Annotated in this window: 46 protein-coding genes and 7 pseudogenes (1 of these 53 cut by a window edge); 27 read left to right on the top strand and 26 right to left on the bottom strand. The window is 69.8% G+C overall.

Annotated features, from left to right (window positions below):
* Both ACIBJH_RS05480 and ACIBJH_RS05475 read right to left on the bottom strand, forming a co-directional pair.
* Window positions 1-267, bottom strand: a pseudogene (locus tag ACIBJH_RS05480) (hypothetical protein); the annotation flags it as partial.
* A 166-nt stretch (window positions 268-433) separates the two neighbouring features.
* Window positions 434-1,858 carry an MFS transporter gene (locus ACIBJH_RS05475; RefSeq protein WP_399115489.1) on the bottom strand — a complete coding sequence of 475 codons (1,425 nt, stop codon included), beginning with the start codon at window positions 1,856-1,858 and terminating at the stop codon, window positions 434-436.
* 377 nt (window positions 1,859-2,235) lie between these two features.
* On the opposite strand from ACIBJH_RS05475, the gene ACIBJH_RS05470 reads away from it, so the two are divergent.
* Both ACIBJH_RS05470 and ACIBJH_RS05465 read left to right on the top strand, forming a co-directional pair.
* Window positions 2,236-3,162: a DUF3027 domain-containing protein gene (locus ACIBJH_RS05470; protein ID WP_399115488.1), complete on the top strand. Its 927-nt coding sequence runs from the start codon at window positions 2,236-2,238 to the stop codon at window positions 3,160-3,162.
* Between the two features lie 141 nt (window positions 3,163-3,303).
* Complete coding sequence (locus tag ACIBJH_RS05465) at window positions 3,304-4,305, top strand: aldo/keto reductase (RefSeq protein ID WP_399115487.1); 1,002 nt, start codon at window positions 3,304-3,306, stop codon at window positions 4,303-4,305.
* Between the two features lie 24 nt (window positions 4,306-4,329).
* On the opposite strand, the pseudogene ACIBJH_RS05460 reads toward ACIBJH_RS05465, so the two are convergent.
* Window positions 4,330-4,862: pseudogene (locus tag ACIBJH_RS05460) on the bottom strand (O-methyltransferase); the annotation flags it as partial.
* Window positions 4,863-5,074: 212 nt separating this feature from the next.
* Between ACIBJH_RS05460 and ACIBJH_RS05455 the strand changes: the two are divergent.
* The 4 genes and pseudogenes from ACIBJH_RS05455 to ACIBJH_RS05440 all read left to right on the top strand — a co-directional run bounded on the left by ACIBJH_RS05455 (window position 5,075) and on the right by ACIBJH_RS05440 (window position 10,951).
* Window positions 5,075-5,664: pseudogene (locus ACIBJH_RS05455) on the top strand (Type 1 glutamine amidotransferase-like domain-containing protein).
* Between the two features lie 250 nt (window positions 5,665-5,914).
* Window positions 5,915-9,040, top strand: a complete 3,126-nt coding sequence (locus ACIBJH_RS05450) for a sacsin N-terminal ATP-binding-like domain-containing protein (protein ID WP_399115486.1) — start codon at window positions 5,915-5,917, stop codon at window positions 9,038-9,040.
* Window positions 9,041-9,205: 165 nt separating this feature from the next.
* Window positions 9,206-9,964 (top strand): calcium-binding protein, encoded by a 759-nt coding sequence (locus ACIBJH_RS05445; protein WP_399115485.1) that lies wholly within the window; start codon window positions 9,206-9,208, stop codon window positions 9,962-9,964.
* Between the two features lie 207 nt (window positions 9,965-10,171).
* A complete protein-coding gene (locus ACIBJH_RS05440; protein WP_399115484.1) occupies window positions 10,172-10,951 on the top strand; it encodes a calcium-binding protein in 780 nt (259 codons plus the stop codon).
* Window positions 10,952-11,060: 109 nt separating this feature from the next.
* On the opposite strand, the gene ACIBJH_RS05435 is transcribed toward ACIBJH_RS05440, so the two are convergent.
* Both ACIBJH_RS05435 and ACIBJH_RS05430 read right to left on the bottom strand, forming a co-directional pair.
* Entirely contained in the window at window positions 11,061-13,457 is a 2,397-nt protein-coding gene (locus ACIBJH_RS05435; RefSeq protein ID WP_399115483.1) for an HAD-IC family P-type ATPase, read from the bottom strand.
* 113 nt (window positions 13,458-13,570) lie between these two features.
* Window positions 13,571-13,846 carry a DUF2530 domain-containing protein gene (locus ACIBJH_RS05430; RefSeq protein ID WP_399115482.1) on the bottom strand — a complete coding sequence of 92 codons (276 nt, stop codon included), beginning with the start codon at window positions 13,844-13,846 and terminating at the stop codon, window positions 13,571-13,573.
* Between the two features lie 142 nt (window positions 13,847-13,988).
* Between ACIBJH_RS05430 and ACIBJH_RS05425 the strand changes: the two genes are divergently transcribed.
* Window positions 13,989-15,383, top strand: a complete 1,395-nt coding sequence (locus ACIBJH_RS05425; RefSeq protein ID WP_399115481.1) for an NCS2 family permease — start codon at window positions 13,989-13,991, stop codon at window positions 15,381-15,383.
* Here ACIBJH_RS05425 and ACIBJH_RS05420 read toward each other — a convergent pair.
* Window positions 15,376-15,567 (bottom strand): ribbon-helix-helix protein, CopG family, encoded by a 192-nt coding sequence (locus ACIBJH_RS05420; RefSeq protein ID WP_399115480.1) that lies wholly within the window; start codon window positions 15,565-15,567, stop codon window positions 15,376-15,378. The genes ACIBJH_RS05425 and ACIBJH_RS05420 overlap by 8 nt on opposite strands.
* A gap of 193 nt (window positions 15,568-15,760) precedes the next feature.
* On the opposite strand from ACIBJH_RS05420, the gene ACIBJH_RS05415 reads away from it, so the two are divergent.
* Both ACIBJH_RS05415 and ACIBJH_RS05410 read left to right on the top strand, forming a co-directional pair.
* Window positions 15,761-16,198 (top strand): MarR family winged helix-turn-helix transcriptional regulator, encoded by a 438-nt coding sequence (locus tag ACIBJH_RS05415; protein ID WP_019072529.1) that lies wholly within the window; start codon window positions 15,761-15,763, stop codon window positions 16,196-16,198.
* Window positions 16,199-16,224: 26 nt separating this feature from the next.
* Window positions 16,225-17,580 (top strand): MFS transporter, encoded by a 1,356-nt coding sequence (locus ACIBJH_RS05410; RefSeq protein ID WP_399115479.1) that lies wholly within the window; start codon window positions 16,225-16,227, stop codon window positions 17,578-17,580.
* Window positions 17,581-17,595: 15 nt separating this feature from the next.
* On the opposite strand, the gene ACIBJH_RS05405 is transcribed toward ACIBJH_RS05410, so the two are convergent.
* On the bottom strand, window positions 17,596-18,108 hold the full coding sequence (locus ACIBJH_RS05405) for a GNAT family N-acetyltransferase (protein WP_399115478.1): 513 nt from the start codon (window positions 18,106-18,108) through the stop codon (window positions 17,596-17,598).
* Window positions 18,109-18,134: 26 nt separating this feature from the next.
* Here ACIBJH_RS05405 and thpR point away from each other — a divergent pair, with 26 nt between their 5' ends.
* Window positions 18,135-18,689, top strand: coding sequence for an RNA 2',3'-cyclic phosphodiesterase (gene thpR / locus ACIBJH_RS05400; protein ID WP_399115477.1), 555 nt, complete (start codon window positions 18,135-18,137; stop codon window positions 18,687-18,689).
* 200 nt (window positions 18,690-18,889) lie between these two features.
* Here the strand turns inward: thpR and ACIBJH_RS05395 are convergent.
* Window positions 18,890-19,189, bottom strand: a pseudogene (locus tag ACIBJH_RS05395) (aldo/keto reductase); the annotation flags it as partial.
* A 445-nt stretch (window positions 19,190-19,634) separates the two neighbouring features.
* Here ACIBJH_RS05395 and ACIBJH_RS05390 point away from each other — a divergent pair.
* Complete coding sequence (locus ACIBJH_RS05390) at window positions 19,635-20,627, top strand: aldo/keto reductase (RefSeq protein ID WP_399115476.1); 993 nt, start codon at window positions 19,635-19,637, stop codon at window positions 20,625-20,627.
* A gap of 85 nt (window positions 20,628-20,712) precedes the next feature.
* On the opposite strand, the pseudogene ACIBJH_RS05385 reads toward ACIBJH_RS05390, so the two are convergent.
* The 3 genes and pseudogenes from ACIBJH_RS05385 to ACIBJH_RS05375 form a co-directional block, all read right to left on the bottom strand.
* Window positions 20,713-20,862, bottom strand: a pseudogene (locus tag ACIBJH_RS05385) (aldo/keto reductase); the annotation flags it as partial.
* Window positions 20,863-20,906: 44 nt separating this feature from the next.
* Window positions 20,907-21,494 carry a Uma2 family endonuclease gene (locus ACIBJH_RS05380; protein ID WP_399115475.1) on the bottom strand — a complete coding sequence of 196 codons (588 nt, stop codon included), beginning with the start codon at window positions 21,492-21,494 and terminating at the stop codon, window positions 20,907-20,909.
* 114 nt (window positions 21,495-21,608) lie between these two features.
* Window positions 21,609-22,367 carry an SGNH/GDSL hydrolase family protein gene (locus ACIBJH_RS05375; protein ID WP_399115474.1) on the bottom strand — a complete coding sequence of 253 codons (759 nt, stop codon included), beginning with the start codon at window positions 22,365-22,367 and terminating at the stop codon, window positions 21,609-21,611.
* A gap of 78 nt (window positions 22,368-22,445) precedes the next feature.
* Here ACIBJH_RS05375 and ACIBJH_RS05370 point away from each other — a divergent pair, with 78 nt between their 5' ends.
* Complete coding sequence (locus ACIBJH_RS05370) at window positions 22,446-23,444, top strand: WD40 repeat domain-containing protein (RefSeq protein WP_399115473.1); 999 nt, start codon at window positions 22,446-22,448, stop codon at window positions 23,442-23,444.
* A 10-nt stretch (window positions 23,445-23,454) separates the two neighbouring features.
* On the opposite strand, the gene ACIBJH_RS05365 is transcribed toward ACIBJH_RS05370, so the two are convergent.
* Both ACIBJH_RS05365 and ACIBJH_RS05360 read right to left on the bottom strand, forming a co-directional pair.
* Window positions 23,455-23,883: a PPOX class F420-dependent oxidoreductase gene (locus tag ACIBJH_RS05365; RefSeq protein ID WP_399115472.1), complete on the bottom strand. Its 429-nt coding sequence runs from the start codon at window positions 23,881-23,883 to the stop codon at window positions 23,455-23,457.
* Between the two features lie 31 nt (window positions 23,884-23,914).
* Window positions 23,915-24,688: a TetR/AcrR family transcriptional regulator gene (locus ACIBJH_RS05360; protein WP_399115471.1), complete on the bottom strand. Its 774-nt coding sequence runs from the start codon at window positions 24,686-24,688 to the stop codon at window positions 23,915-23,917.
* A gap of 85 nt (window positions 24,689-24,773) precedes the next feature.
* Between ACIBJH_RS05360 and ACIBJH_RS05355 the strand changes: the two genes are divergently transcribed.
* Window positions 24,774-25,775 (top strand): ATP-binding cassette domain-containing protein, encoded by a 1,002-nt coding sequence (locus ACIBJH_RS05355; protein ID WP_399115470.1) that lies wholly within the window; start codon window positions 24,774-24,776, stop codon window positions 25,773-25,775.
* Complete coding sequence (locus ACIBJH_RS05350; RefSeq protein WP_399115469.1) at window positions 25,772-26,671, top strand: ABC transporter permease; 900 nt, start codon at window positions 25,772-25,774, stop codon at window positions 26,669-26,671. Before ACIBJH_RS05355 ends, ACIBJH_RS05350 begins: the two co-directional genes overlap by 4 nt.
* 25 nt (window positions 26,672-26,696) lie before the next feature.
* Here the strand turns inward: ACIBJH_RS05350 and ACIBJH_RS05345 are convergent.
* Window positions 26,697-27,146 (bottom strand): annotated as a pseudogene (locus ACIBJH_RS05345) (hypothetical protein).
* Between the two features lie 199 nt (window positions 27,147-27,345).
* On the opposite strand from ACIBJH_RS05345, the gene ACIBJH_RS05340 reads away from it, so the two are divergent.
* Window positions 27,346-27,897: a flavodoxin domain-containing protein gene (locus ACIBJH_RS05340; protein ID WP_399115468.1), complete on the top strand. Its 552-nt coding sequence runs from the start codon at window positions 27,346-27,348 to the stop codon at window positions 27,895-27,897.
* A gap of 130 nt (window positions 27,898-28,027) precedes the next feature.
* Here ACIBJH_RS05340 and ACIBJH_RS05335 read toward each other — a convergent pair whose 3' ends face one another.
* A complete protein-coding gene (locus ACIBJH_RS05335; RefSeq protein ID WP_399115467.1) occupies window positions 28,028-29,242 on the bottom strand; it encodes an RNA-guided endonuclease InsQ/TnpB family protein in 1,215 nt (404 codons plus the stop codon).
* A 50-nt stretch (window positions 29,243-29,292) separates the two neighbouring features.
* Here ACIBJH_RS05335 and tnpA point away from each other — a divergent pair, with 50 nt between their 5' ends.
* Entirely contained in the window at window positions 29,293-29,721 is a 429-nt protein-coding gene (tnpA, locus tag ACIBJH_RS05330; RefSeq protein WP_399115466.1) for an IS200/IS605 family transposase, read from the top strand.
* A 97-nt stretch (window positions 29,722-29,818) separates the two neighbouring features.
* On the opposite strand, the gene ACIBJH_RS05325 is transcribed toward tnpA, so the two are convergent.
* Window positions 29,819-30,496 (bottom strand): hypothetical protein, encoded by a 678-nt coding sequence (locus ACIBJH_RS05325; protein ID WP_399115465.1) that lies wholly within the window; start codon window positions 30,494-30,496, stop codon window positions 29,819-29,821.
* Between the two features lie 197 nt (window positions 30,497-30,693).
* Entirely contained in the window at window positions 30,694-31,113 is a 420-nt protein-coding gene (locus ACIBJH_RS05320) for an ATP-binding protein (protein WP_399115464.1), read from the bottom strand.
* 186 nt (window positions 31,114-31,299) lie between these two features.
* Here ACIBJH_RS05320 and ACIBJH_RS05315 point away from each other — a divergent pair, with 186 nt between their 5' ends.
* Window positions 31,300-32,163: a helix-turn-helix domain-containing protein gene (locus ACIBJH_RS05315; protein ID WP_399115463.1), complete on the top strand. Its 864-nt coding sequence runs from the start codon at window positions 31,300-31,302 to the stop codon at window positions 32,161-32,163.
* Window positions 32,164-32,165: 2 nt separating this feature from the next.
* Entirely contained in the window at window positions 32,166-32,348 is a 183-nt protein-coding gene (locus ACIBJH_RS05310; protein ID WP_399115462.1) for a DUF397 domain-containing protein, read from the top strand.
* Between the two features lies 1 nt (window position 32,349).
* On the opposite strand, the gene ACIBJH_RS05305 is transcribed toward ACIBJH_RS05310, so the two are convergent.
* The 8 genes from ACIBJH_RS05305 to ACIBJH_RS05270 all read right to left on the bottom strand — a co-directional run bounded on the left by ACIBJH_RS05305 (window position 32,350) and on the right by ACIBJH_RS05270 (window position 40,367).
* Window positions 32,350-33,153 carry an acyl carrier protein gene (locus tag ACIBJH_RS05305; RefSeq protein ID WP_399115461.1) on the bottom strand — a complete coding sequence of 268 codons (804 nt, stop codon included), beginning with the start codon at window positions 33,151-33,153 and terminating at the stop codon, window positions 32,350-32,352.
* A gap of 267 nt (window positions 33,154-33,420) precedes the next feature.
* On the bottom strand, window positions 33,421-34,539 hold the full coding sequence (gene serC / locus ACIBJH_RS05300; RefSeq protein ID WP_399115460.1) for a phosphoserine transaminase: 1,119 nt from the start codon (window positions 34,537-34,539) through the stop codon (window positions 33,421-33,423).
* Window positions 34,540-34,626: 87 nt separating this feature from the next.
* Window positions 34,627-35,841, bottom strand: coding sequence for a cytochrome P450 (locus ACIBJH_RS05295; RefSeq protein WP_399115459.1), 1,215 nt, complete (start codon window positions 35,839-35,841; stop codon window positions 34,627-34,629).
* 67 nt (window positions 35,842-35,908) lie between these two features.
* Window positions 35,909-37,114 (bottom strand): cytochrome P450, encoded by a 1,206-nt coding sequence (locus ACIBJH_RS05290; protein WP_399115458.1) that lies wholly within the window; start codon window positions 37,112-37,114, stop codon window positions 35,909-35,911.
* Window positions 37,111-37,749 (bottom strand): GTP-binding protein, encoded by a 639-nt coding sequence (locus ACIBJH_RS05285; RefSeq protein ID WP_399115457.1) that lies wholly within the window; start codon window positions 37,747-37,749, stop codon window positions 37,111-37,113. Before ACIBJH_RS05285 ends, ACIBJH_RS05290 begins: the two co-directional genes overlap by 4 nt.
* On the bottom strand, window positions 37,730-38,074 hold the full coding sequence (locus tag ACIBJH_RS05280; RefSeq protein WP_200714312.1) for a DUF742 domain-containing protein: 345 nt from the start codon (window positions 38,072-38,074) through the stop codon (window positions 37,730-37,732). Before ACIBJH_RS05280 ends, ACIBJH_RS05285 begins: the two co-directional genes overlap by 20 nt.
* Window positions 38,074-38,478: a roadblock/LC7 domain-containing protein gene (locus tag ACIBJH_RS05275; protein ID WP_019057294.1), complete on the bottom strand. Its 405-nt coding sequence runs from the start codon at window positions 38,476-38,478 to the stop codon at window positions 38,074-38,076. Before ACIBJH_RS05275 ends, ACIBJH_RS05280 begins: the two co-directional genes overlap by 1 nt.
* Window positions 38,475-40,367: an ATP-binding protein gene (locus ACIBJH_RS05270; protein ID WP_399115456.1), complete on the bottom strand. Its 1,893-nt coding sequence runs from the start codon at window positions 40,365-40,367 to the stop codon at window positions 38,475-38,477. The genes ACIBJH_RS05275 and ACIBJH_RS05270 overlap by 4 nt, the downstream gene beginning before the upstream one ends.
* A gap of 195 nt (window positions 40,368-40,562) precedes the next feature.
* Here ACIBJH_RS05270 and ACIBJH_RS05265 point away from each other — a divergent pair, with 195 nt between their 5' ends.
* Both ACIBJH_RS05265 and ACIBJH_RS05260 read left to right on the top strand, forming a co-directional pair.
* Complete coding sequence (locus ACIBJH_RS05265; protein ID WP_399115455.1) at window positions 40,563-43,490, top strand: FAD-binding and (Fe-S)-binding domain-containing protein; 2,928 nt, start codon at window positions 40,563-40,565, stop codon at window positions 43,488-43,490.
* A pseudogene (locus ACIBJH_RS05260) lies at window positions 43,490-44,242 on the top strand (metallophosphoesterase family protein); the annotation flags it as partial. The gene ACIBJH_RS05265 and the pseudogene ACIBJH_RS05260, both read left to right, overlap by 1 nt.
* A 315-nt stretch (window positions 44,243-44,557) precedes the next feature.
* On the opposite strand, the gene ACIBJH_RS05255 reads toward ACIBJH_RS05260, so the two are convergent.
* A complete protein-coding gene (locus ACIBJH_RS05255; RefSeq protein WP_399115613.1) occupies window positions 44,558-44,959 on the bottom strand; it encodes an ATP-binding protein in 402 nt (133 codons plus the stop codon).
* Window positions 44,960-45,132: 173 nt separating this feature from the next.
* Here ACIBJH_RS05255 and ACIBJH_RS05250 point away from each other — a divergent pair, with 173 nt between their 5' ends.
* The 7 genes from ACIBJH_RS05250 to ACIBJH_RS05220 form a co-directional block, all read left to right on the top strand.
* Entirely contained in the window at window positions 45,133-45,675 is a 543-nt protein-coding gene (locus ACIBJH_RS05250; RefSeq protein ID WP_399115454.1) for a GntR family transcriptional regulator, read from the top strand.
* Window positions 45,672-46,457, top strand: coding sequence for a GntR family transcriptional regulator (locus tag ACIBJH_RS05245; RefSeq protein WP_399115453.1), 786 nt, complete (start codon window positions 45,672-45,674; stop codon window positions 46,455-46,457). The genes ACIBJH_RS05250 and ACIBJH_RS05245 overlap by 4 nt, the downstream gene beginning before the upstream one ends.
* Before the next feature lie 66 nt (window positions 46,458-46,523).
* Window positions 46,524-47,648 carry a lipid II:glycine glycyltransferase FemX gene (locus ACIBJH_RS05240; RefSeq protein ID WP_399115452.1) on the top strand — a complete coding sequence of 375 codons (1,125 nt, stop codon included), beginning with the start codon at window positions 46,524-46,526 and terminating at the stop codon, window positions 47,646-47,648.
* Window positions 47,649-47,896: 248 nt separating this feature from the next.
* Window positions 47,897-48,028 (top strand): hypothetical protein, encoded by a 132-nt coding sequence (locus ACIBJH_RS05235; protein ID WP_019072556.1) that lies wholly within the window; start codon window positions 47,897-47,899, stop codon window positions 48,026-48,028.
* Window positions 48,029-48,133: 105 nt separating this feature from the next.
* Entirely contained in the window at window positions 48,134-50,221 is a 2,088-nt protein-coding gene (locus ACIBJH_RS05230; protein ID WP_399115451.1) for an ABC transporter ATP-binding protein, read from the top strand.
* Between the two features lie 137 nt (window positions 50,222-50,358).
* Window positions 50,359-51,294, top strand: coding sequence for an EamA family transporter (locus tag ACIBJH_RS05225; RefSeq protein WP_399115612.1), 936 nt, complete (start codon window positions 50,359-50,361; stop codon window positions 51,292-51,294).
* 104 nt (window positions 51,295-51,398) lie between these two features.
* A protein-coding gene (locus ACIBJH_RS05220; RefSeq protein ID WP_399115450.1) for a TIGR03084 family metal-binding protein crosses the window boundary here: on the top strand, window positions 51,399-52,033 show its 5' portion. It continues 172 nt past the right edge of the window; only the first 635 of its 807 coding nucleotides appear in the window; the start codon lies at window positions 51,399-51,401; its stop codon lies off the right edge, out of view.

Here is a 52,033-nt window from a genome sequence, read left to right as displayed (position 1 = left end):
AGGCGACGCGCGGATGTCGGCCGCCGCCGTGCCGGGGCGGGTGAGGTGACGCGGGGGCGTTCGTCGTCGTGCCGGGGGCGCGGGTGAGGTGACGCGGGGGCGTTCGTCGTCGTGCCCGTGGCGCGGGCCAGGCGACGCGCGGATGTCGGCCGCCGCCGTGCCGGGGCGGGTGAGGTGACGCGGGGGCGTTCGTCGTCGTGCCGGGGGCGCGGGTGAGGTGACGCGCGGGCGTTCGTCGTCGTGCCCGTGGCGCGGGCCAGGCGACACGCGGATGTCGGCCGCCGCCGTGCCGGGGCGGGCGGGTCAGGCGATGCGCGGGCCTTCGCCGCCGTGCCGGTGGTGCGGGTCAGGCGACTTGCGGGTGTCCGCTGCGGTGGCGGGTGGCGTGGGTCGGCGGCTCGCGGGTATTCACCGCGGTGCCGGGTACTGCGGGTCAGGCCACCCGCGAGCGCCCGCTGCCCCCGTGCCGGGCCGATGCGAGCAGCCCGCGCAGGGTGGTCAGCCAGCCCAGGGCGATGACCGCGGCGGCGAGGGTGAAGCCGAGGGAGCCGTTCAGCGGCATCACGATGCCGATCGCGCCGCCCAGCACCCAGGCCATCTGGAGCATCGTCTCCGAGCGCGCGAACGCCGACGTCCGCACCAGCTCGGGCACGTCCCGCTGGATCAGCGCGTCCAGGGACAGCTTGGCCAGCGCCTGGCAGAACCCGGCGGTGGCCGCGAGACAGGCCACCAGGGCCGCGCCGAAGAAGATCGCCGCCGTGATCGCCGCGCCCAGCACGACCGCCATCACCGTCACGATGATGAGTTCCGGCGCCCGCTGCCGCAGCCCGGACCCGACGGCCGTACCGAGCGCGTTGCCGACACCCGCCGACACCGCGACTATGCCCAGCGACACGGCCGCGCTCTGCCCGGTCATGGGGTGCTCGCGCAGCAGGAACGCGAGGAAGAAGGTCAGGAAGCCGGAGAGCCAGCGCAGCGCCGCGTTGGCGCCGAGCGCGTGGGTGACGGCGATGCCGACCGTGCGCAGCCCCGGCCGCTTGACCTCCTTGGGGTGCGGGCCGTGCAGATGGTTCTCGTCGGCCGCGAGGAGTGCCGTGTCCTCGCCCTTGGCGGAGTCGACCTTGGGGTCCAGGAAGAAGCACAGGATCGTGCCCGCCACGAAGATCACGAAGGCGCCGTAGAGCGGCCAGGGGTCGCCGATGGCGTGCAGCCCGCCCGCGATCGGTGCGGCGACGCCGGTGGCGAGAAGCCCGGCGAGGGTGACGCGCGAATTCGCTTTCACCAGGGAGATACGGGGTGGCAGCAGCCGGGGCACCACGGCGCTTCTGACGACGCCGTACGCCTTCGAGGCGACCAGCGCGCCCAGGGCGGCCGGATACAGCTCCAGGCTGCCGCTGGCGACCGCGCCGGAGATGATCAGCGCGAGGAGGGCGCGGGCCAGCATCGCGGCGGCCATCGCGGCGCGGCGCCCGTGCGGAAGCTTGTCGAGAAGGGGCCCGATCACCGGCGCGAGAACGGTGAAAGGCGCCATCGTGATCGCGAGATACAGGGCGACACGGCCCCGCGCCTCATCGGTCGGTACGGAGAAGAAGACGGTCGACGCGAGGGCGACGGTGATCATGACATCGCCGGCGCCGTTCACCGCGTGCAGCTCGATCAGCCGGCCGAGGCCCGACTCGCCCGCGCCGTGCGCGTGGGTCGCCTTGCGGATGCCCCGGGCGGTACCGGTGACGGGGAAGTGCAGGGCACGACCCATCGCGCGGACGGAACCGCCGACCCGGCCCGAACCGCCACCTCGGATGTTCCCCTTGGCTCCACCGACACCGGTGGCACCTTGGGGCGACCTCGCGGCTGCCACCCCGTCATAGTGCCCCGAGAACGGCGCGAGTAGTGCCGTTACCGCACGTATGGCGGCCTGTGAGAGTGGATTCAGTGCCGTTGCACAGGTCACTGTTTGATCGCCGCGCACCGCCCGAGGGGCCGTCGGTGTGGGCGCATGGCCCGGGAGAAGGTAGCGTGCGTAGCGCGCCGTGGCGATTGTTCTCGGCCGCGCGCCTCTCGGCCATCCCGCAGAATGGATGGCGTAGGCGTGCCCGAGCGCGATCGGGCGCGGACGTCGACGCGGCCCTCCACCAGTGCCCCCAAGGGCCTGGTACATGTCTTTCAGCCGCTCCGTCCGCTCCCTTCGCCGCAACAGGCGCACCCGTGAGACGGCGTAGGAGAGAAGCGATACCTGTGAGCGCAGCGACCACGCGAAGCCGCACCCCCGACCGCCTGTGCGCCGAGGCCGTCGACCTCGCCCGTGCCGCAGCCGAGGAGGCCGCCGCGCCCGGCGTGGTCGGCGAACACGCGGGCTTCGAATCCGAGGGCGACCGGGTGGTCACGCACTTCTTCGAGTGCAAGGAGTTCGGCTACCGGGGCTGGCGCTGGGCGGTGACGGTCGCGAGGGCGTCCCGCGCGAAGCTGGTGACGCTCGACGAGGTCGTCCTGCTCCCCGGCCCCGACTCCCTCCTGGCCCCCGAATGGGTCCCGTGGAGCGAACGCCTCCGCCCCGGCGACATGGGTCCCGGCGACCTGCTCCCCACGGACGCCGAGGACCTGCGCCTGGAGCCCGGCTACACCGGCGAGGACGAGCCCCCGCCGAACTCGGCCGTCTCCGAGGAGATGGCGGAGTTGGTCGAGGCGGAGGACGCGGAGGTGACGGCAGGCGCACCCGCTGCGCTGCCCGTCGCACCGACCCGGGGCTCGATCGCGGCGGTGGCGGAAGAACTCGGCATCCGCCGAGCCCGAGTCCTCTCCCGCTACGGCCTGCACGTCGCCGCCGACCGCTGGGAGGACGGCTTCGGCTCCAAGACCCCCATGGCCCAGGCGGCGCCCGCGGCCTGCGTCAGCTGCGGCTTCCTGGTCGCCATCGGCGGCTCCCTGGGCCAGGCCTTCGGAGTCTGCGCCAACGAGTTCTCCCCGGCCGACGGCCACGTCGTGTCCCTCTCCTACGGCTGCGGCGGCCACTCGGAAGCAGCCGTCATGCCCAAACCGCCCCAGCCCCCCGCCCCGGTCATCGACGAGACGATGGTCGACCCCTTCCCTCTCCGCCCGTCGGCGGACTCGGGGTCGGTGCCGGTGGGTGTGGACGAGGATTCGGCGGAACTGGGGCATTCGTAGAGGCTCCACCCCCTCCCCAAAAGCGTGACACCACCCACCGAAGCGTCACGCTTTTCTCCCACCCCCCCCGGGCCCCTTGGAGTACGGCGCGGACCGCGAAAGGATGTTCGCGCTCTGTCAGCCATGGGAGGGGATCGGTGGATGAAGCAGAATCGGCTCGGCCGCAGCAAGGTGCAGGTCACGGAGCTGGGGTTCGGGGGCGGTCCGCTCGGCGGGCTCTTCGAACCGCTCGATGACGAGACCGCAGCGGCGGCTCTTGAGGCGGCTTGGGACAGCGGGATCCGCTACTTCGACACCTCGCCCCATTACGGAATCGGGCATTCCGAGCGCCGTATCGGTGATCTCCTGCGGAGCAAGCCGCGCGACGAGTGGACGCTGTCGACGAAGGTCGGCAGGTTGCTGATTCCGCAGGACCCCGCGGGCCGGACCGACGAGCCGTTCCAGGTGCCCGCCACGCACCGCCGGGTGTGGGACTTCACCCGGGACGGTGTGCTGCGCAGCGTGGAGGACTCCCTTGCCCGCATCGGCGTCGACCGGATCGACGTGCTCTATCTGCACGACGCGGAGGAGCACTTCGAGGATGCGTTGCGCGAGGGAGTTCCGGCCCTCGCCGAACTGCGCGCCCAGGGCGTGGTGGGGGCGATCGGCGCGGGGATGTACGACCCGGGCAAACTGACCCGGCTGGTCGAGGAGTCGGACATCGACGTGGTGATGCTCTCCGGCCGTTACACGCTGCTCGACCACAGTGCCCTCGACAGCCTGCTCCCCGCCTGCGCGGACCGGGGCATCTCGGTGCTGGCGGCCTCGATCTTCAACTCCGGCCTTCTCGCCACGGCCCGCCCGTCCGCGAGCGCGACCTTCGACTACGCGCCCGCCACACCGCAGACGCTTGAGCGCGCACATCGCATTGCGGATGTCTGCGAGGCCCACGGCGTGACGCTGCCGGCCGTGGCCATGGCCTTCCCGCTCCACCATCCTGTCGTCGCGGGCATCGTCGTAGGCATGCGCACCGAGGACGAAGTCCGGCGCAATACCGCGGCGTTCGGCACGGACATCCCCGCACAGCTCTGGGACGACCTGCGAGGCGAGGGCCTCCTGGAGGAGCGAGCACCCGCACCCACCTCGCGATCCGACTCCGCCTGACGGGGGCCCGGACAACTCCTGATCGCGGCGTGCCGCAACAACCGCTGAACTGACCGGTGTTGTGAGTACCTCAGCCGCGTCCAGGGCCGGATGAGTGAGATAGAACAGGCGCAGCTCATCCACTTCACCGCCGAAACGAGGCGGCCAATGGGGCGAGGGCGTGAAATCGTCCAGGATGAGAAGGCCACCAGGAGCAAGCAGCTCGACGACCCTCTCGGGATCGTCACGCTTGCCCCCGCCGTCGCAGAAGAAGGCATCGAAGGGGGCGTGCTGCTCAAGAAGCCGCCAGTCGCCGGTGAGGACGCTGACGCGGTCGTCGTCAGCGAAGACACCGGCCGCCCGGCGGGCCAGCTCCTGGTCACGCTCCACCGTGACCAGGCGGGCACCGGCACCGAGCCCACTGTGCAGCCAGGCGTACCCACGCCCGAGCCGGTCCCGCTCTCCGCGACGACTCCGTGGGGTTTCGCAGCAGCGGCCAACCCGAGCAACCTGCCCACCTCAGGGAGGCAGCTGTTCGCGAAACCCACCTCGGCGGCAACACGCTCCGCGACCACCACACGAGGCGGAATATCGGCCTCCGCAACCAAGAACGCGAACGCGCCCCGGACCGTCGCCAGGAAGCCCTCGGCCCGATCCCCTGGATTCCCCATGCGTCAGATACTGCGAGACGCCCGGCGCCCCCGAAAGACCCGAACCTGAACCCGAATCCGAACCCCCTGAACCTCCGAGGGACTCGTGCACACCCCGCCCCCAGTGCTTCGCTCGCCAGATGAATCTTCTGCTGACGGCGAGCGGTCTGCGCAACGAGACGCTGAGGGAAGCCCTCCGGGACATGCTGGGCAAGCCTTTCGGGTCGGCCAACGTCGTCTTCGTCCCCACGGCGTCCGTCGCCGAACCCGGCGACCACACCTGGCTAGTCGCCGACATGAACCGGCTGCACGCCCTCGGCTGGCGGGAGTTCGACATCCTGGAACTGAACGGCCTGCCCCGGCAGTTGGTGCTCGACCGCCTGCTCCACGCCGACGTCATCTACGTCGAGGGCGGCAACCCCTACCACCTTGCCCGCAGCATCACCGGCAACAACCTGACCGACGGCTTCCTGGAGGCACTGAAGAGCCGGATCTACGTCGGAGTCAGCGCCGGCTCGATGATCTTCAGCCAGAACCTCACCGAGCACTCCGCAGACGTCATCGGCGACACAGCCGACCTCCACCTCCTCGGCGCGACGACCCCTGGGCCGACCGCATCACCGAACGCGCGGACTTCCCGATCTACTTCATCGACGACGAAACGGCCCTCCGCGTCCGAGCCGGCGAGGTGGACGTAGTCACCGAAGGCCGCTGGCGCTTCCACCCGTAACCCGACATCTCCTGCGGAGCCACGCACCCGCAGCCGCCGACGAAACGGGAGCGGGTCGTGGCGGTACGGCGCAGCCCGCCGCTTAGCTGGTCCCCACGCCGTCCACTGTGAAACCAACAGAGGGGCGCAACCCGCGGCGGGCTCGCCGTACCGCCACGACCCCGACCCCACCACCGCCCGCGGGCGAAAACCCAGCGCCCCTCTCCGCGCGGTACCTTCATCGCGACGCCGATGAGGAGAGTGAACGTACGTGAGTAAGTTCGTGCGGCCCGCTGCCGAGGGTGCCGACCCGTTCGGGACCGCCCGTCTGCGGCGTGGGGTGCTCGACGCCTGGGCGACCAGCCCGGCCAGGTTCCGGGAGGACGCCAACGCCGAGGAGGACCTCGTCCTCGGCGGCTACCGCGACCGCCTCGTCGTAGAACTCGCGCAGAACGCCGCCGACGCAGCCGCCCGCGCAGGCGTCGCCGGCCGCCTCCGGCTCACCCTCCGCGACGGCGTCCTGTGCGCCGCCAACACCGGCGCCCCCCTCGACGCGGCCGGCGTCGAATCCCTCTCCACCCTCCGCGCCTCCGCGAAGCGCGACGCGGGCGACAGCGCCGTAGGCCGGTTCGGCGTCGGCTTCGCCGCCGTCGTAGCCGTCACCGACGAACCCGCCCTCGTGGGCCGCCACGGAGGCGTCCGCTGGTCCCTCGCCGAGGCCCGCGAACTCGCCGACGACACCGCACGCCACAGCCCGGGCCTCGGCACCGAGATCCGCCGCCGAGACGGCCACATCCCCCTCCTCCGCCTCCCCTTCGCCGCCGTCGGCAGCGCCCCCGACTCCTACGACACGGTCGTCATCCTCCCGCTGCGCGACACCGCCGCCGAGGACCTCGCCGAACGCCTCCTGAACGCCGTCGACGACGCGTTGCTGCTCGCCCTGCCGGGCCTGGTGGAGGTCGTGATCGAGGTGGGGGACCAGACCCCACGCAGCCTCACGCGCCGCACCGTCGGCGCCGACACCGTCGTGGACGACAGCCGCGACGGAAGCACCCGCTGGCGTACGGCCGACGCGCATGGCGAACTCGCCAAGGAACTCCTCGCCGACCGCCCCGTAGAGGAGCGGCTGCGCCCCCACTGGTCCGTCACCTGGGCCGTCCCCGTCGACGCCGACGGCACCCCGGCCCACCCCCGCACCAGCCCCGTCGTGCACGCCCCCACGCCCAGCGACGAACCCCTCGGCGTACCCGCGCTGCTCATCGCCTCCCTCCCGCTCGACACCACCCGCCGCCACGCCGCCCCCGGCCCGCTGACCGACTTCGTCGTGGAGCGCGCGGCCGACGCCTACGTCGAACTCCTCGCCGCCTGGCGGCCGGTGACCGCCGGCATCATCGACCTCGTGCCCGGCCCGCTGGGCAAGGGCGAACTGGACGGCACCCTCCGCCAGGCCATCCTGGACCGCCTGCCGCGCACCGCCTTCCTCCCGCCCGCGGTCGAACCCCCCACCGACGACACGGAGTTGCCCGAGTCCCTACGCCCCCGCGACGCCGAGGTCGTGGAGGGCGCAGGCGCCGACACAGTCCGCGTCCTCGCCGAAGTCCTCCCCACCCTCCTCCCCGCCGGCCTCGAACGCCGCGTGGAACTACGGACGTTGGGCGTGGCCCGAGTCCCCCTCACCGACGCGATCGACCGCCTGGCCGGCCTGGAGAAGGCCCCCGACTGGTGGCGCCGGCTCTACGACAGCCTCGCGGGCGTAGACCCGGACCGGCTCTCCGGCCTCCCCGTGCCACTCGCCGACGGACGAACCACCATCGGCCCCCGCCAGGTCCTCCTCCCCACCCCCGACTCCGCACACGTCGAACCCGAAGTCCTCGCCCGCCTAGGCCTCAAGGTCGCCCACCCGGACGCAGCACACCCCCTCCTGGAGAAGCTCGGCGCGCTGCCCGCGACCCCTCGCGCGGTCCTCACCACCCCCCAGGTACGGGCCGCGGTGGCCGCCTCCCTCGACGACGAGGGCGGCGCCGTATGGGACGAACCCACCCCGGACGCCGAGGAGTTGGCCGACACGGTGCTCGCCCTCGTCCGGGACGCGGGCCTGGAACCCGGCGACGAACCCTGGCTCGGCGCCCTCGCCCTCCCCGACGAGGAGGGCGAACTAGCGCCCGCAGGCGAACTCGTCCTCCCCGGCAGCCCGTTCGCCCAGGTGATGCGCGAGGACGAACTGGCCTTCGTAGACACGGACTTGGCAGACCGCTGGGGCGAACACCCCCTCGCCGCCTGCGGAGTCCTCGCCAACTTCGCCCTGGTCCGCGCCACCGACGTAGTCCTGGACCCGGACGAACTGGAGCCCCGCGACAGCGACTTCGCGGAACCGGACGACCCCGGCCTGCTCGACTCCGTGGACGTCTGGTCGGAGGACGTCCTCGACCGCTTCCCCGACACCCCCGTCCCGCCCGTGGCCACCGAACTCGTAGCGGTCCGCGACCTGGACCTCGTGGACGACGACCGCTGGCCCCAGGCCCTCGCCCTCCTCGCCCAGCCGCCCCTCCGCGACGCGATCACCCAACAGGTCCGCATCCTGCTCCCCGACGGCTCCTACGAGGTCGTACGGCCGTACACGGCCTGGTGGCTGCGCGGCCACCCGGTGCTCGACGGCCGCCGCCCGGCGGGCCTGCTGGCGTCCGGCGGGGACCCGCTCCTCCGCGGCCTCTACGACGAGGCCGACGCGACGGGCTTCGACGACGAACAGGTACTCCGTGCCCTCGGCGTCCGCACCTCCGTCGCCGCCCTCCTCGACGAGCCCGGCGGTGCCGCCGAACTCCTCGACCGCCTCGCCGACCCGGACCGCGAGGTCACCGGTGCCCAACTCCACGCCCTCTACGGAGCGTTGGCCGACCTCGACCCCGAACAGGTCACCCTGCCGGACGACTTGCGGGCGGTCGTCGACGGCGAGGTGACGGTCGTGGACGCGGCGGACGCGATGGTGGTCGACTCACCCGACCTGCTCCCGTTCACAGCCGGCATCCCCCTGCTCCCCGTACGCCCGTCCCGGGCAGCCGAGTTGGCCGAACTCTTCCAGGTCCGCCGCCTCAGCGAGTCGGTGACGGGCTCCGTGGACTCGGAGGGCACCGAACACGACGTACCGGACTCCGTCCGCCTCCTCCTCGGCCCCCTCACCCCCACGACCTACGTCGAACACGAGGAACTCGTCGTCGACGGCGTCGAGATCGACTGGCGCCGCACCCGAGACGGCGTCCTCCACGCCGCCACCCTGGAAGGCGTAGCCGCCGGCCTCGCCTGGGCGGCGGGCCAGTGGCCCCGCCGCTTCGAGGTGGCCGCCCTCCTGGAGGACCCGTCACGGACGGAGGAGCTGGCCCGGGACCGCTGGTTCGACTGACCGGGCGGTAACCGGGAGTCCGGGCAGTAACCGGGAGCCCGGAGGGATCTTCACCAACATCCCAAGAAAAAATCACGAGATGTACAACCATTCCCCCGCCTCGCGAATCTGATCACCCGAGCCACCCGGTTCCATGATCTCGTTCACGTTCCACTGGGGGAACACATGCGCATACGTGCCACCGTCGTCGCCGTCTCCGGCGCCCTCGCCCTCTCCGCCCTCGCGGTCCCGGCCGCCCAGGCGGACGGCGGCTCGGGCGACACCAAAATCACCAAGGTGGTCGTCGACGGCGACAACACGGTCAGCGTGAGCGCCGCGAGCACCAAGAGCATCAAGGTCAGCGTGACGGCCACCGACAACTCGGGCATCGCGAGCGCCGACGAGTTCTCCCTGATCGGCCCCAACTACGGCTACCTCTCCACCGCCAAGCCCACCTGCGTGCAGGTCAACGCCACCACCTCGACCTGCTCCGCCACGGTCCTGGTCGACCCGAGGGTCGGCGACGTCTTCAACGACGAGGCCGGCACCTGGTACGTCGACGCGTGGGTCGACGCCAAGGACGGCGACTTCATCTGGAAGGAGAAGGCCGCCTCCTTCAAGCTCCAGCGCGCCTCCCAGCTGACCGCCAACGCCACTCCGGAGCCGGTCAAGAAGGGCAAGACCATCACGGTCACCGGCAAGCTGTCCCGCGCCAACTGGGAGACCCACAAGAACGCGGGCTACGCGAGCCAGCCGGTGAAGCTCCAGTTCCGCAAGAAGGGCGCCAGCACCTACACCACCGTCAAGACCATCAAGACCAGCTCGACCGGCACCCTGTCGACCACCGTCAAGGCGACCGTCGACGGCTACTTCCGCTACAGCTTCGCGGGCACCTCGACCACCCCGGCCGTCAACGCCGCCGGTGACTTCATCGACGTGAAGTAGTCCGGGCGGCGATGGCGGAGTCTCCGCACTTCACCACGGGTTCGTAATACCCGTACAAAGTCTCGATCCGTCGTACAACCATCCCCACCCGTCACGGATCAGATCTCGCGAGCCAACAGGCTCCGCCATCACTTGGGCCCCGGCGCCGACGACGAGCCGTACGGAACGACCACCGCGCAGGGGCCCCTTTCTCCACTTGGGGAACACATGCGCATACGCGCCACTGTGGCTGCCGTCTCCGGCGCCCTGGCCCTCTCCGTCTTCGCCGTACCCGCCGCCCACGCGGACGAGGTCCAGGGAGACACCACGATCTCGGGCGTCGTGGTCAACGGTGGGAAGGCGGTCGTCGTCGGCGCGACCGCGAAGAAGACCATCACCGTCAGCTTCACCGTGAAGGACGCCTCGGGCGTCGGCTGGGCGCAGGCCATCCTGTACCACGGCGCCGACATCGACTCCTCCGACACCGGAGCGGTCGCCACCAGCAGCAACCACCGCGCCACCTGCACCACGGTCAACGCCACGACGTCGACCTGCAAGTCGACCTTCAACCTGACGCCGAACACCGAAGTGTTCAACTTCGCGGCCGGCAGCTGGAAGGTCTGGGCGATCGCCACGGGCAAGGACAGCGACTACGTCCAGAAGGACAACGCGAAGACCTTCCAGGTCCAGCGCCTGTCGAAGCTCACGGCCGACGCCACCCCGGAGCCCGTGAAGAAGGGCAAGACCATCACGGTCACCGGCAAGCTGACCCGCGCGAACTGGGACGCCGGCACGTACTCCGGTTACTCGACCCAGCCGGTCAAGCTCCAGTTCCGCAAGAACGGCTCCAGCACCTACACCACGGTCAAGACCATCAAGACCAGCTCCACCGGCGCCCTGAAGACCACCGTCACGGCGTCCGTCGACGGCTACTTCCGCTACAGCTTCGCGGGTACGTCGACCACTCCGGCGGTCAACGCCACGGGTGACTTCGTCGACGTGCGGTAGCAGCGGGTCGTCGTTCGGCTGCGGGTGCGTGGGGGCTGGTCGCGCAGTTCCCCGCGCCCCTAAAAAAGCAGCGACCGCGCCCCTGAACAGGGGCGCGGTCGCTGCTTTTTTAGGCCGAACCCCGCCGATCCACCACCCGCCACACCCCCTCCAGCAAAACCCCCGCCACCCCCGCGATCCCCACCGCGACCCACGGCATGGTCACCCCCACCAGCTTCAACGCGAAGAAGTGCTGAAGCCACGGCACGATCAGCACCACCACGAACGCCGCCCCCATCGACGCCACCAGCGTGACCCGCCACCACGTGTACGGCCGGGCGATGATCGCCAGCACCCACATCGAGATCAGGAACAACGTCATCGTCGCCGCACTGGTCTCCGCCCCCAACGACCCCTTCCCCGTGTAGTAGTGACGGGCGATCAGATACGTCACGAACGTCGCCGCCCCGGCGATCACCCCACCCGGGATCGAGTACCGCATCACCCGCCGCACGAAGTGGGGCTGCGCACGCTCCGTGTTGGGCGCCAGTGCCAGGAAGAACGCGGGGACACCGATCGTCAGGGTCGACAGCAGCGTCAAGTGCCGTGGCAGGAAGGGATATTCGACCCGCCAGCACACCACCAGCACCGCCAGCAGCACCGAGTACACGGTCTTGACCAGGAACAGTGTCGCCACCCGGGTGATGTTCCCGATGACCCGTCGCCCCTCGGCGACGACCGAAGGCAGCGTCGCGAAGCTGTTGTTGAGCAGCACGATCTGCGCGACCGCCCGCGTGGCCTCGGACCCCGAGCCCATCGACACCCCGATGTCGGCGTCCTTGAGGGCGAGTACGTCGTTGACACCGTCCCCGGTCATCGCGACGGTGTGCCCGCGGGACTGCAACGCCCCCACCATGTCCCGCTTCTGCTGCGGAGTGACCCGCCCGAACACCGTGCCCTCGTCCAGGGAGTTCGCCATCTCCCCCTGATCCGAAGGCAGTTGACGGGCGTCCACGACCTGCCCGGTGAGCCCCAGCTTCCCGGCCACCGCGCCGACGGACACCGCGTTGTCCCCGGAGATGACCTTGGCGTGGACGTCCTGCTCGGCGAAGTAGCGCAGCGTCTCCGCCGCGTCGGGCCGCAACCGCTGCTCCAGGACGACCAGCGCGGTCGGCCGGGCGCCCCGCGCCACCTCGGGATCGTCCAGCTCGCCCGCGATCCGGGCCAGCAGCAGCACCCGTAGCCCCTGCTCGTTGAGCCGCCCGGTCTCGGCCAGCGCGGGATCATCCGCTCCCAGCAGCACATCCGGCGCCCCGAGCAGCCACGTGCTCGACTCCCCGTCGCCCTCGCTGAAGGACGCCCCGCTGTACTTGCGCGCCGACGAGAACGGCAGCGACTCGACGCACCGCCACTCCTCGCTGTCCGGATAGGCGGCGATGATCGCCTGCAACGACGCGTTCGGCCGCGGGTCCGACTCGCCCAGCGCGCCCAGGACTTTGCGTACGTACGCTTCGTCGGCCCCGCCGAGCGGACGCAGCTCGGTGACGTCCATGCCGCCCTCGGTGAGCGTGCCCGTCTTGTCGAGGCAGACCGTGTCGACGCGGGCGAGGCCCTCGATGGCCGGAAGCTCCTGGACGAGGCACTGTTTCCGGCCAAGCCGGATGACCCCGATCGCGAAGGCCACCGAGGTGAGCAGGACGAGCCCTTCCGGGACCATCGGCACGATCCCGCCGACCGTCCGCGCGACGGAGTCCTTGAACCCGTGCTGCTTGACGACGAGTTGGCTGATGACCAGGCCGATCGCGGTCGGGATCATCATCCACGTCACGTACTTGAGGATCGTGGAGATACCGGTGCGCAGCTCGGAGTGGACGAGCGTGAACCGCGAGGCCTCTTCGGCGAGTTGGGCCGCGTACGCCTCGCGCCCCACCTTCGTCGCCTCGAACGCGCCACCGCCGGCGACCACGAAACTCCCGGACATGACCGCGTCCCCCGGCCGCTTGACGACCGGGTCGGCCTCACCGGTGAGCAGCGACTCGTCGATCTCCAGCCCGTCCGCCTCGACGCACTCCCCGTCGACCACGACCTTGTCCCCGGGCCCGATCTCGATGAGGTCCCCGAGCACGATCTCCGACGTGCTGACCTCCACGGCGGCCCCGTCCCGCCGTACCGTCGGCTTCGCCTCGCCGATCACCGCGAGGGAGTCGAGGGTCTGCTTCGCCCGCCACTCCTGGATGATCCCGATCCCGGTGTTGGCGAGGATCACGTACCCGAACAGGCTGTCCTGCAACGGCGCGACGAACAGCATGATCAGCCAGAGCACACCGATGATCGCGTTGAACCGGGTGAAGACGTTGGCGCGCACGATCTCGCCGAGGGACCGACTGCTGCGCACCGGGACGTCGTTGACCTCCCCGCGCGCCACCCGTTCGGCGACCTCGGCCGTGCTGAGTCCATGCGCCCGCCGCGCCGGAACGGGCACGGGGTGCACAGGGTCGAGTTCGGCGCCCGCGTCGGTGTGCGTCATGCATTCGACGGTACGTGCGGATTTACGGCTTCACCCGCCGAGTGCCCGGAAGATCCGACCAGGGGAGGACGGCGGGCGGGGCGGGGTGATGCCTGGGGTGTAGGGAGCGCTCCTCACTCCGCAGCAGGGGAGGGCGTCTCCGTGGTGGCGGCGGCGCGCTTGAGGGCCGCGTCCCGCCCCCGGACGTACCAGATGCCGATCAGCCCGAGCCCGGCCCCGGCCAGGCAGGTCCACAGCCACCACAGATGACCGTGGTCGTCGAACCAGCCGTAGAAGGGGAGCTGTACCAGGAAGAGGACGAACCAGAGGATCGTGCCGCCGATGATGGTCGGGACGATCGGGCCCTCCAGGGGCTCCGGTGCCTCGTGTGTCGGTGTCCACTTCGCCATGCCCACAGCTTACGAGGCGACACAAGCGCCCGGATCCGCGCCTGATCCACGCCGGTCTACGCGCGGAGATAGCGCCTGACGTCTTCATATGTTCATACTGAAACGGTTTCCGTCTGTCCACTTCTGCTCGTAGGAACATCCAATGCAGACCGCCCTCGACCGCTACTTCAAGATCTCCGAACGGGGCAGCAGCCTCCCCCGCGAGATCCGGGGCGGGTTCGCCACCTTCTTCGCGATGGCGTACATCATCGTGCTCAACCCGATCATCCTCGGCAGCGCGAAGGACATGTACGGGCACCACCTCGACAACGGCCAGCTGGTCACCGCCACCGCCGTCACCGCCGCGTTCACCACCCTCCTCATGGGTGTCATCGGCAACGTCCCGATCGCGCTCGCCGCCGGACTCGGCGTGAACTCCGTGGTCGCCCTCCAGCTCGCGCCCCGCATGACGTGGCCGGACGCGATGGGCATGGTCGTCCTGGCCGGCCTGGTCGTGATGCTGCTGGTCGCCACCGGGCTGCGCGAGCGGGTCATGAACGCCGTGCCCTACGGCCTGCGCAAGGCGATCTCCATCGGTATCGGCCTGTTCATCATGCTGATCGGGCTCGTGGACTCCGGGTTCATCACCCGCATCCCGGACGCCGCCCAGACCACCGTCCCGCTCCAGCTCGGCGCCGACGGTCACCTCAACGGCTGGCCGGTGCTGATCTTCATCCTCGGCGTGCTGCTCACGCTCGGGCTGATCGTCCGCAAGGTGTCCGGCGCGATCCTGATCTCCATCGTCACGATGACCGTCCTCGCGGTGATCGTGAACGCGGTCGCGACGATCCCCTCCTGGGGCCTGACCACCCCGAAGTGGCCCGGAAACCCGGTCGCCACCCCCGACTTCGGCCTGATCGGCAAGTTCAGCCTGTTCGGCGGCTTCTCCAAGGTCGGCGTGCTGACCGGCGTCCTCTTCGTCTTCACGGTCCTGCTGTCGTGCTTCTTCGACGCGATGGGCACGATCATGGGCATCAGCGACGAGGCCAAGCTGACCGACGGCGAGGGCAACATGCCCGGCATCAACAAGGTGCTCTTCGTCGACGGCATCGCGGTCGCGGCCGGCGGCGCCAGCTCCTCGTCCGCCACCACCTGCTTCGTGGAGTCCACGGCCGGCGTCGGCGAGGGCGCCCGCACCGGCTTCGCGAACGTCGTCACGGGTGCCCTCTTCGCCGTAGCGCTGTTCCTCACGCCCATCGCCACGATGGTCCCCTCCCAGGCGGCCACCCCGGCCCTGCTCGCGGTGGGCTTCCTGATCCTGGCGGGCTCCGTCACGGAGATCGACTGGGCCGACTACACGATCGCGATCCCGGCCTTCATCACGATGGTGATGATGCCGTTCACCTACTCGATCACCAACGGCATCGGCATGGGCTTCATCACCTTCGTGGTGCTGCGCCTGGTGGCGGGCCGGGGCCGTGAGGTCCCGGTGCCGATGTACGTCGTGGCGGCGGTCTTCGGCTTCTACTACCTGATGCCGGCACTGGGTCTCACGTGACCCCGTTGACCCCGTAGAACTTGTCGGTCTCTTCCACGGCGGTCTGGAACCGCTCGTCGAAGTCGTCCCGGATGAGCGTCTGGACCACATAGTCCTGGACGCTCATTCCCCTTTTCGCCGCATGGTGCCGGAGCCGCTGAAGCAGCTCCCCGTCTATCCGCAGGCTGAGCACGCTGGTCCCCATGAAGACGAGGGTCCGGGGCGGTTCCGGGCGGTGGGTGACGTTCCGCGCCGGTATCACTCATATGGGTGACGCGATGTTTGCTGGGGGGTGCCCCCAGACCCCCAGGTTCAGTGGCCAGGGTCACGGGCATCTCGGCGTGTCGTGTGGGCGTCCGGTTGGTCTTTAGCGAGAGTAATGAGTTACGCTAAAGAACATGCCGGACCTTACCCATGGCGACGACGCTGCCGCTGTGAACTCCCTGCGGTCAGCCGTGATGCGGTTGTCCCGTCGACTCAAGCACCAGCGGGTCGACGAGTCACTGAGCCCCACCGAGATGTCGGTGCTGGGCACCCTGTCCAACTGCGGCAGCGCGACCCCGGGCGAGCTTGCTCGCAAGGAGCATGTGCAGCCGCCCTCGATGACCCGCATCGTGGCGCTGCTCGAAGCCAAGGGGCTGGTGCAGCTGGAGCCGCACCCCGAGGACCGGCGCCAGAAGGTCGTCACCAAGACCCCCCAGGCCGAGGCGATGCTCGAAGAGAGCCGCCGCAAGCGCAACGCGTTCCTGGCCGGCCTGGTCGACGGCCTCGACGAGGACGAGTGGGCGAAGATCGTCGCCGCCGCCCCCGTGCTGGAGAAACTCGCACACCTGTAGACCGCTCTATGTAGGAGGCGACCTTTTTGAGTTCGGGACCCGGAGCAGACTCCGCACCCGCGCCAGCCACCCCCGACTCCCTGTCCGCACCCCCGCGCAAGTCCTCGATGTTCAGCTCGCTGAGGATCCGGAACTACCGCCTGTTCTTCATCGGCCAGGTCGTCTCCAACACCGGCACCTGGATGCAGCGCATCGCCCAGGACTGGCTGGTCCTCAGCCTCACCGGCTCCTCCGCGGCCGTCGGCATCACGACCGCCCTCCAGTTCCTGCCGATGCTTCTCTTCGGGCTCTACGGCGGTGTCCTCGTCGACCGGCTGCCCAAGCGCCCCACCCTCCTCGTCACCCAGTCCGCGATGGCCCTCACCGGCCTCGCCCTCGCCGCCCTCACTCTCTCCGGTCACGTCCAGGTCTGGCACGTCTATGTCGCCGCCTTCGCCGTCGGACTCGCCACGGTCGTCGACAACCCGGCCCGCCAGTCCTTCGTCTCCGAGATGGTCGGCCCCGAGCAGCTGCAGAACGCGGTCAGCCTCAACTCGGCGAACTTCCAGTCCGCCCGGCTGGTCGGCCCCGCCGTCGCGGGCGTCCTGATCACCGGCGTCGGCACCGGCTGGGCGTTCCTCTTCAACGGCCTGTCGTTCGTGGCGCCCCTGGCGAGCCTGCTCCTCATGCGCAACCGCGACCTGAAGGCCGTGGCGAAGCGCGCCCCGCGCGGCAAGGGCCAGCTCCGCGAAGGCCTGCACTACGTCGCCGGCCGCCCCGACCTGATCTGGCCGATCGTCCTCGTCGGCTTCATCGGCACGTTCGGCTTCAACTTCCCGGTGTGGCTGTCGGCCTACGCCGACGACATCTTCCACGCCGGCGCCGGCGCCTACAGCCTCTTCAACACCCTGATGGCGGTCGGCTCCCTGATCGGCGCCCTGCTCGCCGCCCGCCGCGGCACCACCCGCCTCCGCGTCCTGATCGCGGCGGCGGCGGCCTTCGGCCTGCTGGAGATCGTGGCCGCGGTGGCCCCCTCCTACTGGCTGTTCGCGCTGCTCATGGTCCCGATCGGCATCGCGGGCCTGACGGTCAACGTCACGGCCAACACCGCCGTCCAGATGGGCACCGACCCGGCCATGCGCGGCCGGGTCATGGCCCTGTTCATGATGGTCTTCATGGGCGGTACGCCGGTGGGCGCACCGATCGTCGGCTGGATCACGGACGCCTACGGCCCCCGGGTGAGCTTCGCCCTCGGCGGTGCCGTCGCGGCCCTGGCCGCCGCCACGATCGGCGTGATCCTGGCCCGCATCGGCGATCTGCGCCTGTCGTTCGACTGGAACCACGGCCACCCGAGCGTGGCCTTCGTCCCGAGACAGCGGGAGCAACTGACCGCGGCGGCATGACACTCGGGGCAGGTGCTACACCCTCCGGGCCAGCACCTGCCCCGGCCAGTCGTCCTCCCCGACGACGATGGCCTCCGTCGCCGTGAACCCGTTGGCCTCGTAGTAGGCGACGAGCTTGCGGTCGTCCCCCGCGTAACAGTCCACCCGCAGCAGCGAGATCCCGGCCGCCCGCGTCACCTCCGCCGCGTGCGCGAGCAGCACGCTGCCGACGCCGTACCCCTTGAACCGGCGGCCGGAGGCGAGGAGATGCACATACCGCTCGGGCTCGTCGACGGCTTCGACGTACGACCCCGGGGAGTCGGTGAGGGTGAGCGTGCCGGCGGGGACCCCGTCGACCTCGGCGATGTACGGGCTGCCGGTCGCCACATACTTCTCCACCATCGCCACGGCCTTCGGATTCTCCGACCACGGCGTACTGCCCCACTGCCCGGTCCGCCCCTGCGCCACGAGCCACGCCACGGCGCTGTCGAACATGCCGAGTATCGCGGGAATGTCGTCGGGACCGCCGTCCCTGATGCTGATAGCCATGCGTTCATGGTGGCAGGCTGAGGCTCATGAGACTCTTCGCCGCCGTGCTGCCACCGGAGCACATCGCCGCCGAACTCGCCTCGCGGGTCGAGGAGTTGAGGCGCCTGCCGGGCGCGGACGCGCTCCGCTGGACCGGCCGCCCGGGGTGGCACTTCACGCTCGCGTTCTACGGCGAGGTCGACGAGGACGCCGTACCGGAACTGTCGGCCGCACTGGAGCGGACCGCGCGCCGGAGCGAACCGTTCGGTCTCGCGGTGTGCGGCGGTGGACAGTTCGGGGAGGGGCGGGCGCTGTGGGCGGGGGCGGCCGGGGATCTCGCCGCGCTGCGCCTGCTGGCGGAGCGGTGCGAGGAGGCCGCGGCGGGGGAGCACCGGCGCTATCGCGCCCACCTGACGCTGGCGCGGAGCCGGGAGGCGGTGGACGTACGGCCGTATCTCGACCGGCTCGACGAGTTCGCGGGGCGGACGTGGACGGTGGACGAGCTGGTGCTCGTGCGCAGCGACCTGCCGAGGTCGGGGGTTGCGGGGGAGCGGCCGCGGTACGAGGCGGTCGCCCGCTGGGGGCTGGGGGCGGGCGGTTAGGCTCGGGTACGTGGACCCGAAATTCCGGAACCGGATCATGGCCGGTGTGCTTGTGCTGTTGTTCGTTGTCGTCGGGCTTGCGGCGGCGCTCGGCAAGTGAGGGCTGGGGAACTGCGGGTCGCATTTCGGCTGCGGGCCGAGTGTGGCTGGTCGCGCAGTTCCCCGCGCCCCTAAAAGGGGCGTTTGTCCTCATGGTGTTGCTACCAGGCGAAGGCCTCCGGGGACGGGCCCGGGCCCGGGAAGATCTCGTCGAGCGAGGTCAGGATCTCCTCGGTCAGTTCCAGCTCTACGGCCCTCAGCGCGGACTCCAGTTGCTCCGCCGTGCGCGGGCCGACGATCGGGCCGGTGACGCCGGGGCGGGTCAGGAGCCAGGCCAGGGCGGCCTCGCCGGGCTCGATGCCGTGCTTGTCGAGGAGGTCCTCGTAGGCCTGGATCTCGTCGAGCCTGAGTCGAACCGGCGGTGTCTTGTCCTGCCGGAGTGCCGTGTTCAGAAGGGCATCGGAGACAAGTTCTGCGAAGAGCACCGCGTGTATCCGGCGAGGCGCTGGCGCCCGTAGGGCCGACACGTGCGACGTGCGGGCGGTTCGAGCGAGATGCACGCAGTACGTGTCGATCGCGGGTGCTGCTGCACGCAAGACGTGTCGCAGCACGCTTCTGACCTGGTAGTTCGTGCTGTCCTTCTCTATCTCTCTGGAGGCAGCGGCGCGAGCAGAAGGAAGGGAAGCGGAGGGCGCCAGGGACAAGGACAGGGCGGCCCCTGGCGGGACCGACAGAGCGAAGCCTTTAGGGCCTGGTTCATGGCCCCGGTTGGGGCGTCGAGTACGACGGTACGAGGCGGCGTGGCTGAACGTCTATGCGGTCACGTGACCATGCGCGTTGTCGCATAAACCTGGCCCTCAAGGTACCGCTTGCCTTGAGCGGGCTCGAAGGCGTTGGCTTGGGGGCATGGAGTACACGCAGCTCGGACGCACGGGACTCAAGGTCAGTCGGCTGGTGCTCGGCACCATGAACTTCGGACCTCAGACTGACGAACCCACCAGTCACGCGATCTTGGACTCGGCGCTGGATGCCGGGGTGAATTTCGTGGACACCGCCAACGTGTACGGCTGGGGCGAGAACAAGGGCCGCACCGAAGAGATCATCGGCAACTGGTTCGCCAAGGGCGGCGGGCGCCGTGACAAGACCGTCCTCGCCACCAAGGTGTACGGCAACATGGCCGGCGACGGCCCCTCCTGGCCCAACCACGACAAGCTCTCCGCGCTGAACATCCGGCGAGCCGTCGACGCCAGCCTGAAGCGGCTGCAGACCGACTGCATCGACGTCTACCAGTTCCACCACGTCGACCGCGACACCCCGTTCGAGGAGATCTGGCAGGCGATCGACACCCTCATTCAGCAGGGAAAGATCCTGTACGTCGGCTCCTCCAACTTCCCCGGCTACAAGATCGCCCAGGCCAACGAGGTCGCCGCCCGGCGCGGCGGCACCATCGGGCTCGTCAGCGAGCAGTGCCTCTACAACCTCGCCGAGCGCCGCGCCGAGATGGAGGTCATCCCGGCCGCGCAGGAGTACGGCCTCGGGGTCATCCCCTGGTCTCCGCTCCAGGGCGGTCTCCTCGGCGGTGTCATCAGGAAGCAGGTGGAGGGCGGTCGCCGCGCCTCCGGCCGCGCCGCCGACTCGCTCAAGGACCCCGCCGTACGCGCGCAGATCCAGTCGTACGAGGACCTGCTCGACAAGCACGGCATCGAGCCCGGCGAGGCGGCTCTCGCCTGGCTGCTCACCCGTCCCGGCGTGACGGGCCCGATCGTCGGCCCGCGCACCGCCGAGCAGCTCGACTCCGCGCTGCGAGCGGTGGAGCTGGAGCTGAGCGAGGAGCTGCTGACATCCCTGGACGAGATCTTCCCGGGTCCGGGTCCGTCCCCGGAGGCCTTCGCCTGGTAATCGGCAGGCGCTCCGAGCCCGTGACCGCCGCTCCTCCACAGGGGCGGCGGTCGCTGTACATCTCGATGTATCAAAATGTCTACTTGGCGGCGTCGAAGAAGTTGATATCGGCGTCCAGCGCCGCGTCCATGATCGCGTGACTGTCGGCCTCGTCGGTCTGCGGACCGAAGTTCATCGTCCCGAGGACGAGCCGGCTGACCTTGAGACCTGTGCGTCCGAGCTGCGTGTACTTCATGAGTACTTAGCCAACGGCTTCGAGTGCGCTCGATGCAAGGGGGGTCAGTCGCGGGGGAACTCGTCGGTGGTGAGGGTGAGGCCGACCACGGTGCCGGTGAGATCCATGTCGTCCCCGAACGCCACCTTCGTCTCGGTCGCGTAGTCGTCGCCCTTGGGGTGGGTGTAGATGTGGCAGCGGCCCTGGTAGGGGTCGGCGATGACGTAGACCGGGACCTCGGCGAGGGCGTACGCGGCCTTCTTCGGGCCGTAGTCGTTGACGGCGGTGCCCTTGGAGATGACCTCGGCGACGAACTCGACGTCCTGGTGGCGCCAGCCCCCGCCCTCCGTCTTCTCGGCACCCTCGGTCATCACCGTCACGTCGGTCGCGAATCCGTTGAGGTGACCCGGGTAGTCGATACGGACGTCGGACTTCACGCTCTTCCGGGGGTACTTGGTCCGCAACTGCTCGACGATATCCAGGATGATCTCCCAGTGGGTGTCCCGCTGTGGCGACATGAAGACGGTCCCCTCGACGATCTCGACCTTGTATCCCTCGGGGGCGGGCATCTTCTCGATCCGCTCGAACCACTCGTCGAGCGTGATCTCCTCGTCGCTCTTGGCCATCGCGATCCTGTCTTCGAGGACGGTCATCCTGGCGCTCCTCCCCGGCCGCCCTCCGCACGAGTGCGGCCGCGCTGTACAACGATACGTACGGTGACCGGGATGCGTAGTGATCACGCCGATGACCGCCGGTTGTCGGTCGGCCTACCTGCGCCTGCGGGAGGACCGATGCGAGGACCGGTGGAAGGGCCCCGCGTCGGCCACCGGTTCCGACCCGCCGTACTCCCCGTACTCCTCGTACTCCCCGCCCACCCCCCACGCCTGGTGCATCGCCCCCGCGAACGCCCCCGCGATCCGGTGCTCGCCGGACGCGTTCGGGTGGGTGCCGTCGTAGGTGTCGTGGTCGACGTCGTACGACTCCGGGAGGGAGGCCAGGAGGATCGGGGAACGTGGGTCGTCCAGGTCGGCGACCGCCTTCGCCTGGAGTTCGTTGAAGAGGGCGACCTCGGCGGCGAAGGGGGCGTCCGTCCGGGCGCGGACGTTCGGGATGACCGGGAGGAAGACCATGCGGACGGAGGGCTTCGCGGCGCGGGCCTCCGCCACGAAGGACCGTAGGTTGTCGGCCGTCTGGGTCGCGTTCGTGTAGAAGCCCAGGTCGATCAGGCCGAGGGAGACCAGCAGCACGTCCGCCCGGTGCGCGCGGACCGCCTCGCCGATGAGCGGGGCCATGTGCAGCCAGCCCTCGCCCCACCCGGCGAGGTGGAAGTGCGGGAAGTCCGGGTCGGCGTACTCGTACGAGGTCGGCGTGTCCGTCGCCTTGTCGTACAGCGTCTCGCGCGGGCCGACCATGGCGAACGGGCCGCCGTAGGTCGCGCGCAGGTGCTGCCAGATCCGGTAGCGCCATGTGTGTTCGCCCGCGCTCCCGATCGTCATGGAGTCGCCTACGGGCATGAACCTGAGCATCCGCTCATGATGGACGATCAGTGGCCGATCGCCGGAGCCGGTGGGGTGTGAGGCCTGCCACGATGGCAGGCTTGGGGCATGCGTCGCTTCCTCGCGTTCCTCGGCGCCGGCTTCCTCGTCGGCGCGCTCGCCCTGCCCGCAGCCGCAGCACCCTCCGACGACGGTGACGGCAAGGGCGACAAGGGGTTCACGATCACCGACTCCCGCATCACCGAGTCCAGCGGCCTCGCCGCCTCGCACCTCCACCCCGGCATCTACTGGACGCACAACGACAGCAATGACGGCCCGTACATCTACGCCGTCGACAGCAGCACCGGCAAGACGGTCGCGACCGTCACCTTCAGCGGTGTCGGCAAGCCGCGTGACGTCGAGGCGATCTCCATCGGACCGGACAACCAGATCTACGTCGGCGACATCGGCGACAACCTCGACGGGACCTGGCCCTACGTCTGGATCTACAAGCTGCCCGAGCCGAAGGTCCTCAAGGACCAGACGATCAAGGCCACGCAGTACGTCGTGAAGTACTCGGACGGGGCCCGCAACGCCGAGTCGCTGGTCGTGCACCCCAAGACCGGGCGCGTCTACATCATCGACAAGAAGGAGGACGGCGGGCATCTCTTCGAGGGCCCGGCCAAGCTCTCCTCCTCCGGCACCAACTACTTCAAGCCGATCGCCTCCGTCGACCTCTGGGCCACCGACGCCGCCTTCTCGCCCAACGGCCGACAGCTCGCCGTACGCGGCTACTTCGGCGGTATCTACTACGACTGGAACGGCGGCAAGATCAAGCGCAAGGGTCGCCTCGACGTGCCCTTGCAGGGGCAGGGCGAGTCCGTCAGCTACTCCGCCGACGGCACCAAGCTGATGTACGGCAGCGAGGGCACCGACAGCCCGGTGCAGGCGGAGGACGCGCCGGACGGTGCCACGTCCGCCTCCAAGTCACCCTCGGAGGGCGGGAGTTCGGCGAGCGGCGACGACAGCGGCAGCGGCTCGGGGAAGAACCTGAAGGTGGGCGCCGTCGCCGTCCTGATCGTCTTCGGAGCCGTGATCGGGCTACGACGGCTGACCCGCCGCACCTGAGGCCGCGACGCTACTCCGCCGCCCGCTCGCCGGGCGCCGCCTCCACCGGCCGCACCTCGTAGTGCATCGTCCGCGTCCGCATGAGCCGGTGGGTGAGCGGTACGAGCAGGCCCTGCAGGACGGGGTACTTGCGCCGCAGCAGCCGTGCCGCGTGCTTCTCCTCCGGGCTGCCGTGGTCCAGCAGACGGGTGCGCGCGTGGATCTCCGGGCCGGTGGGCCTGCCGCGGACGGTGGCGGGGGCCAGCTCCACCTCCGGGCGGTTGCGGAGCCGTTTCACCTTCCAGGCCGTGCCCGGTGTGCGGAAGTACGCGTGGTCGCCCTCGACGGCGATGCTCACCGGGGTGCCGACGCCCGTGCCGTCCTTCCTGTGTGTCGTGAGGAGGACCGCGTACTGCTTGACGAAGGGGACGAATTCCGGTTGCGAAGTCGGATTGGCCATACCTCCATGGAGCCACCGGCCGCCCCGCTTGTCACGTCCCGCGACGCAGCTCGACGAGGACCTCAAGACCGTCCAGGATGCGGCCGAGCCCGAACTCGAAGTGGTCGAAGCCGGCGGTGAAGGTGTCGGGGGAGAGGGACGCGAGGGTCGGGTAGGCGCCGGTCGCCATGGCCTTCTCCAGGGCCGGGACCTGGGCGCCGTAGAACTCCGCGTCGGTCAGGCCGGTGGAGCGGGCCGCCTCCTCCTGGTGGACCTGGGTGCGGGCGGCGCCGACGACATAGCCGTCGATCATGACGACCGTCGAGACGAGTTCCGGGTCGGTCAGGCCCATCGGGCGGATGCGGCCGAGCAGGTGCTCCAGGGTGGCGAGGGCGCGCGGGCCGAGCAGCGGGCGGGACTGGTTGACGCGCAGCAGCCATGGGTGGCGGCGGTGCACGGCGAGTGCGTCGCGGGCCGCGCCTTCCAGGGCCGCCCGCCAACCGGCGTCGCCGGCTCGGGTGTTGGGGCGGTCCGGGAAGCGGACCCGGTCCAGCATCAGGTCGAGGAGTTCGGCCTTCCCCGGGACGTACCGGTACAACGACATGGCGCCCGTGCCCAGTTCGGTGGCCACCCGCCGCATGGAGACCGCGTCGAGCCCCTCCCCGTCCGCGATGCGGATGGCCGCGTCCACGATCCGGTCGACGCTCAGGCCCGGCTTCGGGCCGCGGCTGGGGCGGGGGCCGGTGTCCCACAGCAGTTCGAGGGTGCGGCCGATGTCACCGCTGCCGCTGGATTCCTGACCGCCGCTCGCGGGCCTGCTCGTCATGGGGGGAGTCTAGGTCCGGGACCAAAACCGAGTACACCGTACGCGTAATCGGATACGGTGCACTCAGTTCGGGAGGGAGGGAACCATGAGCAGCCACGGATACGTCGTGGAGGCCGAGGCGCTGGAGAAGCGCTACGGCGACAAGCGCGCCCTCGATGGCTTCGACCTCGCCGTCCGCGAGGGCACCGTGCACGGCCTGCTCGGCCCGAACGGCGCCGGCAAGACCACCGCCGTACGCATCCTCTCCACGCTCGTCCGGCTCGACGGCGGCAAGGCGACCGTCGCCGGACTCGACGTGGCCCGGGAGCCGCGCCAGGTGCGTTCGCGCATCGGACTCACCGGCCAGTACGCGGCGATCGACGAGATCCTCACCGGCCGGCAGAACCTGGAGATGTTCGGCCGCCTCTTCCATCTCGGGCGCAGACGCGCCAAGTTGAGGGCGACCCAACTCCTGCGCCAGTTCGACCTGGAGGCCGCCGCCGACAAGGGCGCGGGCGGCTACAGCGGTGGCATGCGCCGCCGCCTGGACCTGGCGGCATCGATGATCCTGGCCCCGGCCGTCCTCTTCCTCGACGAACCGACCACCGGCCTCGACCCACGCAGCCGGGGCGAAGTCTGGGAAGCGGTGCGGGAGTTGGTGGCGGACGGCACCACGGTCCTCCTCACCACCCAGTACCTGGAGGAGGCCGACCGGCTCGCCTCCCGCATCACCGTCATCGACCAGGGCCGGGCCATCGCCGACGACACCCTCGACGGCCTCAAGAACCGCGTCGGCGGTGACCGCGTCGAGGTCGTGGTCCGCGAACCCGCCCACATCCCCTACGCGTTGCAGGCCGTCGCCCGGGTCGCCCACGGCGGCGAACCGGAGGCGGACATCGCGGAGTTGCGCGTCCACGCGCCCGTCGCCGACCGGGTGGGCTCCCTCACCGAAGTGGCCCGGTTCCTCCAGCACTACGGCATCCCGGTCGAGGACATCGGCCTGCGCCGCCCCAGCCTGGACGACGTGTTCCTCCGGCTGACGGGCCGCCGTACCGAAGAAGAACCCGCGCCGGAACCGGAACCTGAGACCGAGGGGGCGGCGGTATGAGCAGCGGTGTGTCGACGGCGTCCGACGGCACCGGACGGACGTACCGCAGACGCCCCCAGCACGGCCGCCTCTTCTGGACGGTCGCCGACTGCTGGAACGTGGTGCGGCGCGGACTGACCCACTACCGGCGCCAACCGGTCAGCATCCTCTGGCAGTTGGGCTTCCCGATCCTGTCCGTGCTGCTGTACGGGTACGTCTTCGGCAAGGCCATCCAGGTGCCGGGCGGCGGCGACTACAAGGCGTTCCTGATGCCGGGGATGTTCGTGATGACCGTCGCCATGGGCTTCGTCTCCACGGCGACGATCTTCGTCAACGACTCCAAGAAGGGCGTCATCGACCGGTTCCGCTCCATGCCGATGGCGCCGTCCGCGGTGGTCGCGGGCCGGGGCGCGACCGATCTCATCGTCTCCTGCGCCGAGTTGGGCATCATGATGGCCACGGCGTACGGCATGGGCTGGCGCCCGGAGTTCGGCACGGGGCCCCACCTGGGCACCGGCCTCGGCATCGACATCGGCCTCGGCCTGGACTTCGTGAAGGCGGTGGCCCTGCTCCTGGCGCTCCGCTTCGCGCTGATTTGGGTGGGTGTGTGGCTGGGGTTGCTGCTCCCGGGCCCGGAACAGGTGGGCGGCCTGTTCGCGATCGTCTTCCCCCTGACGATGATCTCCAGCATCTACGTCTCCCCGACCCAGATGCCCCACTGGCTCGGCCAGGCCGCGCTCTGGAACCCCCTCTCGTCCACGGCGGGCGCCGCGCGAGCGCTGTTCGGCGCCCCGACGGGGCAGGGCACGTCCTGGCCGGAGCAGCACGCGCTGCTGCTGGCGGGGGCGTGGCCGGCGGCGCTGACGCTGCTCTTCCTGCCGCTGGCGGTGCGGAGGTTCCGCAGGCTGAGCCGGTAGCTGTTCGCCAGGGAGGACGGTCGGCTCAACCGGCCAAGGGGCACGGCAGGTTGGGCCTGGCGCGGTTCGGTGTGCAGGTGACGAGGGCGAGGGACAGGTAGGTCGGCCGTTCGAGATAGAAGCCGTACGGCGAATCGTCACCTGAGCCCAGCCGTGCGGTGGCGGAGGCGACGAGGGTGGCGAGGTGGGTGGCGTCGCGATGCGCGTCGTTCGCGAACCGGGGCTGATACACGACGAGTTGATCACCGAGCCAGGCTGCCGCGTCGGCCGGGGCCGCCCATGTTCCGCGTACCAGCGAGGGCGGTTCGATCAGTCAGTACGAGGTTTCCAGCGGGGGCAGATCGATGGTGGGGAACTCTGCGGCCACTTCGCGGTAGCGCTGGATCAACTCAGGGCGGCTGCCGGATGGGGGTGGCTCGGGGTGGGGCGGGCGGCGTGGACCCGCAGGTGCTCGCGCTGCTGGTGATAGGCCCAGTAGGCCGGGAAGTCGCCGTTGCTGACGGCCGCCCGCAGCTTGAGGACCGCTGGATCCGTGACGTTCGGCCCTGTCCGGTCACGGGCTTGGCCCCTACGCTGTTTGGAGGGGTGGGCGCGGGACTGCGCGGAGGTCGTGGGTGTCCTTTTTCGCCGCGTCAGGGAACCGGAAGTACGCCCCTCATGCCTGAGGAGATGCCATGAGAGTTCTCGTCGCCTACGCCACCCGCCACGGTGCCACCGCCGGGATCGCCGAACGGATCGCGGCTGCCCTCACACGGGCGGGCCTGTCCGCCGAGGCCCGACCAGTCGAGGACGTCAGGGACATCGAACCCTACGACGCGGTCGTCCTTGGCGGCGCGGCATACATGTTCCACTGGCTCAAGCCGGCTGTGACGTTCTGCCGGCGGCATGGCACGCAGCTCGCGGCGCGGCCGGTGTGGCTGTTCAGCAGCGGCCCGCTCGGCACCGACCCGGTGGACAAGGACGGAAACAACGTCCTTGAAACCTGTCGGCCGAAGGAGTTCGACGAGCTCACGAAGCTGTTGCACCCTCGGGGTGAGCAGGTCTTCCACGGCGCCTACAACCCGGACGCACCGCCGATCGGTCTGGGCGAGCGACTTGTACATCACCTGCCGGCCGCACGGGAGGCTTTGCAGGCCGGCGACTTCCGTGACTGGCCGGCCATCGAGGCCTGGGCAGCACAGATCGCCGCTGAGCTGGAGACCGGTCAGCCGCGGACAGCGATCTGACGGCTTTCGGGAACGCCTTCTCCGCCGGGTGTAGTTCGTTTTGAGGGGTCGGGTGACGTGGGATTTCGTCTTCGGAGAGTCCGGTAAGTCCTCTGTGACTCCTCCCCCGGCTGAAGCCGGGGGCTTTTCGCTATGCCGGGTTGGCGTTGCGACGGACCAGCCCGGCCCGTAGAACGTTGGTGGCTCCGACTGTGTCGGCGTGTGCGGTGTGGCCGCAGGCGACGCAGTGGAACTTCTCCTGTGTGAGCCGGTTCTCCCTGGCGGTGTGCCCGCATTCGGGGCAGGTGCGGGAGGTGTTGCGGGGGTCCACGGCGATCACTTCCCGTCCGGCGCTTTCAGCCTTGGCGTGGAGGATCGTCAGGAACACCCCCCAACCGGCGTCGGCGATCGACTTGTTGAGCCCGGCCTTGGCGGCGGCCCCGTTGGGCAGGAAGGTGCCCGGCCGGTCGGGGTCGGGCTTCGGTGCGGGGGCCTTGATCATGTTGCGGATCTTGAGGTCTTCGTGCGCGATGACGTCGTGTGCGCGGACCAGTCCGAGGGCGGTCTTGTGTGCGTGGTCTAGCCGCTGACGCCGTACCTTGCCGTGGAGCTGGGTGACCTTGTCCACCGCGCGCTGGTGGTTGGCGGTGCGGTCCTTGGCCGTGCGGCGCGGGAACCGGGACAGGGCCTGCTGCGCGGCTTCGAGCTTGGCGGCCGCGCGGCGGCCGTGGCGCGGGTTGGGTACGAACTCGCCGTTGGAGTCGGCGAGGAAGTTCGCGATGCCCAGGTCGATGCCGACCACGCTGCCGGTCGCGGGCAGCGGTTTTGGCTGGTCCTGTTCGGCGGTGAGCACGACGAACCACTTGCAGCCCTCGCGCTTGACGGAAACGGTCTTGACCCGGCCGGCCACCGGGCGGTGCTGGTTGACTTTCACATGCCCGACTCCCTGGAGGCGGACACGGGTGAGGGGGTCGTACGGGGCGGAGTTCCACCGGCAGCCGTCGCCGTCCTTGGGGGAGTCCACCGTGTCGAACCGGTTCACCCCGCGAAAGCGCGGGTAGCCGGGTGCCTCACCGGACTTGACCCGGCGGAAGAACGCGGCGAACGCCTTGTCCAGACGGCGCAGGGTGGCCTGCTGCGAACTGAACGACCAGCGGCCCTGACGCTCCGGGTCGAACGCCCGGATCTCCTTGAGCTGCGCCGACTGCATCCCGTACTTGACGGTGGTCTTCGACGGGTGCCGGTAGGCGTCGCGGCGTTCGTGCAACGCCGCGTGGTAGAGGGAGCAGTGGTCGCGCAGCATCTCGGCGAGCGCCTGGGCCTGGCGCACGGTGGGCCGCAGAAGGAACTTGTACGCACGGATCATCCAGCCCACCCCCTCCGGTCGAGTTCACTTGATCCTAATACACTTGGCATATGTCACCACGCTGGGCACCAAATCCCGATATCCGACGGGGAAATCATGTCGTTTCCAACCTCCATGCCCACTTGGTGTTTGTCACCAGGTACCGGCGTGAGATCTTCAACGACGAGATGCTGACGCGCTGCGAGACGATCATGCGGGACGTGTGCGAGAGCTTCGGCGCGGAACTGCGCGAGTTCAACGGCGAAGGCGATCACGTCCACCTGCTCGTGCACTACCCGCCGAAGATCGCCCTGTCCAAGCTCGTCAACTCCCTCAAGGGCGTCAGCTCCCGCTACCTGCGGGCGGAATACACCGGCCGGATCAACCGGATCGGGATGGGCTCGGTGTTCTGGTCCCCGTCCTACTTCGCGGGGTCCTGCGGCGGCGCACCGCTGAGCATCGTCAAGGACTACATCGACAACCAGAAACGCCCCGCCTGACCGTCACCACGCGGACGCAGTGATCTCCGGCGCTCCGCGACTCCGGACCGAGGATCACATTCCCGCCCGGCCTGAAGGCCGGGATTCCCTGCGAAGATCAAAGGATGGAGGCACTGTCGGCCGGATTTGTCACGGTGCGGGGCTCGGGGACGTCACCCACGCCGCCGTTTTGCTTCGCCCGGACGCACAGCCCGACGTAGACCAGGTCGAGCACGCTGCACATGATGCCGAGCCCGAGCAGGAACCCGCCGTCATCCTCAAGAGTGCCAAAAAGGATCGTGGGCGCGAGCGTGCCGAGCCACTTGGCCACCGCGATCGTCACCGACTGCCCCCGCAGCCCGCGTCGCGCGACGAACATCGCGATGAACAGCGCGGACATCAGCAGGTTCTGGAGAAACGCCGAGTAGCCGGCCGCGTCCTCCGAACCGAACTTCGCCAGAAACAGCCACTGCACCGCGAACGACATCCCGAACAGCAGCACGCTCAGCCCTGCGAACATCCGCGGCGTGACGAACGACGGGAACTCGGCGCGGCCGTACCGGAAGAACGTGTACACGATGACCGCGTCGGCGATGCCCCACACCAGGTTGATGCCGCCCTGCACCGACGGGTCGAAGGCCAGGTTGTGCACCGCGTACGTCCACTCCCACGCGAAGTTCAGACCCAGCGCTACGGCGGGCATGGCGTAGGTGTGCTCGCGCACCCCGACCCGGATCGCTTCGATGTACACGATCGTCCAGGCGATGCCGCTCGCGAGGATGAGGGTGATGTGCATCTGCGTCTCCTATTGCGGATCTTCGAGGGGTCGCGCGGACGCTAACAGACACGTCCAGGGATGTATGTGAGCGATGACCGTTCTACCGAAGTGTGACGGGCGGGAGTCGCCATACGTAGGGGTCGGGCGTCCGGACTTCTTGTGCAAGCTCCGTGTCGCTCAGGGGAGTTGGGCGGGTGAGCAGGCGCGCCGTCGCCTCATAAAGTCGCCGGAACATGAGCCTGAACTCCCTCCAGGTCGAACCTCGCCCACACGCACTTCGCGTACGGCTCCTGTCGGCACCCCCACTGGTCGGCCAGCGCCGCGACGAGCGCGAGGCCGCGTCCGCCCTCTTCCTCCGGGGTCGAGTCGTAGGGTCGGGGGAGTCTGTCCCGGTCCGGGTCCGAGACCTCAAGGATCAACTCCGTGTCGTCGACGGTGAGTTCGACCTTGATCTGGGAGTGGGAGACCTTGCAATGGGTCACGGCGTTGGTGACGAGTTCGTTGGCCAACAGGGTTACGGCGTCGGCGAGTTCGTCGGTGATGCCCCAGTCGGCGAGGGCCTTGCGGACGCGTTGGCGGGCGGTGGGGACGTGGCTTCGGTGTTTGGGGATGCGGAAGCTTTCGGACGCGGGCATGGGGAACTCCGTCCTGACGTGGCGTCAAGTTGGGCTGCGCTGCGGCGCCTTCATGAAGCTACGGTCGGATTCGGCGCCTGCGCAACAGGTTCGAGTGAATGCATTCACCCGTCCACTTGATCGAGTGAACCGTTCTCGAAGGTGGCGACCCGTGTGGCATCGTTGCGGCAGAAGAGGGGAGGGCCCATGCCCGCAGGTGGACGACCGACGGTGCGCAGCAGGCGTTTGGGTACGGCGCTCAGGCAGTACCGGCACGCGGCCAAGCTCGATCAGCCGCAGGCCGCCGAGGTCATCGCGGCAAGTCAGGCCAGGATCAGCCGTCTTGAGAGTGGTCATGTCACGGCGCGCGTGATTGAAGTGCGGCTGCTGCTGGATGCGTACGGCGTCACCGACCCTGAAGTGCGGGCCAAGCTGGAGGAGTTGGCCAAGCGCTCGAAGAATCGGGGTTGGTGGCTGGAGCATGCGCAACATCTGCAGCCGGACTACTTGGACCACATCGCGTTGGAGGACGACGCGACCTATATCCGACAGTGGCAACCGGCGCTGGTGCCTGGGTTGTTGCAGACTCCGGCCTACGCTGAGGCGATCATCGCGGCAGGGCCCGACTACATCGCTCCGGAAAATCTTGAGCAGTTGGTGAAGGTCAGGGAAGGGCGCCAGGCGAAGATCGGGGAGGGCGGGGCGTCGTACACGGCCATCTTCTGGGAAGCCGCCGTCGTGCACCCATTGGTGAACGTCGACATCCACCGGGAGCAACTGTCCAAAATCCTCGCGGCCATGAAGAGGCAGAACGTCACTGTGCAGGTTCTGCCGCTCAGCGCGGGAGTGCTCGTGGGCTCGATCCCGGCGTTTTCATCGTTCAGCTTCGACTCGGAGCCCGCTGTCGAAGCTGTGGCCATGGAGAACCTGCGTGGTACGTCGGTCCTCGAAGCGCCAGATGATCTCGCGGCTTACGGCAACGCGTTCGACCTACTACGATCGGCGGCACTGGCACCGGAGGCGAGCGCGCGGCTCATCCGGGACGTACTGCGGAGCATGAAGGAAGAATGATCGTGACCGAGGTTGTGGGCGCATTTCGAAAGTCGTCGTACTCCGCGCAGCAGGGCGACTGCGTCGAGGTCGCCGACACCGCATCCCACTGCCGCGCTGTCCGTGACAGCAAGCACCCGGAAGACGACGCCCCCCTCCTCACCGTCTCCCGGGAAGCCTGGCGCAGCTTCGTCCAGTACCTCTGAACTACCCGCGAGGCAACGACGTGTTCGTGACCGGGAGTTGCCGCTCCGCCCCCGCCACGTACAAATCCCGCGGCGCCGTGCGCAGCACAAACGTGTCGTCGTAGCCCGTGACGCGGACCGACAGGACGAAGGAGCCGCCGTACGTGGCGACCGTCTTCACGTCGTACTCCTGCTCCCAATAGGTCTGCAGGAAGACCTCGGTGCCCGCGGGCTGGACCCCCTTGGGGAGGGTGACCTTGCCCGTGACGACGAGGACGTCGCCGGACTTCACCTTCTTCTTGCTGACCCGGTAACTGACCGAGCTGGACTGGGCGTTGGCGGTCACGGTGGTGTCCGCGTAGTAGCCGTCCTGCGGGGTGTCGAGGTCGCCGTCCACGTCGTAGAGGGCCGTGATCTCCACCCCCTGCTGGACGTTGAGCAGGCTGCTGCCGGTCGTGTGGTCGATGGCCACGTCAGGGATGGTGAACTTCCCGTTCGCGTCGGTGACCGGCGTGCCCAGGTCGCGGGGCTCGTAGTAGGTGGGGTCGATCGGGTCGCCCCACGGGTTCCAGGTGGTGAACCTGACGACTTCCTGCACGGTGACGGGGATGTTCGGCGCGGGCGTGCCGTCGGCCTTGGTGACCGTGCCGGTGACGTCGACGCGGCGGTCGGCGGAGGTGGTGGCGGCCGGGTCGGTGGTCACCTTCAGGACGTAGGCGTCGCCGGGGGAGGGGGCTGCGGAGGCGGTGGGCGCGGACAGGGTGCCGACGGCGAGCAGTAGCGCGGCGGTGGCGGCGAGCCGCGTCGGCAGGGATTTTCTGGGCATGGGGCAACTCCAACTTCGGTCGGGAGTTCAGGAGTTGCGCCGCGGAGGTGCGACGCAACGGGTTCGACCGGTGGAGTGGGGTGGGAGTTGTTCCCTGTGCTGTCGCTGTTACGTGGCTGTGGCGGGGGGTGGGTTTGTCCCGGTTACGGGTTCACCTCGATGTCGGGCGCAGGCCGCCCGCCGTCTTCTACGACGCCGAAGGGCGCCCCGCAACCAACTCCGCGGGGCGCCCTTCGTGTCGTGGCCGAGAAGGCCGTAGCCGAAAGGTCAGAGCTTCTCGATCACATAGTCGATGCACTTCGTCAGGGCCTCGACGTCCGCCGGGTCGATCGCCGGGAACATCGCCACGCGGAGCTGGTTGCGGCCGAGCTTGCGGTAGGGCTCGGTGTCGACGATGCCGTTGGCGCGCAGGACCTTGGCGATCGCCGCCGCGTCGATCTCGTCGGCGAAGTCGATCGTGCCGATGACCTGCGACCGCTTGGTGGGGTCGGACACGAAGGGGGTCGCGTGCTTCGACTCCTCCGCCCAGCTGTAGAGGCGGTTCGACGAGTCCTTCGTGCGGGCCGTCGACCAGGCCAGGCCGCCCTGGCCGTTGATCCACTCCAGCTGCTCGTTGAGGAGGAACAGGGTGGCGAGGGCCGGGGTGTTGTACGTCTGGTTCTTGCGGGAGTTGTCGATCGCCGTCGGGAGCGAGAAGAACTCCGGGACGTGGCGGCCGGACGCGTGGATGCGCTCCGCGCGCTCGATCGCGGCCGGGGAGAAGACGCCGATCCACAGGCCGCCGTCGGAGGCGAAGGACTTCTGCGGGGCGAAGTAGTAGACGTCCGTCTCGGTGATGTCGACCGGGAGGCCGCCCGCGCCCGAGGTGGCGTCGACCAGGACCAGCGCGCCGTCGTCGGCGCCCGCGACGCGCTTGATGGGCGCGGCCACACCCGTCGACGTCTCGTTGTGCGTGAACGCGTACACGTCCACGCCCGCCTCGGCGGCCGGGTCCGGGTGCGTGCCGGGGTCGGACGCGATGACGGTCGGCTCGGCCAGCCACGGGGCCAGCTTGGCCGCCTTGGCGAACTTGGAGCTGAACTCCCCGAAGTTCAGGTGCTGCGACTTGTTCTCGATGAGGCCGTGGGTCGCGACGTCCCAGAAGGCCGTCGAGCCGCCGTTGCCGAGGACGACCTCGTAGCCCTCGGGGAGGGAGAACAGCGCGGAGACGCCCTCGCGCACCTTGCCGACCAGGTTCTTCACCGGGGCCTGGCGGTGGGAGGTGCCCAGCAGAGACGTACCGGTGGCGGCCAGCGCGTCCAGCGCCTCCGTCCGCACCTTGGAGGGGCCAGCGCCGAACCGTCCGTCGGCGGGCTTGATGTCAGCGGGAATCTCGATATCAGCCACGAGCCGGAGCGTATCCCCTCGGTGAAACCGGACGGAAACGCGTCCGTTCGATGAGACGACCGCTCCGGCCGCTGGACAGACGGTGAGCTACGGCGTCAGCCGCACCGGCAGCTCGAAGATGTCGTTCTGCGTCACCACCGGCTTGTTGCGCAGCTCGCTCGCCGGGACCGCCAGGTCCAGGTGCGGGAAGCGCTCGTAGAGGGCGGGGAGCGCCACGTCCGCCTCCAGGCGCGACAGGGCCGCGCCGGGGCAGACGTGCGGGCCGTGGCCGAAGGAGATGTGCCGGTTCTCGCTGGTGCGGGTGATGTCGAACTCGCCGGCCGTCGGGCCGTGCGCCTGCTCGTCGCGGCCGATCGCGGCGTACGACACGATCAGCGCGTCCCCGGCGGGGAGGACCTTGTCGCCGACCTGGACGTCCTCCGTGGCGAAGCGGATCAGGACGTGCGAGGTGGGCGTGGAGTGGCGCAGGGTCTCCTCGACCACCGAGGACCAGTCGGCCTCGCCGGCCAGCACCAGGGCGCGCTGGACGGGGTGTGTCGACAGGTTGACGACCGCGTTGACGATCAGCGAGATCGTCGTCTCGTGGCCCGCCGCGACCATCAGCTGGAGTGTGGAGACGATCTCCTCGTCGGTGAGGTGGTCGCCGTCCTCGGAGGCCGCGATCAGGGCCGACGTCAGGTCGTCGCCGGGCTCCGCGCGCTTGGCCGCGACCGTCGCCGCCATGATGCCCGCGAGTTCCGTGAGGGTGGCTATCACCTCGGCCGGCGGGGTCTGCGTCGAGAAGAACTTCTCGAACAGCTCCTTCAGGCGCGGGAGTTGGGACTCCGCGATGCCCATGAGGTCGGCGATGACGTACATGGGCAGCGGGTACGCGAACTCCGCCTTCAGGTCGACGACTTCACCCTCGGCGGCCTCAACTCCGTCGAGCAGCCCCTCCGTCAGTTTCGCGATCCGCTCCCGCATCTGCTCCACCCGGCGCGGGGTGAGCGCCTGCGCGACCAGCGTCCGCATCCTGCGGTGGTCGGCGCCGTCCACGGTCAGCATGGAACGGCCCGGGTTCGCCAGCCCGATCAGCGGCCAGTCCGGGGGTATCTCCCCGCGCTGCCAGGCCCCCCACACGTTGATGTCCTTCACCAGCCGCGGATCCGTGAGCAGCTGTTTCGCCTCGGCGTGATGGGTCACGGCCCATACGGGCACCCCACCGGGGAGTTCTACGGCGGCCAGCGGACCGGCCGCCCGAAGCCTGGCGCTCTCGCCGTCCAGGTCGCCGACGAAGGGGTCGAGAACGATGCGCGTGCTCATACGGGCGTGCCTCCCAGGGCAGGACTCAACGATCGGAACTCGGAAGTCGGAAGTCGGGACTCGGAACTCAGAGCGCGGGTACGGGCGTGAACCGCACCGGCAGCGCGGTCAGTCCCCGCAGCCACGGCGAGGGGCGCCGCGTCAGGGAGTCGGCCGGTACCGCCAGGTCGATGTCCGGCAGCCGGTCCAGTACGACCTCGATGCCCGTCCGCGCGATGACCTCGGCGACCTCCTGCGCGGGGAACGGACACCGGTGCTCCCCGTGCCCGAAGGAGAAGTGCGCGTTGTTGCCGCCGGTGAGCGCGGAGCCGTCGGTGCGGACCTGGGGGTCGGAGTTGGCGCCCTGGAGGCCGAGGAGGAGCAGGTCGCCGGTGCGGATGCGGCGGCCGCCGAGCTGGGTGTCGCGGGAGGCCCAGCGCCCGGCCACGTTCTGGGTCGGGGTGTCCTCCCACAGGACCTCGTTCATCGCCTCGGCGACACTGTTGCGGCCACCGAAGAGGGAGGCCGCGAAACGGTCGTCCGTCAGCATCAGCCGCAGCGAGTTGCCGATCCAGTCGGCGGTCGGCTGGTGGCCGGCCGCCATCATCACCATCAGGTCCTGGGCGATCTCCACGTCGTCGAAGCCGGACTCGTGCGCCAGCATCCGCGACACGACGTCGTCGGCCGGCTCGTCCTTCCGGTCGGCCAGCAACCGCCCCATGGACGTGGCGAGATGGGTCTGCCCGGCGATCGCGCGATCCCGGCCGTCGATCATGTCGTTGAGCGCGGTGACCAGTCCCGGGCCCTGCTCGTCCCGGAAGCCGTAGAGCCGGGCCAGGACCCGCACCGGCAGCAGCATCGCGTAGTCGCCGACGATGTCCGTCTCGCCCTTGGCGCAGATCCCGTCGATCAGCTCGTCCGCGAACTTCTCGGTGTACGACCGCAGTTCGGACGGATCCACGGCCTCCAGCGCGTCGCTGATCATGCCGACACGCTCGCGGTGCCGTTCGCCGACCGTGTAGAGGATCGACGGCTGCTTGCGGCCGATCATCGGCAGCAGCGGCCAGTCGTCGGGGATGTGGTCCCACTGGCTCCACAGGTCCGAGTCACGGCTGAACAGCACGGGATCGCCGGTGACTTGGTGCAGTTCGCGGTAGCCGAGCACCAGCCAGGCCGGGATGTCGCCGTCCAGCACCACGGGCGTCACGGAGCCGTGCTCGCGCCGCATCTCCCGGTACAGCTGCGCCGGTTCGGTCTGGAACCTGGGTCCACTCAGCGGTACGGGCGCGGTCACAGAGCCAACTCCTGGTGGGGGACGGGGACTTGCAGACGGGCGGGGCCCTGGGTGCCGTAGGAACTCTTGACGTGTTCGACCAGGGTGATCAGGACCTGCTTCGCGGACGCGCGGGAGCGGGCGTCGCAGTCCAGGAGGGGGACGTGCGGGTCGAGGTCGAGGGCCTCGCGGATCTGCCGCGGGGTGTAGGCGGGGCCGCCGAAGTCGTTGCAGGCCACGATGAAGGGGGTGCCGTGGTGTTCGAGGCGGTCGATGGCGTACCAGGAGTCGCCGATGCGGCGGGTGTCGACGAGGACGACCGCGCCGAGCGTCCCGGAGAACAGCCGGTCCCAGAGGAACCAGAACCGTTCCTGGCCGGGGGCGCCGAACAGGTAGAGCACATTGCGGGCGTCGAGCGTGATGCGGCCGAAGTCGAAGGCGACGGTCGTCGCGGACTTGCCGCGCACCTCGCTGATGTCGTCGACGGCTTCGCCGGCCTTGGTCATCGTCTCCTCGGTGTTGAGGGGACGTATCTCGCTGACCGAACGGACCAGGGTGGTCTTGCCGACGCCGAAGCCGCCGACGACCACGATCTTGATGCCGTTGTCGGCGGAGGCACCCAAGGGGGTGCGCGCGTCAGAGGTTGCGGAGTCCAACGAGCACCTGTTCCAGGACGTCGGGATCGGACACGGCCCTCCGCGGATGCCGGGCACTGACCCGGCCGGCCGCGAGAAGGTCGGAGAGGAGGATCTTGGTGATGCTCACCGGGAGCCTCAGCTCGGCCGCCAACTCCACCACCGCGGTGGGGTGTTCGGTGAGCCGCAGGATCGCCGCGTGCTCCGACTGCATGCCGGTCACCGGATCGCACTCGGCGACCACGAGGGTCACCAGGTCGAACGGGTTGTCCGGTGCGGAACGGGCGCGGCCCCCGGTGAGCGTGTAGAGGCGGTCGGGTGAGTCGTCCCTGCCGGGGCGGCTCATCACGAACGGGGTTCCGCGCGCAGGTGCTCGCCGAGCTGTTCGACCAGCTCGCTCATGTTGTGCCCGATCAGACCCGCGTCCGCGTCCTCCGCGGTGACCAGCGCCAGATGCGCGCCCTCGCCCGCCTCGACGATGAACAGCACCCCGCCGTAGAACTCCGTCATCGCGGAGCGCACACCCCCGCTGCCGTCCCCGAACTCCACCGACGCGCCGTGCGACAGCGACTGGATCCCGGCGGCGATCGCGGCGAGCTGGTCGGCCTGGTCGACGGAGAGTTCGGGCGTCCGGCACAGCTTCAGGCCGTCCCGGGACAGCACCAGCGCGTGTCGCGCGCCCGGGGTGCGCTCCAGGAGGCCCTCGATGAGCCAGGTGAGCTTCTCGTCGGCGGTGGTCGTGCCGGTCATGAGGTGGGGTTGCCTTCCGGGTGCGGACGGGTGAGGGACGTGGTCGGTTCGGAGCGCTCCGGCTCCGACTCCGGTACGGGCGCGGGCTGTTCGGTCATCGTGTCGAACTCCGGTACGGACGAGCGCCGTTCGGCCGTAGTCGCGCCGAACTCCCTTACAGGCGCGGGCCGTTCGGCGTTCGCACCGGACTCCGGTACGGGCGTGCCCTGTTCGACGGTCGCGCCGAACTCCGGTACGGGCGGGAGCTGTTCGATCATCGCGCCCCGTACGGCCTGGCGGAAACTGTTGAAGCGAGTCGCCCGGGCCAGGGTGTCGTCGGCCGTGGGCGCGGGACGCGGCAGCACGGGAGCCGCCGCCTCCGCCCGCGCGCGTGAACGCTCGGCCTCCGCCAGCGCCTGGCCCCGGCGCCGCTTGGGCAGGCCTTCGGGGAGGTCGCCCGGGGCGGCGTCCGGCCGCGACTCGGCGAGAACCTCCGACAAGGCGTCGGACAGCTCGTCGCGGTCCGGGGACTCGTGCGTGGGCACCGGGTCCGGGTCCAGGTCGGAGCCGGCGCGCGCGGAGGCGTACGACACCCGCAGCTGTCCCGGGACGAGCGGTTCCGGTGCGGTCTCCGGCTCCGGGTCCTTGTTCAGCGGTGCGGCCGACGGCTCGGGGAGCGCGAGGACCTCCTGCGGAGCCGCCGGGGCGTCCTGCGGCACCAGGATGTCCTGCGGTACGAGCATCAGGACGCCCGTGCCGCCGCGCGCGGAGGGCCGGTACGACACCTTCAGGCCGTACTTGCGGGCCAGCCGCCCGACGACCGCGAGGCCCAGCCGGGTGCCGGTGAGACCGCCCAGCTCGGCGGAGTCACCGCCCACGGCCCGTTCGGCGCGCCGGAGTTGGATGTCGCCCATGACCAGACCGCTGTCCTCGACGGACACGATGGCCCCGGCCGGCACCTCCTCGACGTACACATGCACCTCGGCGGTCGGCGGCGAGAAGTTCGCGGCGTTGTCGAGGAGTTCGGCGAGCGCGTGCATCACGCCCTCGGCCGCGTGCCCGGCGACGGCGGCGTCGCTCGTGGAGTGCACCCGCACCCGCTGGTAGCCGCTGATCCGGCCCATCGCGCCGCGCAGGATCGACTCCATGGCGATCGGACGGGCCCAACGCCGCCCGGAGCGTGCCCCGGTGAGGACGGCGACGGAGTCGGCGAGACGGCCCGCCTGCGCGGTGCGGTGGTCCAGGTGCAGCAGATCGGCGAGGACGTCCTCGTCGGAGTGCCGCTCCTCCATCGCGCGCAGGTCGGCGAGCATGCCGGTGGCCAGCGCCTGCATACGGCCCGCCGCGTTGGCGGTCGCGGACAGCGCGGCGGCCCGCTCCTGGGAGTCCCGGCGGGCCCGCTCGGCCAACTGCTTGTTCTCGGCGGTCAGTCGGGCCCGCTCCAGGGTGGATTCCTCCGTGAGGCGGCTGCGCTCCTCCGCGAAGGACGTGGTGAGCCGCATCCGCTCCTGGGAGAACTCGGAGGTCAACCGGGCGCGTTCCTGCGTGAGTTCGGCGGTCAGCCGGGCCCGCTCGTGGGTCAGCTCCTCGGTCAGCTGAACGCGCTCGCGGTCCAACTCCGTGCTCAGCCGCGCCCGTTCCTGCAGCAGCCGGCCCGCTTCCAGGGTGACGGCCTCCAGCCGGCGGCGGGTGACACGGGCGGTCTGGTAGGCGTGCGCCGCCGCCGCGACGGCCGCGCACAGCAGCAGCGCGCCGGCGCCCGCCGCGCAGGCGACCGCGAGGCGCTGCGAGCGGGGTGCCACGGAGACCGCGCCGGCGACCGCGAGTCCGGCCAGGACGGCGGTGAGCAGCGGGGCGGGGGCGAGGGTGCGGAAGGTGGGTCGTTCGCCGGGAAGCATGGGGGCGGTCATGAAGGGGGTCCTCGGTCGGTCCTCGGGCGTCTTTGGTCGGGTCCTCTGTCGTCCTCGGTCGTGTCCTCGGGGGGTGCTCGTGGTTCCTGGGCGAGAAGCGACACCGGGTGCTCAACTGTCGGTCACTATATGAGAGTTAGTGATCGAACTGGGGAGGTTCTGGATGCGTTTACAGAATCCGTCCATGCTGGGGGTATGCCGGATCTTCAGTCGGAGCTGACGAGAACCGTCCGGGGCGAGGTCGGTTTCGACGTCACGTCCCGGGCGCTCACGACGATGGACGCGTCCAACTACCGACGCGTCCCCCTGGGCGTCGTCGCACCCCGCGACGCCGACGACGTGGCGGCCACTCTCGCCGCCTGCCGGGCCCACGGAGTCCCGGTCGTGGCACGCGGCGGCGGCACCTCCATCGCCGGCCAGGCGACCGGCACCGGCGTGGTCCTCGACTTCACCCGCCACATGAACCGCCTGCTGTCCCTGGACCCCGCCGCCCGCACCGCCCTCGTCCAGCCCGGACTGGTCCTCGACCGCCTCCAACAGGCCGCCGCCCCACACCGGTTGCGCTTCGGCCCCGACCCCTCGACCCACAGCCGCTGCACCCTCGGCGGCATGATCGGCAACAACTCCTGCGGCTCCCACTCGGTCGCCTGGGGCACCACGGCGGACAACGTGAGCGAGCTGTCGGTCCTCACCGCACGCGGCGACTCCCTGCGCCTGGGCCAGGACTGGGCGGGCGCCCCGTCAGGCCTACGCCCCCTCGTGGAGGGCGAGTTGGCCCGCCTGCGCACCGGCTTCCCCGACCTCCCCCGCCGTATCTCCGGCTACGCCCTGGACGCCCTCCTCCCCGAGAAGGGCGCCGACGTCGCCCGCTCCTTCTGTGGCAGCGAGGGCACGCTGGGCATCCTCACGGAAGCGGTCGTACGACTCGTCGAGGCACCCCGCGCGCGTGCCCTCGCCGTGCTGGCGTACGCCGACGAGAGCGCGGCGGCGGAGGCGGCGGCCGGCCTGCTGGTCCACGGCCCGCTCACGATCGAGGGGATGGCCGCCGACCTGGTCCGCTCCACGGCCGACCTCCCCCGGGGCGGCGCCTGGCTGTTCGTGGAGACCGGCGGCGACACGGCGGCGGAGGCACGCGCGCGTGCCGGGACGATCGTCCGCGCGGCCGACGTCGTCGACTCCCTGGTGGTGACGGACCCGGCGGCCCAACGGGCGCTGTGGCGCATCCGCGAGGACGCGAGCGGTACGGCGACGAGGATGCCCGACGGCTCCGAGGCGTGGCCCGGCTGGGAGGACTGTGCGGTACCGCCGACCCAACTGGGCGCGTATCTGCGGGACTTCAGGGCGCTCCTCGGGACGTACGACCTGCGCGGCACGCCCTACGGCCACTTCGGGGACGGCTGCATCCACGTCCGCATCGACTTCGACCTGCTGACGTCGCCGGGCATCGCCCGCTTCCGCCGCTTCTCCGAGGACCTGGCCGACCTGGTCGTCGCCCACGGCGGCTCCCTCTCCGGCGAACACGGCGACGGCCAGGCCCGCGCGGAGTTGCTGCCGAAGATGTACGGCGACGAGATGGTGACCCTCTTCGAGCGCGCGAAAGCGGTATGGGACCCGGACGACCTCCTGAACCCCGGGATGCTGGTCCGCCCGGCCCCCCTCGACACGAACCTCCGCTTCGCCGTCCTGCCCCGCGAACCGGTGGACGTGGTCTTCGGCTACCCGCACGACGGCGGCGACTTCACGGCGGCGGTGCGGCGGTGCGTAGGAGTCGCCAAGTGCCGTACGACGGAGGCGTCCGGCCCCTCCGTGATGTGCCCGTCGTTCCGCGCGACCGGCGAGGAGGCGCACTCCACGCGCGGGCGGGCCCGGCTGCTGCACGAGATGCTCGCGGGCGAACTGGTCACCGACGGCTGGCGGTCGACGGAGGTCCGGGACGCGCTGGACCTGTGCCTGTCCTGCAAGGGCTGCCGCACGGACTGCCCGGTCGGGGTCGACATGGCCACCTACAAGGCGGAGTTCCTGCACCACCACTACGAGGGGAGACGGCGGCCCGCGTCCCACTACACGATGGGGTGGCTGCCGCGCTGGCTGCGGCTGGTGGAGCGGACGCATACGGCCTGGCTGGTCAACTCCCTTGCTGCGGTTGGCCCGTTGGCATGGCTGGCGAAGCGGCTGGGCGGGATCGCGCCGGAGCGGAGGTTTCCGCGGGTGGCGGGGGTGACGTTCACCAGGTGGTGGTCGCGAGGGTTCAGGGAAAAACTGCGGCAGTCGCTCGCCGCGTGGAAGGCCGGCGAGCGGACCGAGGGACTCCGCCCTGTCGTCCAGCTCTGGCCGGACACCTTCACGGAACACTTCGCGCCGTCCGTGGGGAAGGCGGCTGTGCGGGTGCTGGAGGCGGCGGGGGTGGGCGTGACGCTGACGCCGCATGTGCGCATGATGGTGAAGAGGACACCCGAGGGTGCCATCTCGTCGGTGGGCGGGAACGTGTGGCTGTTCCGCCGACGCCGAGTCTGCTGCGGCCTGACCTACATCTCGACGGGACAGCTCGACCGCGCCCGCGCGGTGCTGCGCAACACGCTCGACCTGCTGGACGCTCACCTCATCCCGGAGTTGGACGACGCTCGCGCGCCTGTCGTCGTCCTGGAGCCGAGTTGCGCGGCAGCCCTCCGCACCGACCTTCCCGAACTCCTCCCCGACGACCCCCGCGCGGCCCGCCTCGCCGCGTCGGTCCTCACCTTCGCCGAGGCACTGGAACGCCTCGCCCCCGACTGGACCCCGCCCCGCGTCGACCGCCCCGCGGTCGGCCAGACCCACTGCCACCAGCACGCGGTACTCGGAGACACCGCGGACCGCAGGCTGCGCTCCGCCGCCGGCCTCACGGGCGAACTGTCCGGAGGCTGCTGCGGTTTGGCGGGCAACTTCGGCTTCGAGAAGGGCCACTACGAGGTGTCGGCGACCTGCGCGGAGGAACAACTCCTCCCCTCCGTACGGGAGGCACAGGACGGCACGGTGGTCCTGGCGGACGGCTTCTCGTGCCGTACGCAGCTGGAGCAGTTGGCCGGAGTACGGGGCAGACACTTGGCCGAGGTCCTGGCGGAAGCACTGGAGGCAGAAGCACTTTGATGGACGAACTCGACCGGGTCGCGGTCCTCTCCGACATCCACGGCGTGCTCCCCGCCCTGGAGGCGGTCCTCGCCGAACCGGAGGTGGCCGCCGCCGACCGCGTCGTCCTCACCGGCGACATCACGGCCGGCCCCCAACCGGCGGAAGTAGTAGACCTGTTGCGCGCACAGGGCGACCGTGTCCTGTGGATCTCGGGCAACGCGGACCGCGAACTGGTCGAGTACCGCAGAGGCGAACGCACCGAGATCCCCGACCCGATCGCCCCCTACGCGGCAACGGCCCTCCGCACAGACCAGATCGACTTCCTCGCGACCCTCCCCAAAACCCTGACCCTCACGCTCCGAGGCCTCGGCAAGGTCCTCTTCTGCCACGCAACTCCCCGGGACGACGAGGAAGTCGTCCTGGTCGACTCCCGCCCGTCCCGCTGGACGGAGGTCCTGGCCGACCTCGCCGAAGACATCCGCACAGTGGTCTGCGGCCACACCCACATGCCGTACGTCCGCCTCGCCCACGGCCGTCTGATCATCAACCCCGGCAGCGTGGGCATGCCCTACGGCCGCACCGGCGCCCACTGGTGCCTCCTCGGCCCCGGCACGGACCTCCGCGTCACGCCGTACGACATCCCGACCGCGATCACCCGCCTCGTCCACGAGTCCGCCTACCCGGAGATCGCCGACTGGGCGGACTACTTCCTCAACGCCCGGGCGTCGGACACGGAGGCGCTGGAGACGTTCGGACCCCGGGACGGGCGGCGGGGTGAGGCTGTGGTTGAGGGAGACGAAGTGGTCAGGGCCCTGCTGGCGGCGATGGCGACCTTGGACGATCTCGTAGAGGTGGGGCACGACTCGCATTCGGCGTTGAGCACCCTGGAAGAGATCGCCCATGAGCTCGGCAGGATGGATTCGGGTGAGCGTCGGCAGCTCGCCGGGGCGCTGGAGCGTATCGCCCGGGAAGATCCGGGCCGGGCCGCCTGGATCCGGGGCATTCCCAGCGCACTGGGCCTTGATCGCTGAGGCCTGGGGACGGAAGGGCACGCGGCTTCAGGGACCTGACGGGCACGGCATGGTCTAGCCATCCGTAGCGGGTCCCGGCACTTTGAAGCACACCCACACCGTCTTGCCGACGACATGCTCAGTGACGCCGAGTTCGTCGGCCAGTTCCTCGGCGAGGAGTAAGCCCCGACCCGTACACGCCCCGCTGTCCGCGTCTTGACGGGCCGGACGTCCGTCACCGCTGTCTCTGACGCCGAGCCGGACCATCGTGCCGTCGTAGGAAAGGCTCACGCAGTACTCCCGTCCCGGCGGGACTGCGTGCAGCAACGCGTTGGTGGCGAGCTCCGAGGCGCACAGCCGTATGTCGTCGAGTCGGTCGCGGCAACCCCATTCCGTCAGGACGTGGACGACGAAGTCGCGTGCATCGCGCACGGAGGCGCGCGAGCGGGGGAAACGGCGTTGCCGTGACAAGGGCACGAGGGGGCCACCGCCTTGGGTGTGGGCGTTCGACACATGGCGACCTTATCGCTATTCGCGAAAGGCGGCTAGGCTGTTCGTCATCTCCGAGGGGTGGTTCGCGAAAGGGGTCGCTTACCGTGGAGTCCGGCAGGGGCAGGCAGAGCCATTGGGCAGTGGCACAGGAGGACGTCGTGGGCGCCAGCAGGTGGGTCAGTACCTCCATGCCGTATCTGACTCCGCGTGAGGCCGGACAGGGCGATGCCTGGGCAGCCGATGCGGCGGCCGGGGGCCGAAGGGGAACTCAGCGGATCGTGCGGGCCGGGGAAGTACCGGCGCCCGACGAGGTGGCGCGGCTCCTCGGTCTCGCGGAGGGCGAGACGGTCGTCGTACGGAGGCGAGTGATCCTCCTCGACGACGAGCCGAACGAACTGACCGACACCTACTACCCCCTCCACATCGCCAGGGGCACCGCGCTCGCCGAAACGGCCAAGATCCCCGGAGGCGCGGTCACACTCCTCGCCCGGCTGGGCCACGCCGGTGTTCTCGTCCGTGAGGACGTGACGGCGGACGTGCCCGACGACGATGAACGCAGCGCCCTGCGGACTGCCCTCGACGAGCCGGTGCTACGGCTGACGAGGGTCACCCTGGATCACGCGGACCGGCCGATCCAGGTCGACCGCATGGTCATGCCCGCGCGACGGCAGCGGCTGCGCTACGAGATCAGGATCGGATGACGACGACTGTGCCCAAGGCCGCCCCGGACTCCTTCGACCGCCGTTCGCTGCACGAGCGGATCGCGGCCGACCTGCGCGACGACATCATGAGCGGCGAACTGCCGCCAGGGGCAAGGCTCCCGTCCACCGCACAGCTCACGAGCCGCTTCGACGCCTCGAATGCCACCATCCAGAAAGCGCTCCAACTCCTCAAGGACGAGCACCTGGTGGTGGGGCGAGCGGGCGCGGCGGTGACCGTCCGCGAACACCGGCAGCGCACCGTACGCCCCGCCGCTTCCCTGTCCCCGGCGGGAGTCGGGGAGACCCATCGTTGGCTCAGCGAGGCCGCGCGCCATGGTGCGCACGCCCGAAGCGTGATCCTCGATGTCGCGGAGAGCCGCCCGCCCGCCGACGTCCGAGCCGCTCTCGGTCTGGCCGCGGACGACACGGCCCTGCTGCGCAGCCAACTCCTCCTGATCGACGACGAACCGGCCGAACTCGTCTCGTCCTACTACCCGTTGGACATCGCCCGCGGCACGACCATGATGGACCGCCGCAAGATCAAGGGCGGAACTCCCGTACTTCTGAACGAACTTGGCCATCCGCCCCGCCTCAGCGTGGACCGGGTCTCCGCCAGGATCCCCACTCACGAGCAGTACGAGGCCCTGCGCCTCACCAGCAGCCTGCCCGTCCTGCGCACCCTCCGAGTCGTCTACACCGACCTCGAACGCCCCATCGAGGCGACCGTCATGGTCAAGGCCGGCCACCTGTACGAGCTGCGGTACGAGTTCCCACCGGAGTGAGGTGCCGCCCGCGGGCGGAGTCGGCTCCTACGCTGGCGGTTCGATCGTCAGTAGGGAGCCCCACGTATGACCAACCTCCGTATCCGCCCCATCACCCCCGCCGAGCACCTCGCGTTCATCGCGAGCCGCCCTTCCGCCAGCCATATGCAGGTGCCGTCGTGGGGTGAGGTGAAGCCCGACTGGCGGGCGGAGAGTCTTGGGTGGTTCGAGGGGAGTGGGGAGTTGGTCGGGGTCGGGCTCGTGTTGTACCGGCCCGTGCCCAAGTTGAAGAAGTACCTCGCCTATCTGCCCGAGGGGCCGGTCATCGACTGGCACGCCGGTGACCTCGACCGCTGGCTCGACCCGATGCTCGCGCATCTCAAGTCGCAGGGCGCGTTCACGGTGAAGATGGGGCCGCCCGTCGTCGTACGGCGGTGGAGCGCGGACGCGGTGAAGGCGGCGATCGCCGATCCGGACGCGCGGCGGCTGCGGGACGCGGAGCCGACGTCGTACGAACCGCGTGCCTACGAGATCGCCGACCGGCTGCGGCGTGCCGGCTGGCAGCAGACGGAGCCCGGGGGAGAGGAGGGGTTCGCCGCCGGACAGCCGCGGTACGTGTTCCAAGTGCCGTTCGCCGGGCGGTCGTTGGACGACATCCACCGCGGACTGAACCAGCAGTGGCGCCGCAACATCAAGAAGGCCGAGAAGTCCGGGGTGAAGGTGGTCCGGGGCGGCTACGACGAACTCCCCGCCTTCTACGAGCTCTACGCCGAGACCGCCGAACGCGACCGCTTCATCCCGCGCCCGCTGCCCTACTTCCAGCGCATGTGGACCGCCCTCACCACCGAACACCCCGACCGCATGCGCCTCTACCTCGCCCACCACGAAGGCGACATCCTCGCCGCCGCCACGATGCTGACGGTCGGGCAGCACGTCTGGTACTCCTACGGCGCCTCCACCAGCCGCCGCCGCGAAGTGCAGCCCAACAACGCCATGCAGTGGCAGATGATGACCGACGCCCACCAACTCGGCGCCGCCGTATACGACTTCAGGGGCATCACCGACACCCTGGAGGAGTCCAACCACTTGCTGGGGCTGCTGCGCTTCAAGGCCGGCGCCGGTGGAGAGGCCGTCGAGTACCTCGGGGAGTGGGACTTCCCCCTCAACCGGCTGCTGCACAAGGCGCTGGACCTCTACATGGCGCGCCGCTGAGGGCCTTGTCTGAGGGCGGAAGCACAGGTTCATTAAGGCTGCTCTCAGGTTTATCAGAGAACTCTCAGCTTCGCGGACCTCGCTCAGGATTCACAAAGGTATTCACAGGGCCTCCTTGCCGTTCGCTTGCTGACTTTGCTGCTTCTTGGCGTCGGGGGCGTGTAAGTTTCTCGGTGTCGGGAATTCCCCGGGCGGTAAAACGCTCGACTTTGACGCACAAATTCCTCAGCACAACCTAGGAGTTCGGAATGGGCCTCAACAAGCTCGCCCCGCTGCCCAAGCCCAAGAAGCAGCAGCTGCCGCCCCCGCCGCCCCCGAAGCCCCGCAAGAAGCACGAGCCGAAGCCCCTGCCGAAGCCGCTGCCCGGCCAGGACAGCTGATCCGGCAGTAGGAGGAGGGCCGACCCACGCAGTCGGCCCTCTTTTCTTTCCTGAATTCGAAAATCCAAAGAATTCTGATGACGGAAAGTGGAGGGCGTTGTGGACATGGCTGCGGAAGAGGAAGACCTCGAATATGAGGACGACGAAACTCCTACCATTCCCGCACGCACGGCTTTCCGCCGTTTCTGGCCGCTCACGGTCGGTCTCAGACGCTGGCTGATCCTCGTCTGGGTGTGCACGGTGGTCGCCGCGCTCGCCGAGACCGAGTCGATCCTCCTCTTCAGCGACCTCACCGACCGTGCCCTGGCGAAGGGATCGCTCGCCGCGTTCTGGAGCCCGGCCGTCAAATGGCTGGGCGTCGCGCTCGTCGGCGCGGTCGTCGCCTACGCCGGCAACTCCCTCGCCGCCTGGGCCACCGAACGCTTCGTGATGAGACTGCGCGAGCATGTCTTCGACCACGTACAGCAGTTGCCCCCGCACTTCTTCCAACGGCACCGCCAGGGCGACCTGTTGTCCCGCCTCACGAGTGACGTCGAGGCGATCGAAACCCTCGTCGTCTCCGGCGTCGTAGGCACCGCTTCCGCGATCTTCTCCGCCCTCTTCTACGCCGCCGCCGCGTTCTGGCTGCGCTGGGACCTCGCCGCGGCCACGTTCGTCCTCGCCCCGCTCTTCTGGCTGGCCGCCCGCCGCTTCTCCGGCTCCATCAAGGACGTCTCGCGCGCGGGCCGCGTCGCCGACGGCGCGATCACCTCCGTCGTCGAGGAGTCCCTCGGCAACATCGTCCTCACCCAGGCCTACGGCCGCCGCGACGCGGAACGCCGACGCCTGAACGAGGAGGCGAGCGCCTGGTTCCGCGCCTCCGTCCGCTCGACCCGCCTCAACGAGGCCTACGAGCAACTCGTCAGCGTCATCGAGACCGTGTGCGTGCTCGCCGTCATAGGCATCGGCGCCTGGGAGATCTCCACCGGCCGCATGACCCTCGGTCAACTCCTCGCCTTCTCCGCCTTCTTGGGCTACCTCTACCCGCCCGTCCGCGGCCTGGCCCAGCTCGGCCTCACCATCACCGCCGCCACCGCGGGCGCCGAGCGCCTGATCGAGATCCTGGACGTACGACCGTCGGTCGCCGACCCCAGCCACGGCACGGAGTTCGGCCGCCCCGACGGCACGGTCGAACTCCGCGACGTCTCCTTCAGCTACCCGGGCGCGGACCGCCCCGCCCTGGAGGGCCTCTCCTTCACCGTGAACCCCGGCGAACTGGTGATCGTCACCGGCCCCAGCGGCGCCGGCAAGTCCACGGTCTCCAAAATGCTGCTCCGCTTCTACGACCCCGAAGCCGGCGAAGTCCTCCTCGACGGCGTCCCCCTGCGGGACCTGCCCCTCGCCCGCCTGCGCGAGTACGTCACCCTGCTCCCGCAGGAGACCCTCGTCCTGCACGACACCGTCCGCGCGAACATCGCCTGCGGCCGGCCCGGCGCGAGCGAACAAGCGATCATGGACGCGGCGATCGCGGCCGACGCCCACGAGTTCATCCTCCGCCTCCCCGACGGCTACGACACGAAGGTCGACCCCAACTCGGCCCGCCTGTCCGGCGGTCAGCTCCAGCGACTGGCGATCGCCCGCGCGATTCTGCGCGACGCCCCGGTCCTCGTCCTCGACGAACCGACGACCGGGCTGGACTCGATGGCGGCCCGCCGGGTCGTGAAGCCGCTGCGACGACTGATGGCCGGCCGTACGACGATCATGATCACCCACGACCTCAACCTCGCTCCCGACGCCGACCGGATCCTCGTTGTCGACCGGGGCCGGATCGTCGAGACGGGCCGACACGACGAGCTGATGGCGCGGGGCGGGGCGTACTCGCGGCTGCACCGTTCGCAGAACAACGCGGTGATGGACACCGGGGAGCTACGGTTGCCGCTGTTCGCCGAGGCGGGGGCGGGGGCAGGGGTGGCGGCGGGGGTTCAGTACGCCGCGGCGCCTCCGGTCTTCGTCGAGAGCTGGGCGCCACAGCCGCAGGGGTATCAGGCGTATCCGGCACAGCAGATGCAACAGGCACAGCAGGTGCAGCAGGTGTATCAACCTGCGTATGTCGAGGCCGAGTACGCCTCCGATCCGCTCTTCGGGCCCATGCCCGCCACCCTCCCCGACGGGCGGCCGCTGTTCCGTGACGAGGTTCCCTGGAGCGGCATCTGAGCCACTGATCATCCGGCGGGCCGGCTCCAGGACAGTTGCATAAAGGGTTCTCACACCTGTCTCAGTCCATTACCATGGACTGAGCAGTGCATCATGATGGACGAATCCCGAGCTGATCCCCTGGAAGTGCCGTGAGCATCCCCAGTACGTCGACGGCCGCCCCCGTGGCGGCGCCCCCCGTTGCCGCCCCTCGTCGGTTCGGTCCGGTGGGCCTCGTGCTGGCCGGGGGGATCTCGGTGCAGTTCGGTGGTGCGCTCGCGGTGACGATGATTCCGCGGGCGGGGGCGCTGGGCGTGGTCACGCTTCGCCTGCTCGTGGCGGCGGTGGTTCTGCTCGCGGTCTGCCGCCCGAGTCTGCGCGGTCACTCGCGTACGGACTGGGGGACCGTCGTCGTCTTCGGTGTCACGATGGCCGCGATGAACGGGCTCTTCTACCAGTCACTGGCCCGCATCCCGCTGGGGCCGGCGGTGACCCTGGAGGTACTGGGCCCGCTCGCCCTCTCTGTGCTGACTTCCCGGCGTGCGCTGAACGCGGTGTGGGCTGGACTCGCCCTCGCGGGTGTGTTCCTGCTCGGCGGGGGAGGCTTCAGCAGCCTGGACCCTGTGGGTGTGGCCTTCGCGCTGGGCGCCGGTGCCATGTGGGCGACGTACATCGTTTTCAGTGCCCGTACGGGGCGCCGCTTCCCGCAGGCCGACGGGTTGGCGCTGGCGATGGTCGTGGCGGCGGTGGTGTTTCTGCCGCTCGGTGTCGCCGAGTCCGGTACGAGACTGCTGAACCCTGTGACCATCGCGCTCGGGTCGGCGGTGGCGGTTCTTTCGTCCGTTCTTCCCTACACGCTCGAACTTCTGGCGTTGCGACGGCTGCCTGCTTCCACTTTCGCCATCCTGATGAGCCTGGAGCCTGCGATCGCGGCGACGGCGGGCTTCCTGATCCTGCACCAGGCGCTGTCTGTCACTGAGGCCCTGGCTATTGGGCTGGTCATCGGGGCGAGTATGGGGGCTGTGCGGACTCAGGTGGGGCGGGGGAAGGCGAAGCGGGAGGCTGTGGAGGAGGCTGCGGGGGTTGGTCCCTAGGCGTATGTGGGCGTTGGGCCACTTCCCAACACCCGCAAGCACCACCCCACCCAAATAATGCAAGCACGCTTGATTGTTTCTAACGGCCCTGCCATGCTCCCCCCATGCCCGATCCGACGCACGTGTTCGACGACCTGCGTGAGGAGAGCGACGAACTCGACCGGCTGGTCGCCGAGTTGAGCCCGGAGGGCTGGGCGACCCCGACCCCCGCCGCCCGCTGGACCGTCGCCCACCAGATCGCCCACCTGGCCTGGACCGACCACTCGGCCCTGCTCGCCGTGACGGACGAGGACGCGTTCGGTGCGCTGGTCGAGAAGGCGCTCGCCGCTCCCGAGTCGTTCGTGGACCAGGGAGCGGAGGAGGGCGCCGCAAAGCCTCCCGCTCAGCTTCTCGCCGACTGGCGGGCCGGACGGACGGCCCTGCTGGCTGCCCTGTACGCCGCACCCGCAAAGACCCGCTTCCCCTGGTACGGGCCACCCATGTCCGCCGCCTCCATGGCCACCGGTCGCCTCATGGAGACCTGGGCCCACGGCCAGGATGTGGCGGACGCGGTGGGTGTGGTCAGGACACCCACGGACCGGCTCCGGCATGTGGTGCGCATCGGAGTACGGGCGCGTGACTTCGCCTTCGGTGTGCATGGACTGACGCCGCCGAGCGAGGAGTTTCGGGTCGAACTCCTCGCCCCCTCCGGTGAGTTGTGGACCTACGGTCCCGACGACGCCCCGCAACGCGTCACCGG

Source organism: Streptomyces sp. NPDC050548 (assembly GCF_044457385.1).
Taxonomy (GTDB): Bacteria; Actinomycetota; Actinomycetes; order Streptomycetales; family Streptomycetaceae; genus Streptomyces.
Note: the sequence above shows the minus strand (reverse complement) of the source record. Positions and strands in the feature narration are given on the sequence as shown.

What these genes read in the sequence shown, in the direction of transcription:
- ACIBJH_RS05435 (WP_399115483.1), bottom strand. Translation starts at nt 13,457, where the DNA reads ATGACGCACACCGACGCGGGCGCCGAACTCGACCCTGTGCACCCCGTG.
- ACIBJH_RS05235 (WP_019072556.1), top strand. Translation starts at nt 47,897, where the DNA reads ATGGGCCTCAACAAGCTCGCCCCGCTGCCCAAGCCCAAGAAGCAGCAG.
- ACIBJH_RS05240 (WP_399115452.1), top strand. Translation starts at nt 46,524, where the DNA reads ATGACCAACCTCCGTATCCGCCCCATCACCCCCGCCGAGCACCTCGCG.
- ACIBJH_RS05295 (WP_399115459.1), bottom strand. Translation starts at nt 35,841, where the DNA reads ATGAGCACGCGCATCGTTCTCGACCCCTTCGTCGGCGACCTGGACGGC.
- ACIBJH_RS05275 (WP_019057294.1), bottom strand. Translation starts at nt 38,478, where the DNA reads ATGACCGGCACGACCACCGCCGACGAGAAGCTCACCTGGCTCATCGAG.
- ACIBJH_RS05315 (WP_399115463.1), top strand. Translation starts at nt 31,300, where the DNA reads ATGCCCGCAGGTGGACGACCGACGGTGCGCAGCAGGCGTTTGGGTACG.
- ACIBJH_RS05325 (WP_399115465.1), bottom strand. Translation starts at nt 30,496, where the DNA reads ATGCACATCACCCTCATCCTCGCGAGCGGCATCGCCTGGACGATCGTG.
- ACIBJH_RS05245 (WP_399115453.1), top strand. Translation starts at nt 45,672, where the DNA reads ATGACGACGACTGTGCCCAAGGCCGCCCCGGACTCCTTCGACCGCCGT.
- ACIBJH_RS05230 (WP_399115451.1), top strand. Translation starts at nt 48,134, where the DNA reads ATGGCTGCGGAAGAGGAAGACCTCGAATATGAGGACGACGAAACTCCT.
- ACIBJH_RS05360 (WP_399115471.1), bottom strand. Translation starts at nt 24,688, where the DNA reads ATGACGAGCAGGCCCGCGAGCGGCGGTCAGGAATCCAGCGGCAGCGGT.
- ACIBJH_RS05265 (WP_399115455.1), top strand. Translation starts at nt 40,563, where the DNA reads ATGCCGGATCTTCAGTCGGAGCTGACGAGAACCGTCCGGGGCGAGGTC.
- ACIBJH_RS05335 (WP_399115467.1), bottom strand. Translation starts at nt 29,242, where the DNA reads ATGATCCGTGCGTACAAGTTCCTTCTGCGGCCCACCGTGCGCCAGGCC.
- ACIBJH_RS05340 (WP_399115468.1), top strand. Translation starts at nt 27,346, where the DNA reads ATGAGAGTTCTCGTCGCCTACGCCACCCGCCACGGTGCCACCGCCGGG.
- ACIBJH_RS05375 (WP_399115474.1), bottom strand. Translation starts at nt 22,367, where the DNA reads ATGCTCAGGTTCATGCCCGTAGGCGACTCCATGACGATCGGGAGCGCG.
- ACIBJH_RS05415 (WP_019072529.1), top strand. Translation starts at nt 15,761, where the DNA reads ATGCCGGACCTTACCCATGGCGACGACGCTGCCGCTGTGAACTCCCTG.
- ACIBJH_RS05430 (WP_399115482.1), bottom strand. Translation starts at nt 13,846, where the DNA reads ATGGCGAAGTGGACACCGACACACGAGGCACCGGAGCCCCTGGAGGGC.
- ACIBJH_RS05320 (WP_399115464.1), bottom strand. Translation starts at nt 31,113, where the DNA reads ATGCCCGCGTCCGAAAGCTTCCGCATCCCCAAACACCGAAGCCACGTC.
- ACIBJH_RS05280 (WP_200714312.1), bottom strand. Translation starts at nt 38,074, where the DNA reads ATGAGCCGCCCCGGCAGGGACGACTCACCCGACCGCCTCTACACGCTC.
- ACIBJH_RS05425 (WP_399115481.1), top strand. Translation starts at nt 13,989, where the DNA reads ATGCAGACCGCCCTCGACCGCTACTTCAAGATCTCCGAACGGGGCAGC.
- ACIBJH_RS05380 (WP_399115475.1), bottom strand. Translation starts at nt 21,494, where the DNA reads ATGACCGTCCTCGAAGACAGGATCGCGATGGCCAAGAGCGACGAGGAG.
- ACIBJH_RS05405 (WP_399115478.1), bottom strand. Translation starts at nt 18,108, where the DNA reads ATGGCTATCAGCATCAGGGACGGCGGTCCCGACGACATTCCCGCGATA.
- tnpA (WP_399115466.1), top strand. Translation starts at nt 29,293, where the DNA reads ATGTCACCACGCTGGGCACCAAATCCCGATATCCGACGGGGAAATCAT.
- ACIBJH_RS05440 (WP_399115484.1), top strand. Translation starts at nt 10,172, where the DNA reads ATGCGCATACGCGCCACTGTGGCTGCCGTCTCCGGCGCCCTGGCCCTC.
- ACIBJH_RS05350 (WP_399115469.1), top strand. Translation starts at nt 25,772, where the DNA reads ATGAGCAGCGGTGTGTCGACGGCGTCCGACGGCACCGGACGGACGTAC.
- ACIBJH_RS05445 (WP_399115485.1), top strand. Translation starts at nt 9,206, where the DNA reads ATGCGCATACGTGCCACCGTCGTCGCCGTCTCCGGCGCCCTCGCCCTC.
- ACIBJH_RS05365 (WP_399115472.1), bottom strand. Translation starts at nt 23,883, where the DNA reads ATGGCCAATCCGACTTCGCAACCGGAATTCGTCCCCTTCGTCAAGCAG.
- ACIBJH_RS05465 (WP_399115487.1), top strand. Translation starts at nt 3,304, where the DNA reads ATGAAGCAGAATCGGCTCGGCCGCAGCAAGGTGCAGGTCACGGAGCTG.
- thpR (WP_399115477.1), top strand. Translation starts at nt 18,135, where the DNA reads ATGAGACTCTTCGCCGCCGTGCTGCCACCGGAGCACATCGCCGCCGAA.
- ACIBJH_RS05420 (WP_399115480.1), bottom strand. Translation starts at nt 15,567, where the DNA reads ATGGGGACCAGCGTGCTCAGCCTGCGGATAGACGGGGAGCTGCTTCAG.
- ACIBJH_RS05355 (WP_399115470.1), top strand. Translation starts at nt 24,774, where the DNA reads ATGAGCAGCCACGGATACGTCGTGGAGGCCGAGGCGCTGGAGAAGCGC.
- ACIBJH_RS05305 (WP_399115461.1), bottom strand. Translation starts at nt 33,153, where the DNA reads ATGCCCAGAAAATCCCTGCCGACGCGGCTCGCCGCCACCGCCGCGCTA.
- ACIBJH_RS05370 (WP_399115473.1), top strand. Translation starts at nt 22,446, where the DNA reads ATGCGTCGCTTCCTCGCGTTCCTCGGCGCCGGCTTCCTCGTCGGCGCG.
- ACIBJH_RS05390 (WP_399115476.1), top strand. Translation starts at nt 19,635, where the DNA reads ATGGAGTACACGCAGCTCGGACGCACGGGACTCAAGGTCAGTCGGCTG.
- ACIBJH_RS05270 (WP_399115456.1), bottom strand. Translation starts at nt 40,367, where the DNA reads ATGACCGCCCCCATGCTTCCCGGCGAACGACCCACCTTCCGCACCCTC.